General features: G+C 69.5%; 45 protein-coding genes, 2 tRNA genes and 1 rRNA gene. 26 read left to right on the top strand and 22 right to left on the bottom strand.

Features of this window, described 5'->3' with window-relative positions:
- Positions 1–18 precede the first annotated feature (18 nt).
- The 3 genes from C464_RS02965 to C464_RS02955 are packed head-to-tail and all read right to left on the bottom strand — an operon-like array spanning position 19 to position 3733.
- Positions 19–882 (bottom strand): hypothetical protein, encoded by an 864-nt coding sequence (locus C464_RS02965; protein ID WP_006112030.1) that lies wholly within the window; start codon positions 880–882, stop codon positions 19–21.
- Positions 879–1670: an ATP-binding cassette domain-containing protein gene (locus C464_RS02960; protein WP_006112029.1), complete on the bottom strand. Its 792-nt coding sequence runs from the start codon at positions 1668–1670 to the stop codon at positions 879–881. Before C464_RS02960 ends, C464_RS02965 begins: the two co-directional genes overlap by 4 nt.
- Complete coding sequence (locus tag C464_RS02955) at positions 1667–3733, bottom strand: NosD domain-containing protein (protein ID WP_006112028.1); 2067 nt, start codon at positions 3731–3733, stop codon at positions 1667–1669. The genes C464_RS02960 and C464_RS02955 overlap by 4 nt, the downstream gene beginning before the upstream one ends.
- A 105-nt stretch (positions 3734–3838) precedes the next feature.
- On the opposite strand from C464_RS02955, the gene C464_RS02950 reads away from it, so the two are divergent.
- A complete protein-coding gene (locus C464_RS02950) occupies positions 3839–4453 on the top strand; it encodes a nitrous oxide reductase accessory protein NosL (RefSeq protein ID WP_006112027.1) in 615 nt (204 codons plus the stop codon).
- Between the two features lie 67 nt (positions 4454–4520).
- On the opposite strand, the gene carB is transcribed toward C464_RS02950, so the two are convergent.
- Positions 4521–7742: a carbamoyl-phosphate synthase large subunit gene (carB, locus tag C464_RS02945; protein WP_006112026.1), complete on the bottom strand. Its 3222-nt coding sequence runs from the start codon at positions 7740–7742 to the stop codon at positions 4521–4523.
- Between the two features lie 257 nt (positions 7743–7999).
- Between carB and C464_RS02940 the strand changes: the two genes are divergently transcribed.
- Positions 8000–9010, top strand: coding sequence for a hypothetical protein (locus tag C464_RS02940; protein WP_006112024.1), 1011 nt, complete (start codon positions 8000–8002; stop codon positions 9008–9010).
- A gap of 79 nt (positions 9011–9089) precedes the next feature.
- On the opposite strand, the gene C464_RS02935 is transcribed toward C464_RS02940, so the two are convergent.
- The 3 genes from C464_RS02935 to C464_RS02925 all read right to left on the bottom strand — a co-directional run bounded on the left by C464_RS02935 (position 9090) and on the right by C464_RS02925 (position 12373).
- Complete coding sequence (locus tag C464_RS02935; RefSeq protein WP_006112023.1) at positions 9090–9314, bottom strand: hypothetical protein; 225 nt, start codon at positions 9312–9314, stop codon at positions 9090–9092.
- 136 nt (positions 9315–9450) lie between these two features.
- Positions 9451–9984, bottom strand: a complete 534-nt coding sequence (locus tag C464_RS02930; RefSeq protein WP_006112022.1) for a DUF5815 family protein — start codon at positions 9982–9984, stop codon at positions 9451–9453.
- 166 nt (positions 9985–10150) lie between these two features.
- On the bottom strand, positions 10151–12373 hold the full coding sequence (locus tag C464_RS02925; protein WP_006112021.1) for a CDC48 family AAA ATPase: 2223 nt from the start codon (positions 12371–12373) through the stop codon (positions 10151–10153).
- 223 nt (positions 12374–12596) lie between these two features.
- Here C464_RS02925 and C464_RS02920 point away from each other — a divergent pair, with 223 nt between their 5' ends.
- On the top strand, positions 12597–12785 hold the full coding sequence (locus C464_RS02920; RefSeq protein ID WP_006112019.1) for a hypothetical protein: 189 nt from the start codon (positions 12597–12599) through the stop codon (positions 12783–12785).
- Between the two features lie 73 nt (positions 12786–12858).
- The gene (gene larC / locus C464_RS02915) at positions 12859–14340 is read left to right on the top strand and encodes a nickel pincer cofactor biosynthesis protein LarC (protein WP_006112017.1); all 1482 of its coding nucleotides are present in this window, start codon (positions 12859–12861) and stop codon (positions 14338–14340) included.
- 34 nt (positions 14341–14374) lie between these two features.
- On the opposite strand, the gene C464_RS02910 is transcribed toward larC, so the two are convergent.
- Positions 14375–14707: a hypothetical protein gene (locus C464_RS02910; protein WP_049910802.1), complete on the bottom strand. Its 333-nt coding sequence runs from the start codon at positions 14705–14707 to the stop codon at positions 14375–14377.
- Here C464_RS02910 and C464_RS18320 point away from each other — a divergent pair.
- The 4 genes from C464_RS18320 to C464_RS02895 all read left to right on the top strand — a co-directional run bounded on the left by C464_RS18320 (position 14694) and on the right by C464_RS02895 (position 17838).
- Positions 14694–14954, top strand: a complete 261-nt coding sequence (locus tag C464_RS18320) for a hypothetical protein (protein WP_152420870.1) — start codon at positions 14694–14696, stop codon at positions 14952–14954. The genes C464_RS02910 and C464_RS18320 overlap by 14 nt on opposite strands.
- A gap of 295 nt (positions 14955–15249) precedes the next feature.
- The gene (gene aspS, locus C464_RS02905; protein ID WP_006112014.1) at positions 15250–16554 is read left to right on the top strand and encodes an aspartate--tRNA(Asn) ligase; all 1305 of its coding nucleotides are present in this window, start codon (positions 15250–15252) and stop codon (positions 16552–16554) included.
- 245 nt (positions 16555–16799) lie between these two features.
- A complete protein-coding gene (locus tag C464_RS02900) occupies positions 16800–17114 on the top strand; it encodes a hypothetical protein (RefSeq protein WP_006112013.1) in 315 nt (104 codons plus the stop codon).
- Position 17115: 1 nt separating this feature from the next.
- Positions 17116–17838: a DUF4382 domain-containing protein gene (locus C464_RS02895; protein ID WP_049910800.1), complete on the top strand. Its 723-nt coding sequence runs from the start codon at positions 17116–17118 to the stop codon at positions 17836–17838.
- Between the two features lie 333 nt (positions 17839–18171).
- Here the strand turns inward: C464_RS02895 and C464_RS02890 are convergent, their stop codons facing one another.
- From C464_RS02890 to C464_RS02880, 3 genes are read right to left on the bottom strand one after another with little or no spacing between them, the layout of a single operon-like run.
- The gene (locus C464_RS02890) at positions 18172–18867 is read right to left on the bottom strand and encodes a VTT domain-containing protein (protein ID WP_006112010.1); all 696 of its coding nucleotides are present in this window, start codon (positions 18865–18867) and stop codon (positions 18172–18174) included.
- Between the two features lie 50 nt (positions 18868–18917).
- Positions 18918–19445: a hypothetical protein gene (locus tag C464_RS02885; protein WP_006112009.1), complete on the bottom strand. Its 528-nt coding sequence runs from the start codon at positions 19443–19445 to the stop codon at positions 18918–18920.
- Between the two features lie 46 nt (positions 19446–19491).
- Positions 19492–20319, bottom strand: coding sequence for an NAD(+)/NADH kinase (locus tag C464_RS02880; RefSeq protein WP_006112008.1), 828 nt, complete (start codon positions 20317–20319; stop codon positions 19492–19494).
- Positions 20320–20466: 147 nt separating this feature from the next.
- Between C464_RS02880 and C464_RS02875 the strand changes: the two genes are divergently transcribed.
- The gene (locus C464_RS02875) at positions 20467–22053 is read left to right on the top strand and encodes a KaiC domain-containing protein (protein ID WP_006112007.1); all 1587 of its coding nucleotides are present in this window, start codon (positions 20467–20469) and stop codon (positions 22051–22053) included.
- 729 nt (positions 22054–22782) lie between these two features.
- Here C464_RS02875 and C464_RS02870 read toward each other — a convergent pair.
- A tRNA-Gly gene (locus C464_RS02870) sits at positions 22783–22853 on the bottom strand.
- Between the two features lie 117 nt (positions 22854–22970).
- On the opposite strand from C464_RS02870, the gene C464_RS02865 reads away from it, so the two are divergent.
- The gene (locus C464_RS02865) at positions 22971–24410 is read left to right on the top strand and encodes a M28 family metallopeptidase (protein ID WP_006112006.1); all 1440 of its coding nucleotides are present in this window, start codon (positions 22971–22973) and stop codon (positions 24408–24410) included.
- A 34-nt stretch (positions 24411–24444) separates the two neighbouring features.
- Here C464_RS02865 and nadE read toward each other — a convergent pair whose 3' ends face one another.
- On the bottom strand, positions 24445–25449 hold the full coding sequence (gene nadE / locus C464_RS02860; RefSeq protein WP_006112005.1) for an NAD(+) synthase: 1005 nt from the start codon (positions 25447–25449) through the stop codon (positions 24445–24447).
- 420 nt (positions 25450–25869) lie between these two features.
- Between nadE and C464_RS02855 the strand changes: the two genes are divergently transcribed.
- On the top strand, positions 25870–26403 hold the full coding sequence (locus tag C464_RS02855; protein ID WP_049910799.1) for an Rrf2 family transcriptional regulator: 534 nt from the start codon (positions 25870–25872) through the stop codon (positions 26401–26403).
- 59 nt (positions 26404–26462) lie between these two features.
- Here C464_RS02855 and truA read toward each other — a convergent pair whose 3' ends face one another.
- The 3 genes from truA to C464_RS02840 form a co-directional block, all read right to left on the bottom strand.
- The gene (gene truA, locus C464_RS02850) at positions 26463–27404 is read right to left on the bottom strand and encodes a tRNA pseudouridine(38-40) synthase TruA (protein ID WP_006112003.1); all 942 of its coding nucleotides are present in this window, start codon (positions 27402–27404) and stop codon (positions 26463–26465) included.
- Positions 27401–27907: a universal stress protein gene (locus C464_RS02845; RefSeq protein WP_006112002.1), complete on the bottom strand. Its 507-nt coding sequence runs from the start codon at positions 27905–27907 to the stop codon at positions 27401–27403. The genes truA and C464_RS02845 overlap by 4 nt, the downstream gene beginning before the upstream one ends.
- Positions 27908–27971: 64 nt before the next feature.
- Positions 27972–28172 carry a XapX domain-containing protein gene (locus C464_RS02840; RefSeq protein WP_049910798.1) on the bottom strand — a complete coding sequence of 67 codons (201 nt, stop codon included), beginning with the start codon at positions 28170–28172 and terminating at the stop codon, positions 27972–27974.
- A 102-nt stretch (positions 28173–28274) separates the two neighbouring features.
- Between C464_RS02840 and C464_RS02835 the strand changes: the two genes are divergently transcribed.
- From C464_RS02835 to C464_RS02825, 3 genes are all read left to right on the top strand, one after another.
- Positions 28275–28841, top strand: coding sequence for a peptidylprolyl isomerase (locus C464_RS02835; protein ID WP_049910797.1), 567 nt, complete (start codon positions 28275–28277; stop codon positions 28839–28841).
- 309 nt (positions 28842–29150) lie between these two features.
- Positions 29151–29259 (top strand) — tRNA-Glu (locus tag C464_RS02830).
- Positions 29260–29344: 85 nt separating this feature from the next.
- The gene (locus C464_RS02825) at positions 29345–30556 is read left to right on the top strand and encodes a cystathionine gamma-synthase (protein ID WP_006111999.1); all 1212 of its coding nucleotides are present in this window, start codon (positions 29345–29347) and stop codon (positions 30554–30556) included.
- A gap of 21 nt (positions 30557–30577) precedes the next feature.
- On the opposite strand, the gene C464_RS02820 is transcribed toward C464_RS02825, so the two are convergent.
- From C464_RS02820 to C464_RS02805, 4 genes are read right to left on the bottom strand one after another with little or no spacing between them, the layout of a single operon-like run.
- Positions 30578–30913 (bottom strand): hypothetical protein, encoded by a 336-nt coding sequence (locus C464_RS02820; RefSeq protein WP_006111998.1) that lies wholly within the window; start codon positions 30911–30913, stop codon positions 30578–30580.
- On the bottom strand, positions 30910–31629 hold the full coding sequence (locus C464_RS19125) for a hypothetical protein (RefSeq protein ID WP_152420869.1): 720 nt from the start codon (positions 31627–31629) through the stop codon (positions 30910–30912). The genes C464_RS02820 and C464_RS19125 overlap by 4 nt, the downstream gene beginning before the upstream one ends.
- 53 nt (positions 31630–31682) lie before the next feature.
- Entirely contained in the window at positions 31683–32321 is a 639-nt protein-coding gene (locus C464_RS02810; RefSeq protein ID WP_006111996.1) for a DUF2589 domain-containing protein, read from the bottom strand.
- Between the two features lie 4 nt (positions 32322–32325).
- Positions 32326–32922: a DUF2589 domain-containing protein gene (locus C464_RS02805; protein ID WP_006111995.1), complete on the bottom strand. Its 597-nt coding sequence runs from the start codon at positions 32920–32922 to the stop codon at positions 32326–32328.
- A gap of 199 nt (positions 32923–33121) precedes the next feature.
- On the opposite strand from C464_RS02805, the gene C464_RS02800 reads away from it, so the two are divergent.
- From C464_RS02800 to C464_RS02765, 8 genes are all read left to right on the top strand, one after another.
- A complete protein-coding gene (locus C464_RS02800; protein ID WP_006111994.1) occupies positions 33122–34069 on the top strand; it encodes a D-2-hydroxyacid dehydrogenase in 948 nt (315 codons plus the stop codon).
- Between the two features lie 196 nt (positions 34070–34265).
- Positions 34266–35264 (top strand): phosphate signaling complex PhoU family protein, encoded by a 999-nt coding sequence (locus C464_RS02795; RefSeq protein ID WP_006111993.1) that lies wholly within the window; start codon positions 34266–34268, stop codon positions 35262–35264.
- Positions 35261–36115 carry an alpha/beta hydrolase gene (locus tag C464_RS02790; protein WP_006111992.1) on the top strand — a complete coding sequence of 285 codons (855 nt, stop codon included), beginning with the start codon at positions 35261–35263 and terminating at the stop codon, positions 36113–36115. The genes C464_RS02795 and C464_RS02790 overlap by 4 nt, the downstream gene beginning before the upstream one ends.
- Positions 36116–36138: 23 nt before the next feature.
- A complete protein-coding gene (locus C464_RS02785) occupies positions 36139–36522 on the top strand; it encodes a hypothetical protein (RefSeq protein WP_006111991.1) in 384 nt (127 codons plus the stop codon).
- A gap of 116 nt (positions 36523–36638) precedes the next feature.
- On the top strand, positions 36639–36920 hold the full coding sequence (locus tag C464_RS02780; RefSeq protein ID WP_006111990.1) for a ubiquitin-like small modifier protein 1: 282 nt from the start codon (positions 36639–36641) through the stop codon (positions 36918–36920).
- Positions 36917–37279 carry a hypothetical protein gene (locus C464_RS02775; RefSeq protein WP_006111989.1) on the top strand — a complete coding sequence of 121 codons (363 nt, stop codon included), beginning with the start codon at positions 36917–36919 and terminating at the stop codon, positions 37277–37279. The genes C464_RS02780 and C464_RS02775 overlap by 4 nt, the downstream gene beginning before the upstream one ends.
- A complete protein-coding gene (locus C464_RS02770) occupies positions 37279–37776 on the top strand; it encodes a hypothetical protein (protein ID WP_006111988.1) in 498 nt (165 codons plus the stop codon). Before C464_RS02775 ends, C464_RS02770 begins: the two co-directional genes overlap by 1 nt.
- Positions 37777–37860: 84 nt before the next feature.
- The gene (locus C464_RS02765) at positions 37861–38586 is read left to right on the top strand and encodes a fumarylacetoacetate hydrolase family protein (protein ID WP_006111987.1); all 726 of its coding nucleotides are present in this window, start codon (positions 37861–37863) and stop codon (positions 38584–38586) included.
- Positions 38587–38622: 36 nt separating this feature from the next.
- Here the strand turns inward: C464_RS02765 and C464_RS02760 are convergent, their stop codons facing one another.
- Positions 38623–39489 carry a DUF7117 family protein gene (locus C464_RS02760; RefSeq protein WP_006111986.1) on the bottom strand — a complete coding sequence of 289 codons (867 nt, stop codon included), beginning with the start codon at positions 39487–39489 and terminating at the stop codon, positions 38623–38625.
- 124 nt (positions 39490–39613) lie between these two features.
- Here C464_RS02760 and C464_RS02755 point away from each other — a divergent pair, with 124 nt between their 5' ends.
- From C464_RS02755 to C464_RS02745, 3 genes are all read left to right on the top strand, one after another.
- A complete protein-coding gene (locus C464_RS02755) occupies positions 39614–40816 on the top strand; it encodes a DUF7544 domain-containing protein (RefSeq protein WP_006111985.1) in 1203 nt (400 codons plus the stop codon).
- Between the two features lie 143 nt (positions 40817–40959).
- Positions 40960–43212 carry an NADP-dependent malic enzyme gene (locus C464_RS02750; RefSeq protein WP_006111984.1) on the top strand — a complete coding sequence of 751 codons (2253 nt, stop codon included), beginning with the start codon at positions 40960–40962 and terminating at the stop codon, positions 43210–43212.
- A gap of 955 nt (positions 43213–44167) precedes the next feature.
- Complete coding sequence (locus C464_RS02745) at positions 44168–45373, top strand: Cdc6/Cdc18 family protein (RefSeq protein WP_006111983.1); 1206 nt, start codon at positions 44168–44170, stop codon at positions 45371–45373.
- Between the two features lie 123 nt (positions 45374–45496).
- Here the strand turns inward: C464_RS02745 and C464_RS02740 are convergent, their stop codons facing one another.
- Complete coding sequence (locus tag C464_RS02740; protein WP_006111982.1) at positions 45497–46057, bottom strand: TATA-box-binding protein; 561 nt, start codon at positions 46055–46057, stop codon at positions 45497–45499.
- Between the two features lie 673 nt (positions 46058–46730).
- Between C464_RS02740 and C464_RS02735 the strand changes: the two genes are divergently transcribed.
- A 16S ribosomal RNA gene (locus C464_RS02735) occupies positions 46731–46877 on the top strand; the annotation flags it as partial.

Genomic DNA, 46877 nt, shown 5'->3' with positions numbered 1-46877 from the left:
CTGAACCGACCGGTCGGCTTACCGCTCCACCCTCGCGCGGAGGTGTTCGACCGCGACGTCGACTCGGGGACCGAAGGCGACGGCCGCGACGGCCGCGACGACCCCGCCGACGGTCCAACCGACGAGCGAGGCGACCGCCCGACCGCTCTGCACGAACCCGCCCTCCGGCGCGAAGGCGACGCCGATCACGTGTTCGAAGACGAGCCCCCTGAACGCGCCGTTGGGCGTGAGCGCGATCGACCCCGCGATCCCGCTCGGCGAGGCTCCGGCCGACAGCGACCGAAGGACCGCGAGGTCGCCGCCGAGGACGCCCGCGAGCAGCGCGAGGACGGCGAGCGCGAGCGCGCTCCGCCGGCTCGTCGCGACCACCGAGACCGCCGCCGACAGCGACAGGTACGCCGCGCCGAACGGGACGACGAGCGCGAGGAACCGCACGAAGAGCAGGGGGGAGTCGACGCCGGCGTGGGTGGCGAAGATCCCCGTGTCCGGGGCGGCGGTGAGCCAGACGTACGCGCCGACGAGCGCGAACGGGCCGCCGACGAGCGCGACGAGCGCGGCCGTCCGCGCCAGCAGCACTCCGAGGACGTACGCGGCCGCGCTCACGGGGTACGTCCGGATCACGGCGAGCTCGCCGCTCGCGGCGTCGGCGAACAGCGCGCGGTAGCCCAGCACGACCGCGAGCAGCGGAACCAACACCTCCGTCGGCAACAGCAGGTCGACGACCGCGGGCACGAACCCCGTCGCGCCCCCGCCGCCGACGGCGACGAGCCCGCCGAGCACGACGAGCAGCCCGACGGCGAGGACCGCGTACCCGGGCGTCCGTCGCACCGTCGCCAGCTCGCGGCGGAAGACGAGCCAGACGCCCGTAACCGCGCTCGTCATCGGTCGGACACCCCCGCGACGTGGACCGTCTCCGATCCCTCACCGCTCGCGTCGCCTTCGCTCCCCTCGTCGTCGACCCCGCGTCCGTCGGCCGAGCCGCCGGCGACGGCGCGGTACAGCTCTCCGACGTCGGCGGCGTCGTGTTCGGCGAGGAGCCGCTCGCGGGGGCCCGCCGCGGCGACCTCCCCGCGGCGGAGGACGACGACGGCGTCCGCGTGCGCGTCGACGAGGTCGAGGTCGTGCGAGCTGACGACCACGGCCGCGTCGTCGCCCGCGCGGGCCGCCGCCCGGAACGCCCGCTCCCGCATCTCGGGGTCGAGCCCGCTGGTCGGCTCGTCGAGGACGACCACGGCCGGGTCGCCGAGCGTCGCCTGCGCGATCCCGAGCAGCCGTCGCATCCCGCCCGAGAGCGCCCCGACGCGCTTGTCGGCCGCGTCGGCGAGCCCGACCGCCGCCAGCGCGGCGTCCGCGTCGCCGTCGACGAGCGCCGCGTAGAACCCGAGCGTCTCGCGGGCGGTGAGGTCGTCGCGGAACGGGACCCGCTGCGGGAGGTAGCCGACGCGCTTGTCCCCGCCCTCTCGCGGGCCGCCGTGCCGGTATCTCACCGATCCGGCCGTCGGGTCGACCGCGCCGGCGAGCACGCCGAGCAGGGTCGACTTCCCGGAGCCGTTGGGGCCGATGACCGCGGTGACGCCCGTTCCCACGGACAGCGACACGTCGGTGAGAACGGGGACGCCGCCGTACGTGCGCGTGATCCCCGTCACGGTCGCGGACGGCTCGTCGCTCATCGCCGGCCCCCCGCGACCGCCAGTCGGTCGGCGCGGCTCCGCGGCGTCGGGTCGCGGAGCGCGGAGGCGTTCGCCGCCTCCCCGAGCGCGGACCGCCAGTTCGTCGGAGTCGGTCCGTCCGCGTCGGGATCGGCCGTCGCGGCGTCGACTCGATCCGGGTGGTAGGGCGCGGGCGCGGGAGCCGGGTCGACGATGCTCCCGGACCGCGCCCCGGGGACGGTCCCCCGGAGTCGGTCGAGGAGCCGCGCGGCGGGCGACTCGCGCACCGCGACCGCGCTCGCCTCGCGGTGGAGCGCCGCGTCGACCGGCGACGTCGGGCGGTACGCCCGGCCCGCGCCGCCGTGCGGGCCGGCGTTCGCGCCCTCCCAGTAGTTCCCGCGGCCGCCGTCGGCCCAGACGCGCAGCGCGCCGGCACCCGCGGCGGCGTGGTCGCCGTTGCCGACGAAGTCGTTCGCGACGACTCGACTGGAGGGGACCACGGTCGTCGCGCGCGCGCCGAGCTCGTTGCCGACGACGACGTTGTGCTCGTACAGCGACCCGCGCGCGCTCGTGGAGAAGCCGAGCTCGTTGCCGACCAGCGTGTTGTAGCCGACGTACGTCTTCGTCCCCGACGCCTGGATCCCCGCGCTCGACCCCCGGACGTCGTTGCCGACGATCACGTTGCCGGCGGGCCGGGTCATCACGGTGACGCCGGCGAACAGCTCGTTCCTGTAGGCGTTGTCGGCCACCAGCGCGTCGCCGGTGTACATGAGGTGCGTCCCGTACCGGTTGTCCGCGAACGTCGAGTTCCGAACGACGGAGCCGTCCGCGCGGTGGAGGTAGATCCCGTCGCGACCCCCCTCGAACCGGCTGTCGGCGACGGTGACGCGGGACCCCATCCCGGTGACCCCCATGAACCCGTCCTGCCACTCGTCGGTCCCGTCGACGCGGAGGTCGGTGACGGTCGCGTGCGACCCCTCGCGCAGCAGCAGGCCGCTGGCGTTCGTGTCGACGACGACGTCGTCGACGACGAGCCCCGGCGCGCCGACCGCCTTGATCCCCGCGTCGCCGTAGCCGTACCCCAACTGGATGTTCGTGTCCCACGTGCCGCCGTCGGGGTCGCGCGACTCGCGGGCGGCGTCCGGGTCTCGGGTCCGGTTTCCGGTCCCCTCGACCCGGACGCCCGTGATCGCCACGTCCGGCGCGCGGACCGTGATCACGGAGCCGGTTCCGTTTCCGCGGACGCGGGTCGGCCCGGTTCCGTCTCCCCGGACCGCGCCGCCGGCGATCGTCACGGAGCGGTTCACGGTCAGCGTCTCCTCGTACGTCCCGGGGGGAACCGCGACGGTCGTGTTCGCCGGTGCCGCGTCGACCGCGGCGGCTATCGTCGGCGCGTCCTCGCCGACGACGACCGAGACCGGTCGGTCGGCGCGCCGCTCCGCCGCGGCGATCCGTCGGTCGGCAGCCCGCCAGCGCTCCGGTCCGGTGGAGCGCACGAGCGCCGCGGACCCGACGCCGAACGACCGGTTCCGGACCCCCGCCCAGTCGACGACCGAGCCGCCGTGGTCGGCCGCGAACGCCGCGGCCGCCTCGTCGGTCGCGAACGGGACGGCCGTCTCGCCCGCCGGGGTGTGCGCGTCGCTGCCGACGACGTACCGGGCGTCGGCGACCGGGGTCCACCCGCCGGAACCGCTCGCGGCGAGCAGCCCCGAGTCGGTCGTGCGCGGGCTCCGGTGGTCAAACGTGTCGACGTAGGCGACGAGGGGGTAGCCGAACTGTCGGTCGGTCCGCCCGTCCGACAGCGACGCGACGAACGACCCGACCCCGTTGTAGCCGACGACGTACTGGAGCTGCGAGTAGAACACCTGGACGCGGGGGAGCGTCGCGTCCCCGGCCATCAGCGCGTCCGTCTCCGAGGAGAGCCCCAGCTCGGTCGCGTCGTCGTACGCGACCGGCTCGGGGACCGAGTCGCTCGGGTCGGCGGCGAACGCGCCGGCCGTCGCGACCGCGGCGAGCGCGACGAGGCCGACGGCCGCGAGCCGGACGCGACGCGACCGGGCGGTGTCGGGGTCGAAAACTGCCACGCGCTTGTTTCGATCGGCGGCGACTTATGAGGTCTGGTTCGTTCCTCGAACGACCCGCTGAACCCGTCCCAAGGGGCTAAGAGGACGGTTCGGTAAGAGCGAGACATGGAACCGTCCGACCCGTCGACACCCAGTTCCGACACGCAGACGAACCGACCCGAGGGCGAGTCGCCGGTCTCTCGCCGGGCGCTGCTCGGCGGCATCGCCGCGGCGGGGGTCGCCGGCGTCGCCGGCTGTGCGGGCGACGAGTCGGCGTCGATCAGCCCCGTCTCCATCGACGACGGACAGGCCTGCGACCAGTGCGGGATGATCGTCTCGGACCACCCCGGCACGGTCGGGCAGGTCCACTTCGAGGACGACGGGCCGGAGGGCGGACGCCCGGCGCAGTTCTGTAGCGGGACCTGTACGTACACCTATCGCTTCGACGCCGAGGACGAGGGCCGGACCGCGCTGGCGACGTTCCTCACGGACTACTCGGCGGTCGAGCAAGCGGTGTTCGAGGAGGGGGGCGACACGATGTTCTCCTCGCACGTCGAGAGCGACGCGTTCGCCCGCGAGCCGGAGCTCACGGTCGTCGTGCGGAGCGAGATCATCGGCGCGATGGGGCCGGACCTGATCCCGTTCAGCGAGGACGGGGACGTCGACGAGTTCGTCGCCGAGTACGGCGGCGAAGCGATGGCCGCGACCGAGGTGGAGCGAGCGACGCTCGAAGCCTTATAAATAAGCCGGCGGTCACCGACGATAGCTGACAACCGATCCGCGGATTGTGACCGCCTCCGGGGACCGGCTACTCGCCGCCCCACTTCTCGACGCGCTTCGGCCGGTCGGAGACCGCCATCACGTCGAGGTCGTCGCCCGCGTGGTCGAGCGCCTCCAGCGCCGCCGTCGCGGAGGCGTGCGTCGAGAAGTAGGTGATCTCCTCCTCGACGGCGACCTCCAGTAGGTCGCGCTGGCGCGAGACGATGAGGTCGAGGTCGCCGCGCTTCGCGGCCTCGATCAGGTCCGTCGCCCCGCTCAGCTCGAAGTGATCGGCGTAGCCGTCAACGAGCGCCTCGCCCGCCTCGGTGCCCGGGTCGGGGAACTCCTCCGCCGAGAGGTCGACGACGGCGGTGCCGGACTCCGGGATCGGCTTCCCGGTCGAGTCCTGCGCCTTGTCGTACGCCTTGCCGAAGGAGGTCGCGGTGCCCATCACCTCGCCGGTCGACTTCATCTCCGGGCCGAGCCGCGGGTCAGACCCCGGCAGGCGGTCGAACGGGAGGACGACCTCCTTCACGCTGCGGTGTTCGGGGACCTGCTCGTCGGCGTCGAGGTCCGCGAGCGTCAGGTCGTCGGTCATCACCTTCGCCGCGAGCTTGGCGATGGGGACGCCGGTCGCCTTCGAGACGAACGGGACGGTCCGCGAGGAGCGCGGGTTGGCCTCAAGCACGTACACCTCGCTCTCGGCGCCGGGGTCGCCGACGCCGGTGACCGCGAGTTGGACGTTGAGCAGCCCGACCGTGTCGAGCGCGCGGGCGATGTCCTCGGTCACCTCGCGGACCCGAGTCATGGTCTCGTCGTCCAGCGACCGCGGCGGGATCATACAGGCCGAGTCCCCCGAGTGGACGCCCGCGCTCTCGACGTGTTCCATCACGCCGCCGAGCAGCACGTCCTCCCCGTCAGCGACCGCGTCGACGTCCAGTTCGACCGCGTCGTCGAGGAACTGGTCGACGAGGATCGGCTTGTCGGGGGAGACGCGGACCGCCTCCTCGATGTACTCCTCCAGCTCCGCGTCGTCCTCGACGACCCGCATCGCGCGGCCGCCCAGCACGTAGGAGGGGCGCACGAGGACCGGATAGCCGATGTCGTGGGCCAGCTCCAGCGCCTCCGCCTCGCTCGTCGCGGTGCCGCCCTCGGGCTGCGCGATTCCCATCTCGTCCATCAGGACGTTGAAACGGTCGCGGTCCTCCGCGAGGTCCATCGCCTCGACGCTCGTTCCCATGATCTCGCAGTCCAGTCCGCGGCGGTCGAGCTCCGCTTCGAGCGGTTCGCCGATGTTCACCGACGTCTGGCCGCCGAACTGGACCATCACGCCGTCGGCGCCGGTCGCTTCGGCCACGTCGGCCACCTCCTCGGCGGTGATCGGGTCGAAGAACAGCCCGTCGGAGGTGTCGTAGTCGGTCGAGACCGTCTCGGGGTTGTTGTTGACGACGTGCGCCTCGATGCCGAGCTCGCGGAGCGCCTGGATCGCGTGGACCGAGCAGTAGTCGAACTCGACGCCCTGGCCGATCCGGATCGGGCCGCCGCCGACGACGACCACGCTGTCGACGCTCTTGTCGACGACCAACTCGCCCGCCGCGGCGTCGCCCTTCAGCGGGCCGCGCTCGAACTCGGACTGCCGCGCGGAGTAGTAGTACGGGGTCTCGGCGGCGAACTCCCCGGCACAGGTGTCGACCTGCTTGTACGTCCGACCGGGCACGTCCGCCTCCACGGCGTCGACGTCGACGCCGCTACCGGCGAGAGCGGCGATGTCCGCGTTCGTGTGGCCGGCGGTGGCCGCCCGCGCGAACTCGCCGTTCTGGGCGGCCTGCGCGGAGTCGCTCACGCGCTTGAACCGCTCGAGGTACCACGGCTTGATCCCGGTCAGGTCCTCGACGTCGGCGACGGTGTAGCCGCGGTCGAACGCCTCGAACATCGCGTACGGGCGGTCGGGGCTCGGGCGTTCGAGGTACTCGGACTCCAGCGCGCCGTCGTCGACGGTCTCCCAGTCGACCGCCGGGTCGTACTCGGACGAGCGGAGGGACTTCAGGAGGCTCTCCTCGAAGTTCCGGCCGATCGCCATCGCCTCGCCGGTGGACTTCATCGCCGTGCCGAGCTCGAAGTCGACGTCGTCGAACTTGTCGATGGGCCACCGCGGCACCTTCGTCACCACGTAGTCGATGGCGGGCTCGAAGGCGGCGGTCGTCTCGCCGGTGATCTCGTTGTCGATCTCGTGGAGCCGCTTGCCGAGCGCGACCTTCGCGGTGACGCGGGCGATCGGGTAGCCGGTCGCCTTCGAGGCCAGCGCGGAGGAGCGGGAGACGCGCGGGTTCACCTCGACGACCCGGTACTCGCCGCCGGGCGTCCCGTCGTCGTGCCACGCGAACTGGATGTTACAGCCGCCCTGGATGCCCAGGTCGCGGATCACTTCGAGCGCCGCGTCGCGCATCTCCTGGTGGCCGTCGTCGGGGATCACCTGCGAGGGCGTGACGACCGTCGACTCGCCGGTGTGGATCCCCATCGGGTCGATGTTCTCCATGTTACAGATGATGATACAGGAGTCGTCGGCGTCCCGCATCACCTCGTACTCCAGTTCGACCCAGCCCGCGATGGACTCGGTGACGAGGACCTCGCTGTTACGGGAGAGGCGGAGCCCCTTGCGGACGCGCTCGACCAGCTCCTCGAACTCGTCGACGACGCCGGAGCCGGAGCCACCGAGGGTGTACGTCGTGCGGGCGATGACCGGGAGCCCGCCGACCGCGTCGACCGCCTCCTGAACGCCCCCGCGGAACGCCTCCTCGTCGAAGTCGGTGACCGACTCGCCCTCGTCCAGGGAGATGGTCGTGGACTTCGGCACCGGCTGGTCGAGCCCCTCCATCCGCTGGCGGAACAGGTCGCGGTCCTCCGTCGCGTAGATGGTGTCGAGCGGCGTCCCCATCACCTCGACATCGTGTTCCTCCAGAATGCCCTCCTCCGCGAGCTCGGCGGTGACGTTGAGCCCGGTCTGGCCGCCGAGGCCCGCGATGACGCCGTCCGGCTCCTCGATGCGGATGACCTCCGCGATGGCCTCGGGCGTGATCGGCTCGATGTACACCCGGTCGGCCGTCTCGGGGTCGGTCATGATCGTCGCCGGGTTCGAGTTCACGAGGACGACGCGAGCGCCCTCCTCTTGGAGGGCGCGACACGCCTGCGCCCCCGAGTAGTCGAACTCGGCCGCCTGTCCGATCTGGATCGGTCCGCTGCCGATAAGAAGAATCGTCCGGTCCTCGCTCATTACGCGGACGGAATACGCTCATCGTAATAAGGCCGGCGGTAGAGTACGAATCTCGCAGCGATTTTGCGATTTTCGCAAGCTAAGTCGTACCACGGTGGTTGGTACTACGCGACACCCGGCCGGTACCGGTCGCCGCGCGCCGTGTCGAGTCCCGGCTCCTTCGACGCGATCCGGGTCCTTCGACGCGACCCCGTCGAACCGACGGCTGAGCCCCACCACAAGGGATTTATCGGGAAGTCTGAAATTCCGGGACGGACATGCCCTATTCCCGCCGCCGCGCCCTCCGACTGCTCGGCGTCGCCGGTGCGACCGCCGCGACGGCCGGTTGTCTCGGCCCCGGGAGCCTCGACTCGTACTCCCTCATCGGCGACGCCGCGGACCTCTCGTCGATCGGTCGTCCGTACCTGCGCCCCGACCCCGCGTCCGTCCGGGCCACGACCCGCGTCGACTTCGCGACCGAAACCAAGACCGCCTACCTCTCGGAACTGTTCGAGACCGGAGAGGTGACCGTCAGACAGTGGCCGCTCGTCGGCCGCGACGAGTGGGGGACCGAGACCCGACCGCGCCCGACGTTCCTCCGGCGAGACGGGTCGTTCCACGAGGTCCGCGTCACCGGGGAGCGCCGGCTCGAACGGGACCGGTGGCACTTCGCGGTCGAGCGGGTCGACGAGACCCCGCCGGACGACGCCGCGGTCGCGACGCCGCCGTTCGGTCTCTCGGCGCAGGACGAGCGAGTGCTCGACGCGGCGCTCGACGCGGTGTACGCCGGCAACGACGGGTTCCTCGGGGACCCGGAGTTCGACGAACTCCAGACCGTCCAGTTCCACCACGGGCTCGACCCGGAGGCAAGCGACCTCGTCCCGTCTCCGGCGTTCGCGTTCGTCGAGTACGAGGGCGAGTACTTCCGGTCCGTCGCGGAGCGTCGGACGGTCGACGTTCCCGAGTGGACCTACGCGGTCGACGAGATAACGGACTCCCGGAGCGAGTTCGTCGAGTACGCGAGGGGGGAGATCATCGGGCGCGACCTCGACTCAGCCGGACTCTCGGCGTCCGCCCGGGGGGTGCTCGACGACGCGATCGCCGAGGAGCCCCGCCGCTACGAGGAGGGTGACCCGCCGTCCGACGAACTCGGCGACGCCCTCGAAGCGCTCGGCATCGCCGGCGACCTCCGACCGCTCGATGCCTACGAGGGACGGGTTGACTTCCGGAACGCGGTCGTCGAGTACCGAGACGGCGTCTATCGGTTCGATCTGATCGTGACGCCGTAGAACGCTCGCGGACCGACGGGGGAGGGTCGCGCACCGGCCCCTCGGCGCAGGCCGCCGCGTTCGGAGCCTCGGGCCGACCTCAGGTCGCGAGCCGGTACCGGTACGGCTGACCCGCGATGACCTCGACCTCGCCGCGTTCGGCCCGGCGTCCCAACACGGTAGCGACCCTGTGCGGGCTGTCGATCGCCTCGCATTCGTCGCACTCCTCGACGAGCGCGAGGATCTCCCGCGCCGTCAGCGGCTCGTCGGCCTCGGCGAGCACGCCGCGGATACGGTCGTACCGGTCGTATTCACCGGCGCTCATACGTCTTACGTACGGTCTCCGGACGTATAGGGTTCAGTGAGACAGAAGTCGGACGAGCGTCTGACACGGGGCTCGAAGCGCCGGTTTTCCGGGGTCTGAGAGGTTTTGGCAGTTGGCGACGCGGCGAGACCGAGTCTCAGGCGTACGGGTCCTCGGCTTCGAGGTCGCGCTCCGCGCGGTACTGCTCGACGAACTCGCTCACGTCGAACTCGACCATCTCCTGTTCGAACGCGGACAGGGCCTCGTCGTCGTCGGCGTGGCTCACGGCGTGTTCCATCAGCTCGACGACGAGTTCGACGACGATCTCGTGGAGCCGGCGGGAGTCGAACTCCGTCACCCACGCCATCGCGTACCCCACGTCCGCGTTCTCGCTGGCGTCGTGCGCGACGACCGCTTCGGGGAACTCCTCTAAGACGACCCCGAGCAGGTGCGGCGTGTCGAACTCCGGCATCTCCTCGCTGGTCGTCTCGATGGCCTCGCGGAGCACCTCGACGAGGAAGTCCGGGAGGAACCGCTCCGGCGGGTGGACGTCCATCACGACCGCGTGGGTCTCGCCGCAGTCGCACTCGTACTCGCGCATGCCGAGGTCCAGTTCGCCGACGCCGACCGTCTCCCCGCAGGGTAGCTCCAGCGCGTTCTCGTCGCCGCCGGGGACGCGGGGCTGGGACATGGCCCTCCTTGGTCGCTGTCGAGGTTAAAAGGAGCGGAACGGGTCGGTGCGGTGGCGGCGAGACGGAGCCCTCGACGCCCGCGACGGGAGCTCCTCGGCGTCGTCTTCGGACGGAACTCACGGGACGCGCGTGAACGAAAACCCCCGCAGGCGACCGGCTCCGGCGTTACTGGAATCCGATCCGGCCGCCGGTGTCGCGGAGCGACTCGCCGCCGCCGCCCTTGAACTGCTCTCTGACGTCCTCGTAGTACGCGAGGATGTCCTCGTTTATCGTCGGGCGCACCGACTCCATGGCGCGCCGGAAGTGCTTCATCTCGACCTCCTCGGCGTCGTCGTCGTCGCGCAGCGCCTCGATGGCGGCCTCGCGGGCGATCCCCTCCAGGTCGGAGCCGACGTAGCCGTCCGTGATCTCGGCGACCTCGCGGAGGCTCACGTCGGGCGCGAGCGGCGTGTTCTCGGTGTGGATGTCGAGGATCTGCTCGCGGCCCTCTTGATCCGGCTGCCCGATCATCACGAGCCGGTCGAAGCGACCCGAGCGGAGCAGCGCGGGGTCGATCATGTCCGGGCGGTTGGTCGCGCCGATGACCATCACGTCGCCCATGTCCTCTAACCCGTCGAGCTCCGTGAGCAGCTGGTTCACGACGCGCTCGGAGACGTTGTTGCCCATCTCCTGGCCGCGCGAAGGCGCGAGGCTGTCGAGCTCGTCGAAGAAGATGATCGTCGGGCTCACCTGCCGGGCCTTCCGGAAGGTCTGCCGGATCGCCTTCTCGGACTCGCCGACCCACTTCGAGAGCAGCTGCGGCCCGCGCACCGAGATGAAGTTCGCGTTCGTCTCGTTGGCGACCGCCTTCGCCATCAGCGTCTTCCCGGTGCCGGGCGGGCCGTACAGCAGCACGCCCTTCGGCGCGTCGACGCCCATGCGGTCGAACTTCTCCGGGGTCGTGAGCGGCCACTCGACCGACTCTTGGACCTGTTGTTGGGCTTCGCTGAGACCGCCGACGTCGTCCCAGGATATCTTCGGAAGCTCGACGAGCACCTCGCGCATCGCCGAGGGCTCCACCTCGTTCAGCGCGCCCGAGAAGTCGTCGCGCTTGACGATCATCCGGTCGATGAGGCTCGGCGGCACCTCCTCCTCGTCGAGATCGATCTCGGGGAGGTAGCGGCGTAACGCCTTCATCGCCGCCTCCTTCGTGAGGCTCTCGATGTCGGCGCCGACGAAGCCGTGCGTCTCGTCCGCGAGGTGATCGAGGCTCACGTCGTCCGAGAGCGGCATCCCGCGGGTGTGGATCTGGAGGATCTCCTTGCGGCCGACCTCGTCCGGGACCCCGATCTCGATCTCGCGGTCGAAGCGCCCGGGGCGGCGGAGCGCGGGGTCGACGCTGTCGACGCGGTTCGTCGCGCCGATGACGATCACCTGGCCGCGCGTCTCCAGCCCGTCCATCATCGTCAGCAGCTGGGCGACGACGCGGCGCTCGACCTCGCCGGTGACGTCCTCGCGCTTCGGCGCGATCGAGTCGAGCTCGTCGATGAAGATGATGCTCGGGCTCTCCTCTTTCGCGTCCTCGAAGATCTCCCGGAGCTGCTGTTCGGACTCGCCGTAGTACTTCGAGATGATCTCGGGGCCGGCGATCGAGAAGAACGAGGCCGACGTCTCGTTGGCGACGGCCTTCGCGAGCAGCGTCTTCCCGGTGCCCGGCGGGCCGTGGAGCAGGACGCCCTGCGGCGGCTCGATGCCGAGCTTCGAGAAGATCTGCGGGTGCTTCATCGGCAGCTCGACCATCTCGCGGACGCGCTGGATCTCCGACTGGAGGCCGCCGATGTCCTCGTACGTAATGCCGCCACCGGTCTTCTCGAACCCCGAGATGGGCTCCTCGCGCAGTTCCACCTCGGTGTCCTCGGTGATGAGACAGACGCCGTCCGGCTCCGTCTCGACCGCGATCAGCGGGATCGCCTGCCCCGGCGACCGCATGAACGGGTGGTTCGTCGACGACATCACCGGAACGATGTCGCGCTCGACGACCGGGCGCTTGAGGATCTGACGTTTCACCATGCCGGCGGCGTCGGAGCCGAACTGGACGGACGCCTCCTCGGGCGGGGCCAAGACGAGCTTGTCGGCCTTCTCGGCCTCCGCCTTCCGGATGGTGACGCGCTCGCCGATGCCGACGTCCGCGTTCTGACGGGTGAAGCCGTCCACGCGGACCGTGTCGGTGTTCCAGTCTTGGCGGTCCGCGCGCCAGACCTTCGCGGCGGTCGTCTCCGCGCCCTCGATCTCGATGATGTCGCCGGGCGAGAGCTTCAGGTGCAGCAGGGTGTCGGGGTCGAGTCGGGCGATGCCGCGCCCCGAGTCGTTCGGGTACGCTTTCGCCACTTCGAGTTGGACTTCGTTCATGATTCCTCGCGGGGGATGGTCGTATCTGGACCCGGTCCGGGAATAAGCCTGTTGCCCGTGTCGCCGCTCCGCGACGGGCGACCGGCGACCGCGGCAGGTTGTGTTATCATATAGCATGGTTAGGTGCCCGCTCTTAAAACCTCGTCGTAAGCGTGCGTTTTCGCCGTTGGTTTGCGTGCGGTCGCAACGGTCGTTTTTTGCCCGTTCGGGGTGACCGCTCGGCGTGTTCGACTCCCTCTCCGATCCGATGCGATCGCTCCTCGTCCGGCTCGGCTTCCTCGCGGCCGGTGCGCTCGTCGGGCTCGCGCTCAACGCGCTCGACGTCGCCGGAGTTCTCGCCGTCCCGCTCGCGGTGGTCGCGCTGTTAGTCGTCGGCGAGCTGTCCCTGTTCGCGGCCGGCGAGGGCCCGTGACCGCGGCCGGCGCTCGCCGCCCGCCCGCGGTCGAATCCGGAGGTATTTGTCCGCCAGTCGCGTCGGAACCAGCATGCGAACGCTCGTCTTCGACGGTCGGACCGGGGCCGCCGGCGACATGATCTGCGCCGCGCTGATCGCCGCCGGAGCGGACCCCAACGCGCTCGCCCCCGTGAGCGACGCGCTCCCGATCCGGTACGACGTCGGCGAGGTCGACAAGAACGGGATCCGCGCGACGACGGTCGACGTCCTCGTCGACGGTGACGCTGACGAGGAACGCGACGAGGGGCCCGGCACCGTCGCAGACCACGAACACGACCACAGCCACGAACACGACCACAGCCACGAACACGGCCACAGCCACGACCACGAACGCGGTCACGACCACGAACACGGCCACAGCCACGAACACGACCACGACACGGAATCCGCCGGAGCCGACACGCCGGCCGAGGGCGCCGGCGTCCACCGGAGCTATCGCGAGGTGGTCAATCTGGTCGAGTCGATGGGCCTCCCGGCCGCGGTCGAGTCGACCGCGCTCGACGCCTTCGAACTGCTCGGGCGCGCGGAGGCGTCGGTCCACGGCACCGACCTCGACGAGACGCACTTCCACGAGGTGGGCGCGGACGACGCGATCGCCGACGCGGTCGGCGCGGCGCTGCTGCTCGCCGACCTCGACCCCGACCGAGTCGTCACGACGCCGGTCGCCGCCGGCGGCGGCACCGTCGAGATGAGCCACGGCACGTATCCGGTTCCCGCCCCGGCGACGACCGAGGTCGCCGCCCGAGCCGGCTTCCGGATCGTCGGCGGGCCGATCGACCGCGAGCTGCTCACGCCGACCGGTGCCGCGATCCTGGGGGCGGTCGCCGACGGCGTCGACGCGGTCCCGGACCTCGCGGTCGAGCGCGCCGGCTACGGCGCGGGCGACGCGGACTTCGAGCGCCACCCGAACGTCCTCCGCGCGCTCGTCGGCGACGGCGGAGAACCCGGAGCGGGCGGTGGGGAACGCGACGACGGGGAGCGCGACGCCGACCGCGTGCCCGGCGACCACGCGCACGACGACCACTCAACCGACGGGTCGCTCGCTCACGACGACATCGCCGTCCTGGAGACGAACCTCGACGACGCCGCGCCGGAGGTGCTCGGCGGACTTCAGGAGACCCTCGCGCGCGCCGGTGCGCGGGACGTGACGATCGTCCCGACGACGATGAAGAAGTCTCGGCCCGGACACCTCGTGAAGGTGATCTGTAAGCCGGCGGACGCCGAGGCCGTCGCGGAGCGGCTCGCCCGCGAGACGGGCACGCTCGGGGTGCGTCAGTCGGGCGCGAGCCACCGCTGGATCGCCGAGCGCGAGTTCGAGACCGCGACGCTCCGGGTCGACGAGACGGACCACGAGGTGGCCGTGAAGGTCGCCTCGACGACCGACGGGACGGTGTACGACGTCAGCGGGGAGTACGACGACGCGGCCGCGGTCGCGGCGGCGACCGGCCTCGCGATCCGGGAGGTGCTTCGGCGCGCCGAGGCCGACGTGCGCGAGCGGTTCGCGGAGGAATAACCGACGGACCGACGGGGACGCCCCCGTCGACCAGTCAGTCGGGCGGGTCGACCCGCTCGACGCGCTCGGGGTCGACGCCGAAGCCGTCGGCGAGGCGCTCGCGGACGCGGTCGACGACGAGTTCCTCGGCGGCGTCCGGGTCCGCGTCGGGGCCCGTCTCGTCGCCGACCGCGAGGGTCGCGACCGCCTCGACCGTGGTGTCGTTGAGGCCGGGCCGGAGGCCGGCGATCTCGATCTCCTCGACGCGGAGGCCGTCGATTCGCTCGATCTGTGCTCTCGCGCCGGCGACGAGGTCGCCGGCGGCCGCCTGCGAGACGCGGACGGTCACCGTGGCCTCGACCGACGGCGTGTGGATGGCTGCCGCCATACGCCCTCGCCGCGAGTCGAACGCGGCGCGGTCGGTCGGCGTCCCGGTTCGCAACCCGGGCACCGACCGGTCCGCGGCCTCGAACGCACCGACGGCGGGGGTCGCCGACGGCGGCGCTCGCGAGGGGGCGGTCGTCCGCCTCGACGCGCGCGACGACAGCGACGGCTGGAGAGAACGGGAGATGGTCCGTCCCGGGGAAATCCTCCCCAGCCGACGCGCGTCACGCGGTCGGGCGGACGGACCGTGAGTTCGGAGCCGAATACCCGATCCACCCGAGGAACGCGACGCTCTCGGACCGCGCGAGCGTCGAAGGGGTGGAGCGGATCATGATCGGTCTCCGCGGCGCGGGGAGCGCCGTTATTCATGTTCTCGGCCGGTTTCGTCTTAAAATTATGTTAGTCATGCTACCACATGCCACAGTGCGTTCGGTCCCGAAGTCGCCGAGAATCCCCCTGAGCGGCCGCGCGCGTCTGGTTCCGCCGACGGCAAGACGACAGGCCTATGCCGGGTCCGCGACCAGTTGCGGACAAGCAGACACCGCCATGATCGAGCGAATCCACACGTCGGACGTCGAACCGGACGCGGACGAGGTCGCCATCGCCGGCCACGTCCACGAGATCCGCGACCTGGGGGGCCTCGTGTTCCTCATCGTGCGCGACCGCGAGGGGCTCATCCAGATCGTTTTCAAGGAAGAGCGCGAGCCGGAGCTGTTCGAGGCCGTTCAGGACGTCGGCGCTGAGGACGTCGTCCGCGTCGTCGGCGAACCGCTGGAGAGCGACCAAGCGCCCGGCGGCGTCGAGATTGCGCCGACCGAGTACGAGGTCATCGACGAGGCGGAGTCCCCGCTCCCGCTGGAGATCTCGAAGGACATCGAGGTCGACCTCTCGACCCGGCTCGACAACCGCGCGCTCGACCTCCGGAAGCCGGAGACGCTGGCGGTGTTCACCCTCCGTTCCGAGCTGATCACCGCGATGGAGGAGTGGTTCGAAGACGAGGGGTTCGTCGACATCAAGACGCCGCTGATCTCGAAGGGCGGCGCCGAGGGCGGCGCGGAGCTGTTCCCGATCCTCTACTACAACCAGGACGCGTTCCTCTCGCAGAGCCCCCAGCTGTACAAGCAGATGCTGATGGCCTCCGGCTACGAGGCGGTCTACGAGACGGGCACCGCGTTCCGCGCCGAGGACTTCGCCACCTCGCGTCACGTCTCCGAGATCGCGATGTTCGACGTGGAGCTGGCGTACATCGACGACCACGACGACGTGATGGACGTTCAGGAGGAGTCGCTCCGCTACGCGCTCCGCGAGGTCGCCGAGAACGCCGAGCGCGAGCTCGATCTCCTCGACGTGGACCTGGACGTCCCCGAAGAGGACTTCCCGCGGATCACCTTCGACGAGGCGCTCGACGTCCTCGAGACCGAGTACGGGCACTTCCCGGACGACCCGACCGACCTCGACACGAAGGGCGAGAAGCTGCTGGGCGAGCACTTCGAGGAGCAGGGGCATCCCGCGTTCTTCGTCGTCGGCTACCCCGACGAGAAGTTCTATTACATGCAGGACGTGCCGGACGACGAGATCGCTTCCCGGAAGTTCGATCTGATTTATAAGGGTCAGGAGCTCTCCTCGGGCGGCCAGCGCGAACACGACGTCGAGCGCATGGTCGAGGTCATGGAGGCGGAGGGCGTCGAGACCGCGAACTTCGAGTTCTACATCGAGGCGCTGAGCTACGGCACGCCCCCGCACGGCGGCTACGGGCTCGGCATCGACCGCCTCGTCCAGAAGGTCGCCGGCCTCGACAACATCAAGGAGGCGATCATGTTCCCGCGCGACCCCAACCGGCTGGAGCCGTAGTCGGTTCGAACGGCTCCCCGTTGCTCGACCGCGCCCGTCGGCGTGGGCCGCGCGCTTGACCGGCGCGGTCCGCGCTCGCGCCGTCGACCGCGATCGTTCGAGGCGCTCTTTTATAAGGACGCACCTGATGGTGCCGCTCCGGAAGCTCGGGCCGTCTTCCGTCGATTAAGCCGAATTAAATCGGGCGTAACTCGGCTGAACGGCTTGGGGTATTAAACCGTGTGGCGCTCCGAGGTGGAGCCGTCATGAGTGCGATACGAACGACGCTGATCGTGGCGCTGGCCACGGTGGTACTGATCGGGACCGGCGCGGCCGCCGGTGCCGTCGCGGCGACGCCCGGCCCGGACGACGCCCCGGGCGACGCGGGGCCGCCGAGCGACCTCCCGAGCCAAGTTCCGGACTTCGTCGGCGGCATCCTCGATGGCGTGAACGAGTTCCTCTCCGGCGGCGTCGACGACCTCGGCGAGACCGTGAGCGATGTCGCCGGGAACGGTGCCGGCGAGGGCGACGGCACCGACGCGGGAGACGGAACGACCGCCGACGGTGAGGGGGGTGCGTAACGTGACGGATCACGCCCCCGACCTCGACGCGCTCGACAGGCGGACCTACCTCCGAGCGACCGGCGCCGCCGCGCTCGGCGCGGCCGGCCTCGCCGGTTGCGTCGGTCGCGCGACCGGAACGCTCGCGACGCAGGTGACCGACCAGCCGGCCGACATCGCGGACTTCGAGTCCCTCGTCGTCACCGTCGACGGGTTCTGGCTCGGGCCCGAGGGCGTCGAGCCGGAGGACGCCGACGGCGGCGACGAGACCGACACGGACGGCGGGAGCGACGACGAGAACGACACCGCCGGCGGGAACGAGACCGCCGACGGCAACGAGACCGACGGCGGGGAGGACGGTCCCGACGGTCGCGAGTACTTCGGGTTCGACGAGTCGCAGGAGGCGGACCTCGTCGAACTTCAGAACGGCGAGACGCAGTTGATCGACGAGCGAGAGCTCCAGACCGGCGAGTACCCGTATCTCCAGCTCGACGTGTCGTCGGCCGACGGGACGCTCACCGACGGGAGCGACGCGACCGTCGACCTCCCGGGCAACGCGCCGCTGAAGTTCAACGAGCAGTTCGAGATCCGCGAGAACGCCCGGACGACGTTCACCGCGGACTTCGCGCCGGTGTTACGGGGGAACGGTCGCTACCTCCTCCGGCCGGTGCCGAGCGGCATCGAGGTGACGTACGAGGAGTCCGGCGACGCCGGCGGCGAGAACTCGACCGAGGGCGACTCGTAGGTGCCGCGCTCCCCCGGTCCCCCGTTGGGATCGCGGCCGCGTCCGGTCGCTCGCCGCGAAGCGAGCGCCGTGCGCCCGCGGTTCCGGGGTCAGGGCTGGGTTCGGTTCCCGGGGTTCGGGGACCGGGGGAATGCGCGCGCCGCTGCGAGCGGTTCCCGAACCAGAGCGTCCGTCCGCTGTCAGAGGCACACGACCCGCACGATCGCCCGCGCGACGACGCGCACGGGCGATCTTCGACGTTCTTCGCGTTTTTCGATACGACGCATTCCGCGACCCGCCGCCATGTTAGCCTCCTCGGCCGTCCGGGCGTCGCCCGACTTCGGACGCACCGGTTCAGGTCGACGAGGCCGCGTCCGGACCCGCGAACGTGCGGTAGAGCGGCCCCGCGAGGACCAGCACGCCGACCGCCGCCATCCCGAGGACCACCGTCGGGTCGACGAGCGACCCGCCGCTCGCCGTGAGCCGGTCGAGCGAGACGCCGACCGCGATTCCCGAGAGGACCCACGGCAGTTCGCCGAGGGCGGTCCCGAGGACGAACGGCCGAGCGCCGACGCCGGCGACCGCGGCTCCGACCGTCACCGCGTCGGACGGGAGCGGCAGGAGACGCGTCCCCGCCACGGCGCGCAGGCTCCCGGACTCCGCCGCGAAGCGCTCGCCGGCGCGACAGAACTGCGCGGCGACCCCGGAGGCGTCGCTCGCGTCGGCGTCGTCCCGAAGGCGGAGCCGCCCCGCCCGGGCGAGCGCGTACGGCGGGAGCGCGGTGGCGACGACGAGCGCGAGCGCGAGCGGCGTCCCGAGCCAGCCGTATCCGAAGCCGACGACGACGGCGAGCAGCGTCGTCGGCCAGGCGAGAAGGGGCCGCACCGCCGCGAGCGCGACGACGGCGACCCCGAAGCGAACCGGATCGGTCGCCAGCCATCGCAGCCGCGAGAGCGCCGCCTCGGGGGAGACCGCGAGCGCGACGGCCGCGAGCGCGGCGACGACGACGCCGGCGACCGCGTATCTCCCGAGCGTCGAGCGGCAGTTCACGCTCTCGCGTCGGCAGGCGTCCGGTAAACGCTTTGTGGGTGCGGGCGGCCTCACTCCTCGACGAACGCCTCGCGGAACGGTTCCGAGAGGTGCTCGCGCTGCCACGTCTCGACGGCCTCTTCGCCGAGGAGGCTCGCCCAAGCGGTCAAGATCCCGACGCACAGAACGAGGCCGGGGACGACGTGCGCGGCGGCGTCGACGAAAAGCGCCGGCCGGAGGAGGAAGAACCCGACCCGATCGGCGAGCGCGTCCCACGCGGGCCCGAAGGCGATCCACCGGAACCCGAACGGGACGACCGTCACCGTCGCGAGGGGGTACGCGAGGACGTCCGTCACCGGACCTCCCTTCCCGCGGACGAACGCGAGCGCGTAGAAGCCCCAGCACGCCAGCGAGGCGAAGACCCCGGCGATCCGCTGCGGGCCGACCGGTTCCCCGTGGCCCAGCGCGGCCACCCCGAAGAACGCGGCGGCCGCGCCGACGTAGCCGACGAGGCACGCGAGCGCGCCGCCGACGACGACGAGCGCGTGTTCCCCGCGCGACTGCCGGGCGAACGGAGCCAGCCCGAGCGGGACGTTCATCTCCGGGACCTCCGGCCGGCCGCCGGTTGAAGCTTGCGCGTCCGGTTCACGACAGCTTGCCGAGCGCTTCGAAGAAGTCGGAGGGGGGGCCCGCGATCCGGATCGGCGGCGCGGCGCGCTCGACGGTCACTTCGACCGGTCCGTCGAGCGTCGCGGTGTCGCGCCCGTCGCTGACGACGGTCGCGCCCGCGTCGTCCGCGACCGCGACCGTCACGGTCGCATCGGCGTCGACCACGAGCGGCGGCATCCCCTCCTCGGCGACCATCTCGTTGACGACGATTCCCTCCACCGCCGGGTGGACCAAGGGGCCCCGCTCGGAGAGGTTGTACGCGGTCGACCCCGTCGGCGTGGCCACGAGCACGCCGTCGGCGTGGCCGCCGGCGTACCGCGACCCGTCGACGCGCACCTCGTAGTCGATGCCGCCGCCGGGGCCGCGGCGCTCGCCCTGGACGACCACCTCGTTCGCGGCCGGCGTCGACGTCCACTCGCCGGCGCTGGCGGCGAGCCGCGGGGCCTCGCGGACGTCGAGTCCGCCGTTCCGGAACGCCCGGATCTCGGCGCGCAGCGCGGTCGCGGCGTCCGCCGGCGGGACGGCGTTGAGGAACCCGACCTCGCCGAGGTTCACGCCGACGATCGGCGTGTCGTCCGCGTTGCGCGCGACGAAGAGGAAGGTCCCGTCGCCCCCGACCGCGACGACGAGGTCGCAGTCGCCGAACGCGTCGACCGCGCGCGCGTCGTCGCCCGCGTCGAGGGCTTTCGCGGTCTCTCTGTCGAGCCAGACGGCCTCGCCCGCGTCGACGACGACGTCTCGGAGCGTCGCCGCGAGCGACGCCGCTCGCTCGCTCCCCTTTCGCGCCACGATGCCCACTTCCATGGGGAACCCATCCCGATCCCCGGATAAAAGCGTGCGGACATCGGGGAACCCCGCCGAGTTCTCGCCGCGCGAGAGTTCGCCGGAAAGTTTCAAGCCGCTCGACCGCATTGCTCGGGCCATGTCGACCCCCCACGGGCGGCGGAAACGATGAGCGAGGAGGACGACTGGTTCGAGCGCGCGTTGCGCGAGACCGACGAAGAGTCCGACGAGCGCCCGGTGGGCGAGGCGGAGCGCGGATCCGACGGCGGGGCGGGAGGGACGGAGGGCGCAACGGGTGGGACGGGGAGCGCAACAGAAGCGTCGGAGGGAACGGCAGAAGAGACGCCGGACTCGGAGCACGCGGTGAACGGCGCCGACGCTCCCGGCGTCGCGGAGCGGGAGTTCGACGACCCGGCGGTCGAACTGGGCGCGTCGCGCGACGACGGCGAGTCCGCCGACTCCTTCGGCGGTGCGGTCGGGGAGCCGGACGCGGACGCAGACACGGACGCGGGCGACGGCGACCCCTTCGGCGGCGCGGGAGACGACGCGGTGGGCGACCGCGAGACGCACCCTCCCGGAGAGACGGCCGACGACGTCGATCCGCTCGGCGGGGCCGAGGAGTCCGGCGGTGACCGGCCCGCAGACGAGCCGGGACCCGAGGGCGTGCCGGCGGACGCGTTCGGCGACGTCGACGGCGGCGACGGAGAGTTCGGGTCGTTCGGCGGCGAGGACCCCTTCGGCGGCGGGAGCGACGCCGGCGCGGGCGCAGGTAGCGCCCCCGACGCGGACGGCGATTCCGGCGGCGGGACGGACCCCTTCGGCGCGGACGACCCCTTCGGCGGGAGCCGGGGGGGCGGCGGGAGCGACGGCGGTGCGGGCGGTGGCGGTGCCGGCGGGAGCGCGGGAGGCGGCGGCGCGGGCGGCGACCCCTTCGGCGGCTACCGCGGCGCCGCGAGCGCCGGCGACGACGACTTCGGGTTCGGCGACCTCGCCGGCGAGGCGGGCGGGGGCGGCGGGACGACCGACTTCGACGTCGACCCGGGCGAGTTCGACTCCGAGATCGATCGGACCGACATCGGGGTCAAGGGGCTCGACGACATGATCCTCGGCGGCGTTCCGAGTCGCTCGCTGCTGTCGGTCATCGGCGGTGCCGGGACCGGGAAGACGACGTTCGCGCTCCAGTTCCTCAACCACGCCCTCGAATCGGGGAACAAGGGGATCTACATCACCCTCGAACAGACCCGCGAGTCGATCCTCGACACGGCGGCCGAGAAGGGGTGGTCGTTCCGCGAACACGCGGCCGAGGACCGCCTCGCCGTCGTCGCCATCGACCCGATCGAGATGGCCAACTCGCTGGCGTCGATCCGCAACGACCTCGTCCGGCTCATCGCGGAGTTCGACGCGGACCGGCTGGTGCTCGACTCCGTCTCGCTGCTGGAGATGATGTACGACCACCCCGCGAAGCGTCGCTCGGAGGTGTTCGGCTTCACCCGCTCGCTGAAGGAGGCGGGCGTGACGACGCTGCTCACCTCCGAGGCGAGCGAGGACACGCCGTACGCCTCCCGACACGGCATCGTCGAGTACCTCACCGACGCGGTGTTCGTCCTCCAGTACGTCCGCGGGTCGGACTTCCGCGAGACGCGGCTCGCGGTGGAGATACAGAAGATCCGCGACGCGAACCACTCCCGCGAGACGAAGCCGTACGACATCACGGACACCGGCATCTCGGTGTACGACCAGGCGAACATCTTCTGAGGGGCTCGTGCGACGTGGTAGTTAACCCGGCGCGCATTACAGCGGCGATTATTCATAAACAGATATGTCTGTGCGGCGGCGCGCGCCTCCGAGTGGCCGCCGGAGGCGGCCGCGAGGAGCGCGTGCGAGGGAGTCGGGCGCGACGAGGGCGACCGGAGGGAGCCCGGAGGACGCGCCCGACGAGGCTGGGGAGGCGTGAGGTGCGGGGCTGTGCGGGGCGGGGCGGGACTCAAAGGGGCAGCCGTGGGGCGGGCGCAGGCGACGCAAGCACTGGAAGGAGCGAGTACCGCGAGCGACTGAAGCGCGTGGTTCGAGAGAGCTCCGCTCTCTCGTCATCACGAGACGCCGAAGGCGTCTCGAACGACAGCGAGCGTGCGNGACTGAAGCGCGTGGTTCGAGAGAGCTCCGCTCTCTCGTCATCACGAGACGCCGAAGGCGTCTCGAACGACAGCGAGCGTGCGCCCGCCCCACGGCTGGGGCTTTGGAGGCATTCGACAGGTCAGAGAGAACTCCGGCATACCTGCGGCTCGCGGAGTTGCTCGCCGCAAGAATACACCGTCCGGGAGTCCCGTGAGTGGAGCGAACGGGACAACGGACGGGGCACGAACGAAGTGAAGTGCACCGTCCGGGAATCGAACCGGAATCAGACGTGCTCGCTCGTTTCACTCGCTGCGCGCGCCTGATAGGGTTCAATTATGTCCGGTGATTTCTCTCACTACGTTCGAGAAATGCACCGTCCGGGAATTGAACCCGGGCTATTAGCTTGGGAAGCTAATGTCCTACCACTGGACCAACGGTGCTCGAATCGAAGTACCCGACCGTCCCACTTCAACGTAGCGTTTCGGCGGGCGAGCCGCGACCGGGCCCGCGAGTGCCGCGAGCCACACGCTTAAGCCGTCACCGACGGAGGCACGCTCATGACCGACGACGCAGCAGACGGAACGCGGACGGACGCGGCCGAGGCGGTCGAGCGCGTGCGCGAGCGGTCCGCCGAACTCGCCCCCGCGCTCGGATCGACGTGGACCGACGACGAGCCGTGGCGCTTCCTCACCGACCTCACGGCGATCGGGAGCCGGATGGCCGGCAGCGAGGGCGAGCGCCGGGCAGCCGACCTCGTCGCCGACGCCTTCGAGGACGCGGGCCTCGCCGACGTTCGCACGGAGGCGTTCGACCTCCCGGCGTGGGAGCGCGGATCGGCCTCGCTCGACGTGACCGTCTCGGGGCGGGACGGCGAGCCGACCACGCGCTCGTTCGAGTCGCTGGCGCTCCCGTACTCGCCCGCGGGGAGCGTCTCGGGCGAGCTCGTCGACGTGGGGTACGGCACGCCGTCGGAGATCGACGAGCGCGACGTGGCGGGGCGGATCGCGGTCGCCTCGACGACCACGCCGTCCGGCGGGCGGTTCGTCCACCGGATGGAGAAGTTCGGCTACGCGATCGACTCGGGCGCGGTGGGCTTCGTGTTCGTCAACCACCTCGACGGGCAGCTCCCGCCCACCGGGTCGCTCACCTTCGGCGCGGAGGCCGAGGCGGTCGCCGTCGGCGTCTCGAAGGAGACCGGGGCGTGGCTCCGCGAGTACGCGGTCGGGGGCGAGGGGACGGTCTCGGCCGACTCGGACGCGGTCGCGCAGGTCGAGCTGTCGGTCGAGGCGTCGACGACGCCGGGCGAGAGCCGCAACGTGGTCGGGACGGCCGGCCCGGACACCGACGAGCGCGTCCTCCTCCTCGCGCACTACGACGCCCACGACATCGCGGAGGGCGCGCTCGACAACGGCTGCGGCATCGCGACGGTCGCGACCGCGGCCGAGATCCTGTCGGACGCCGACCTCCCGATCGGCGTCGACGTCGTCGCGGTCGGTGCCGAGGAGGTCGGCCTCCTCGGCGCGGAACACCTCGCCGAGCGCGTGGCCCTCGACCGCGTGAAGGGCGTGGTCAACGTCGACGGCGCGGGGCGGTTCCGCGATCTGGTCGCGCTCGCGCACGCCTCCACGGCGGCCGCGTCGGTCGCGGAGGCCGTGTCGACCGCGACGCGCCAGCCGATCGAGGTCGACGCGCAGCCGCACCCTTTCTCCGACCAGTGGCCGTTCGTGCGCCGCGGCGTGCCCGCGCTCCAGCTCCACAGCGACTCCGGCGACCGCGGGCGCGGGTGGGGACACACCCACGCGGACACCCGCGACAAGGTCGACGACCGGAACGTCCGCGAGCACGCGGTGCTCGTCGCCCTGCTCGTCGCGGAGTTCGCGGCCCCCGAGCGCGATCTACCCCGACTGGACCGGGACGAGCTGGCGGCCGCGTTCCGCGAGGCCGACTTCGAGACGGGGATGCGCGCCGCCGACCTCTGGCCGGCCGACTGGGACTGAGCGGGGGGGACGCGGGCCGACGCCGACCGCCCGGTCACTCCAGGTCCGCGTCCGGCGTCGCCGGCGGGAGTCGCTTGTGGGCGGTCGCGCGGTGGCGACCGAGCAGGTCGGCGACGAGTTCGCGGTCGACGTCGGCGAGCGCGGCGGCCACGGACTCCTCGCCGCCGTCGCACCCATCGCCGCCGTCGTCGCCCGCGTCTCCGTCGGCCTCGGCGACGGCCGCCGCGATCCGCTCGGCGACCGACTCGGGGTCCAGTCCGCGGTCGACGCCGAGGTGGAGGACGGGGTCGACGACCTCGTAGGGGGCTCCGAGGTCGTCCGCGTCGCGCTGCCCCGGCAGGAACCCGGCGGTCGGCGGCTTCTCGACGACGAACTCCGGTACGTCGAGCTCGGCCGCGAGCGCCCGGACGTCGGTCTTGTATAGGTGGCCGAGCGGGAACAAATCGGCCGCGCCGTCGCCGTGTTTCGTCAGGTAGCCCAGGAGGAGCTCGCTCCGGTTCGCGGTGCCGCAGACGAGGCGGTCCGTCGCGTTGGCGGCGAGGTAGGCCACCGTCATCCGAAGCCGCGCGACTGCGTTGCCCGACCGGACCGGCTCGTCGTGGAGGGCGAACCGGTCGGGGACGACCGCTCCGAACTGCGCGAACAGCGGTTGGAGGTGAATCGTCTCGTGTTCGATCCCCAGCGCCTCCGCGAGCGCCTCGGCGTCGCGGGCGTGGGGCGCGCCGATCTTGTTACACGGGAGGACGAGGCCGTACACGCGGTCGGCTCCGAGCGCTTCGACCGCGAGCGCCGCCGTCACCGTCGAGTCGAGCCCGCCGCTCATGTTCACCACCACGCCGTCCGCGCCCGCGGCGTCGACCCGCTCGGCGACGAACGACCGGCTTCGCTCGCGTTCGACGTCCGGATCTCGATCCGGGAGCAACGGGCGGGGGAACGGGCCGCCCCGGGGGGCGTCCCGGGCGTCCGGAGACGTTCCGCCCGCCGCCCGCTCGGAGGCGGCCACCCCGTCCGCGTCGAACGCGGAGTCGCGGTCAGGCATCACTACTCCCCGGTGGGTCCGGCCGTCGCGTCCAACCGTGCGCCGACCGGTCGACGTCGCCTCGCGGAGCGCCGGTGCGTCCTCGGGAGCGATCGCAAGCGTCGCGTTGAATCGTCATCAGTCGCCCGCCGCTTCCAGTCGTGCCGGTAAATACCTACGGTGTGGATCGTATAAGGAATTGGTACGATTATATTTGGACGACGCTTAAACGACGCACGAGTTCGATATTCGTCTCCCGATATCCGATCGAATCTCACAATGTTTGGAAACCGGTCGGTTAGAAATAACTACACCGTGAGTTAGCACTTTTCAGAGCTTAGATAACTCGAATGTGTAGAAAGCACTCTGAGAAAATCCACTCTAAGCATATAATGACGTTATATACGAACATTTATGCGTTTAGTGGCTATCAATCTCCACATGTCCGATATCCAGTTGAGTTCGAGTCAGAACCGCGTGCTCACCGCGCTCGTGAACCTCGCCGAGGGGCGGGACGCGCCGGTACAGGGGCGCGAGATCGCGGACGCGATCGACCGCAACGCCGGGACGGTCCGGAACCGCATGGGGAGCCTTCGAACGCTCGGCCTCGTGGAGGGCGTCGCCGGGCCCGACGGTGGCTACGTCCCCACCGACGGGGCGTACGACGCCCTCGGCATCGAGCGGCTGGAGGACGCCGCGACGACGCCGGTCGAGCGCGAGGGGACTCCCGTGGAGGACGTCACCGTCGCGGAGATCGACTTATCGAGCGTCACGAATCCCGAGCTGTGCCGCGCCGAACTCGTGATCCGCGGGCCGGTGGGCCCGTTCGACGCGGGCGACCACGTCACCGTCGGGCCGACGCCGACGACCGGGCTGCGCCTCTCGGGGACGGTGGACGCGACCAACGTCGACGGCAACACCCTCCTGGTCCGCGTCGACGGCATGGAGACCCCCACTGGCGGGTCGGCCGCTTGAGCGGCGACTCGGTCGCCCGAGCGGCTCGGTGGCACCGAGGCGACGGATCGCTGACCCGATCAGTCCGCGCCGAAGGCCGTGAACAGCCTGTCGCGGACCGCACCGGTCGCGGCCGCGGCGTGCCGCGCGTCCCGGTGTCGCTCCCCGAAGGCGACGCGAGCGCTCTCGGCGGCCTCGGGGTCGACGGCGAACTCGACGTCGGGGTAGCCCACGTCCCAGAGAACGAGCGGTTCGGGCGGCGCGGGACCGACGCCGCGGTCGCCCGGGATCGGTTCGGCGTCGAGTAGCCGGTCGATCCACTCGACCTCGGCCGTCCCGCGGCCGACGGCCCGAGCCGCGGCGACGACTCGACGGACGAGCGCGCGCGGGAAGCCGCCGGCCGCGACCTCGACGACGAGCGTGTCGCCCTCGCGTGTCGCCCGCGCGTCGAGGTCGCGGACCGTCCCCGTCTCGTCGGTCGTCAGGTTGTGGAAGTCGTGTTCGCCGTCGAACCGCGCGAGCGCGGCCCGGAGCCGCTCGTCGTCGATCGCGTTTTCCGGGTCCCGACGCGCCGCGTCGGTCGCGGCGTCTGCTCCGGCGGCGGGTGCGTCGTCCTCCCGGACGTCGGGCGCGTAGAGGTGGTACCGGTACGTTCGGCGGACCGCGTCGTGGGTCGCGTGGAACCCCGAGGCCACGTCGGCGGCGGCCCACGCGCGGACCGATCCGGGGAGGTGACCGTTGAACGCGCGCGGCGTGAGCCACGTCGGAGCCTCGAAGGCGACGGTCTGGGAGACGGCTGAGACGCCGGCGTCCGTCCGACCGGCGGCCGCGTAGCCGGGCGGCGTGGCGTGCGTCGGTCCGTCGCCGGAGTCGACGAGCCCGTGGTCCGCGAGCGCGCCGAGGAGCGCGTCAGCGACGGTGTGCGCGTGGGGCTGCCGCTGGAAGCCGGCGTACGCCCGGCCGTCGTACGCGACGCGGAAGGCGCGCGTGACCGTGTCCGTTCCTCCCGACGCGTCCGTCACTGCGGATCGTCCGCGTCGCCGCCGTCCGCCTCGTCGCCGTCTGCGTCAGGCGTCTCGGCCGCGCGGTCCGCCTCTTCGGGGTCGGCCATCGGAACCGTCACAACGGGCACCGACGCAACGCGGACGACCTTCTCGGTCACGCTCCCGAGGAGGAGCCGGCGGATCCCTCGCCGGGTGTGGCTCGGCATGATGACGATGTCGGCCCCGTCGTCGATCGCGTTCTCGATCACGGCCAGCGGCTCGCCGCGGACGACGTCGCCGACCGCCTCGACGCCGGCGGCTTCCAGTTCGGCGGTCACCGCTTCGACCCGCTTCGCGGCCGCGTCGGCGAGCCGGTCGGAGAACGCTCCCGCCCGCGGTCCGACGAGGGTCTCGGACGCGGTGTCGGCGGCCGAGACGACGCGAACGGTCGCGTCGTAGCGCTCGGCGAGGCTGGCCGCGTGCGGGATCGCGTCGTTCGCCTCGCCGCCGGGCGCGACGGGGAGGAGGATCTCGTCGTACATACGCGGTACTGCTCGCGCCCGGCGGAAAACGATACCGGCCGTCGAGGCCGCGGAGCGGCGGGCGTCACAGCCCGAGCGCGTCGAGCAGGTCGAAGCCGACGCCGGCGTAGCCGACGAGTTTGAACCCGAGGTAGATGCCGACGATCGCCACCACGCCCGGCAGCTCCGGGGGCGCGGGAATCGGCACGCGGAGGAACGCGAACAGCGCGCCGACCGTCACCCCGACGACGAGCGCGGCGACGGTCATGACGAGAGTCGAACTCATGTCGACGCGTCCGCAGTGTTCGTTTATAAGCGCGGTGTTCGGAGTCGGAGCCGGCCCGCGCGGATGGGCAGGGTTTTCCGACGGGCGCTCCACCCTGAGAACATGGCACGAGAGGTTTCCAACCCCGATAACCCGCAGGTGACGCTTCAGACCAACCACGGCGACATCGTCGTCGAGCTGTTCGCCGAGCGCGCGCCGAAGACGGTCGAGAACTTCCTCGGTCTGGCGCGCCACGACCCCGCCGCCGACGCGGAGCCCGCGCCGGAGACGAACACGTGGGAGGACCCGAAAAGCGGCGAGGTCCGCGGCGACTCGCTGTACGAGGGCATCGTCTTCCACCGCGTCATCGACGACTTCATGATCCAGGGCGGCGACCCGATGGAGAACGGCCGCGGCGGTCCCGGCTACCAGTTCGACGACGAGTTCCACGACGACCTCACCCACGACGGACCCGGGATCCTGTCGATGGCGAACTCCGGCCCGAACACGAACGGCTCGCAGTTCTTCATCACGCTGGACGCGACCCCGCACCTCGACGGCAAACACGCCGTCTTCGGCCAAGTCATCGACGGGATGGACGTCGTCGAGGAGATCGGCGGGGTGCCGACCGGCCGCAACGACGACCCCCGCGAGGCCGTCGAGATCGAACACGTCGACGTCGACGAGTAACGACTTCGACCCCGGAGGCGGTCGAGATACCGCGTCGTGCGGTTCGGATCCGTGGGCGGTTTCGCGTCGTGTGGTTCAGCTCCGTGGGCGGTTTCGCGTCGTGTGGTTCAGCTCCGTGGGCGGTTTCGCGTCGTGTGGTTCAGCTCCGTGCGCGGTTTCGCGTCGTGTGGTTCGGGTCCGTGCGCGGTTTCGCGTCGGTCGTCCCTGCGCCGGGCGCGACGCGATCGGGGCGTCGACCGCATGCGCTACCGTCTCACGCTGCGGGGAGTTGAGAAGAGTTAAATTGTCCCCGGCGTAAGCAAAGGACGCGCTCGGTTGGTGTAGTCCGGCCAATCATGTTGGCCTTTCGGCGGACGCGGCGCTTCGGCGCCGGTTCGGAAGTCAGCCGACGACCAGGGTTCAAATCCCTGACCGAGCATCCACTCTCACACCGCGAGCGGCGCGCTTCTACTTCGGTCGGTCCGAAGGGGAAGAATCACTTTCCTCGGAGACGACCCTCACGTATGACCGACCGATCCGACGACGGGAGCCACGACGCCGGCGGCGATCACGGCCACGACGGCGACGACCGTCGCATCGAGACCCGCGCGATCCACGCCGGACAGGAGCCCGACCCGGAGACGGGCGCGCTGATGACGCCGATCCACGCGAACTCCACCTACGAGCAGGACGGGCCGGGCGAACACCGCGGTTACGAGTACAGCCGGACCGGAAACCCGACGCGGACCGACCTCGAAGCGAACCTCGCCTCGCTGGAGTCGGGGAGCCACGCGCGCTGTTTCTCGTCGGGGATGGGCGCGATCAACACCGTCCTCAACCTGTTGTCCGCGGGCGACCACGTCGTCGCCGGCGACGACGTGTACGGCGGCACGCACCGAATTCTCACGCAGGTGTACGACGAGTACGACATCGACACCACGTTCGTCGACACGACCGACCACGACGCGGTCCGGGACGCGATGCGCGAGGAGACGGAGCTGCTCTGGGTGGAGACGCCGACGAACCCCCTGATGAACGTCAACGACATCGGCGCGCTCGCCGACGTCGCCCACGAGCGCGACGCGCTCTGCGCGGTCGACAACACGTTCGCGACGCCGTACCTCCAGCGCCCGCTCGAACACGGCGCGGACATCGTCTCCCAGTCGCTGACGAAGTACCTCGGCGGGCACTCGGACACCATCGGCGGGGCGCTCATCGTCGACGACGCGGAGTTGGACGAGCGGCTGGGGTTCTACCAGAACTCCGTCGGGGCGACGCCGGGCCCGTTCGACGCCTTCCTCGTCCTCCGTGGGACGAAGACGCTCCCCGTCCGGATGGACCGCCACTGCGAGAACGCGATGGCGCTCGCGGAGTGGCTGGAGGGGCACGACGCGGTCGACCGCGTCTACTACCCGGGACTGGAGTCGCACCCGGACCACGAGCTGGCGGCCGAGCAGATGGACGACTTCGGCGGGATGCTCTCGTTCGAGCTGGACGGCACCCTCGAAGAGGCGTCGACGGTCGTGAGCGAGACGGAAGTGTTCACGCTCGCGGAGTCGCTCGGCGGCGTCGAGAGCCTGATCGAGCAGCCGGCGGCGATGACGCACGCCGCAATCCCGCGGGAGGAGCGCCTCGCGGCCGGTCTCACCGACGGCCTGATCCGCGTCTCGGTCGGGATCGAACACGTCGACGACATGAAGGCCGACCTCCAGGCGGCGTTCGACGCGGCACAGTGATGACCGACTCCGACTGAGGTGTCAGTCCACGTCGACGCCATCGGGGAAATCGACCGCCGCCCCGAACACTTCGGTGTGGTTTTGGGTGACGGCCGAGCCGAGGGCACCGAGCCCGCTCGCCGACCCGTCGAGCCAGGTGACGGCGCCGTTCGCTTCCAAGAACCCGACGCGGCCGCCGTCGTCGTCTATCACTAGCACACCGCCGAACAGTCCGCCGGTCCCTTCCGCGATCGCGACGTCGTATCCGCGGTCCTCGAGCTGCGATCGGTATCGTTCCATGCGCGAACGCAACGACGAACGCTGCGTCGAGGTCAGCGGATCGAAGTAGATCCCCACTTCCGGCCGGTCGTCACTCATCGGTCGTCCTCCCTCGCATCGCGGTTTTCACGGTCGCGTGCCCATCCCCGCGGGAGGCTGAGTCCCGGGAACTTCGCCGGCTTGCGAAGCCGTTCGCGTGCGCGTTCGGTTCGTTTCTCCGCAGCATCTTCATCGGTGTTCCGCTCGTCATCCTTGCTTCGTTTACCCTCATCGGCTCTCTTCTCGTCGGTCTTCGTGGTCGGCTTGGTTGATTCATCGGTCGGTGATCTTGTCTCCCCCTGTTCGTCGTCTGTCCGCTCGTCGTCCGTTCGCTCGTCGTCTGTTCGCTCGTCGTCCGTTCGTTCGTCTTTCGTCCGCTCGTGTCCGCTCCGCGCTTCTTTTCGGATGTCCTCGCTGCTCTCGTCAACGTCCACGGAGCCCACGGCGTCTCCGGAGTCGACCGGCGGCTCCCGGAGCGGAACGTGGACGTCGAGACCCCCTCCTGGACGCCTGCGGTCGTCGGTCGCGTCGGTGAGATCCCCCGCTTGGAGGAAGTCGTACACCTCGAGGTCGAGTCCGAGTTCGGTCTGGTCGCCGGCCGACGGCTCCGTGACGAACACCTGGATACCGCGTTTGGTCTCTCTCGCTTCGAGCCCGACGTCGAGAGTCACGGAGAGGTTGGCGGCGTGATACACCGGGAGGCTCAGGTCGTCGGAGAACTCACCGGATTCGACCATCCGACGCAGCCGCTGCCGTCCGTTGAGCAGCGCTTGCATCTCCGCTTCGGACACCGCGTCGTACAGCGACGCGAGGAAGTGGCGGAGTTCGGTCATTCCGTCTCCTCTTCCCGGTCGGCGCGCGAGGCCTCGCGCTTGGAGTCGACCGCCAGCTCGTCGGTCGCGTCCCCGTCGGTGACGGTCGTCGCGAGCGTCCGTTCGAGGAGGTCGACGCCGGTCGATTTGTTCTCGACCTCGGCGCGCATCGTGATATCGAGGTCGAAGGACGATCGACTCCGACGCGCGAACGATTCGGAACGGGTCGCCGGGGCGACCGTCAACCGTCGCGGCGTCAACGAGGACGACCGCGTCGTCTTCCCTCCCTCGACCCGCCCCTCGCCTTTGCCCTTACTGGTGGGTCGCTGGCCTTCGGGCGACTCGACGTCGACGATCTTCGCCGAGAACGTCTGTTCGATCTCGTGAACCACGAGTTCGGGAAGCGACAGGAACAGCAGTACCGGGACGCCGAGCGTTTTCCGGCGCTGAACCGTTTCGCCCGTGGTCGAGTCGAGCTCCGTCGTCGCGTACTCGAACGACACCGTCGACGGCGTTCCGTCCCGCTCGAAGCCGATCTCACGGAGGAGATCGACCGTCTCCCGTTGCGCCTGCGCGCTGGCGTCGATCGCCGCGATGAGCGGCGCCGAGAACAGCGTCGAGAGCGGGAGGTCGGCGAGCGTATCGGTCGGACTCACACGCTCACTCTCCCGACACGTCGTCGGTGATCGCGGTCTCGAGGGCCGTGAGGACCCGCGAAGCCCCCTCCGGCGGCTCTATCGAACCGGCCTCGACTCGAACGCGCTGATCGTACGTCCGCTTGATCTCCTTCCCCCGGCGAGTCGAGGACTGGTACCCGATGTTCACCGACGACCTCGTCTTCCCGTTGACGAACCCGACGTCGAACCCGCCCTCGGCCTCCCTCGAGAAGTCGACCTCGAACTGACTCGATCGGGCGTACGAGTCCACCGAGTTCAGCTTCACGTTGAAATCGATCGTGACGTTTTCCACCTCGAAGTACGGGATGTGGAGCAGCAGCAACAGCGGAACGGACATGACGTGTTCTTCGGACACCTCGTCGCCCGAGACGTCGTCTATCACCTGCTTGGAGTAGGTAAAATCGACCATTACCGGCTCCTGATCGCCGACGACCGGATCTGTGAACCCGAGTTCCATGATGTACTCCGCCGCGGTCTGTGACGCGCTCGCGTTCGCCTCGACGGCGGCCCGGAGCGGCTCTCCGATGACGTGTTCGTACGGGATGCTCGCGAGCTCCGCGGTGAAATCTGGGTTCGGCATGATACCATCACACAATGATCTCGGATTAGTATAAAGATGCCTATAATTAAAACTTAGAATTAACTCACAGTTCTATGGGATCTGTGTCTACCGTCCGTTCTCTACCGAATAGCGGCGCTCGTTCTCGTCCCCCGGTCGGCCGGAACTAGGTCCGCCGGACGGGGGCATTCTTTTATCGGTCGTCGGGATTCTCTCACACATGAGCGACCCAGACGTTGTCGTGTTGCGCCAGACGATCCACGGTGCGGGCGCGAGCGAGTTGGCCGCGACGATACGCGAACGACTCCCCGACCTATCCGTCGCGCTGGCGAAAACGCCGGCCGAAGAGCGCGAACTGATCCGGACCGCGCGGGTGGCGGTCGGCCTCTCCATCGACGAAGAACTGCTCGCCGTCGCCGAGGAGCTGGAGCTGTTCGCCTGCGTGTTCGCGGGGACCGGCCACCTCCCGCGCGACCTGCTCGACGACCACGGCGTCGCCGTGACGAACGCGTCCGGCGTCCACGGCCCGAACATCGCCGAACACGTCGTGGGGTCGATGATCGCGCACGCGCGGCAGTTCCACCGGGCGTACCGACAGCAGTCCCGGCGCGAGTGGCGCACGTACGAGACGACCGAGGTGTACGGATCGACGGTGGCCGTGGTCGGGCTCGGCGCTATCGGGCGCGCGGTCGTCGACCGGCTCGAGTCGTTCGACGTGGAGACGGTCGGCGTCCGGTACTCTCCGGAAAAGGGCGGGCCGACCGACGAGGTGTGCGGGTTCGACGAGTTCCACGAGGCCGTCGCGGACGCCGAGTACGTCGTGTTGGCGTGCCCGCTCACCGAGACGACTCGGGGGCTCGTCGACGCCGACGCGCTCCGGACGATGCGGCCCGACGCCGTCCTCGTCAACATCGCGCGCGGGCCGGTCGTCGACACCGACGCGCTCGTGACCGAGCTCCGGAACGACCGCATCCGCGGCGCGGCGCTGGACGTCACCGACCCGGAACCGCTCCCCGAAGACCACCCGCTGTGGGGACTGTCGAACGCGACGATCACGCCGCACAACGCCGGCCACACGCCCGAGTACTACGAGCGCCTCGCGGAGATCCTCGCCGACAACGTCGCGCGGCTGAAAGCCGGCGACGAACTCCGGAACCGCGTGGTGTAGGGCGACGCAGGCGACGATCGTGCCGAACCGGATCTGAGTATATAGTAATATATAGCAAAAATAACTCTCTATCTATTACCACGGAGACGTTCTATCGAGCCATCTGAACGACCGCTCGGTACCCTATTCGATCCGAACCTACTACGCGGTATATATTTTGATCAAAATTAAGGTGTTCCGCTCCGGAGCGTGAGGTATGGAAACGCGGAAGGTTCAGGTCACCGGCGGTTCGACGTACACGGTCTCGATTCCGAAGACGTGGGCGACCGACAACGACGTCGAGGCCGGGACGGAGATCGAGTTCCACCCGGACGGCGACTCGCTGTTCCTCACGCCGCGGTCGGAGGAGGAGCGGACCAGGGGAACGCTGGACATCTCCGACTTGAGCGGACAGGCCCTCCAGCGGGCGGTGACGACGATGTACGTCAGCGGCTTCGACGTCATCGAACTGGAGGCGGCCGAGATCACCACCGAGCAGCGGTCGACGATACGCGACGCGGTCCAGAGCCTCGTCGGTCTCGAAGTGCTGGAGGAGACTCGCGACCGGGTCGTCGTCCAGGACCTGCTCGACTCCTCCGAGCTGTCTATCCACAACGCGGTCACGCGGATGCGGCTGATCTCGCTGTCGATGCTCGAAGACGCGCTCGCCGCGCTCACCGAGCGCGACCACGACCTCGCGCGCGACGTGATCGGTCGCGACGACGACCTCGACCGGCTCTGGCTCGTCGTCTCGCGAATCTTCCGCGCGACGTTGCGGACACCGAAGGCCGCCGAGGAGCTCGGCCTGCCGCGCGAGGAGTGTTTCGACTACCACTCCAGCGCCCGCCAGTTGGAGCGGATCGGCGACCACGCGACGAAGATCGCACACCTGACGCTGAACATCGACGACCCGCTCCCCGACGACGTCGTCGAGGCGGTCAACGACCTCCACGGCGACGCGGTCGAGGTGATCGACACCGCGATGGACGCGCTGTTCGACGACGACACCGAGGCGGCGACCCGGCGGGCTAACGAGGCGCGAACCGGCGTCAGGGCGATCGACGAGCGCGTCCGGTCCATCGACGAAGTTCTCCGCGACCTCGACCCCACCCGCGCGCAACTGCTCGGGCTCGTCGTCGACTCCGTCCTCCGGTCGGCCGACTACGGCGGGAACATCGCCGAGACGGCGCTCCAGAAGGCCGCGCCGACGCCGTGAGGGATGTCCTCGGACGGATCGCTCGCCGACTGCCAGAGCGCCGGCGGCTCGCGATCGCCGGGGGCGCGGTCGTCCCCCTCGTCGCGCTGGTCGTCGCCGGCGGGGCCGCGTACTTCGCCGTCGGCCAGGGACCGGACGCGGACGCGGTGGCGGCGGTCGAGGCGGACCCGAGCGTCTCCGTCGATCGGACGGCGCTCGGGACCGCGGTCCGCGACGGACCGGTGACCGACTCGACCGTCGGACTCGTCTACTACCCGGGCGCGCGGGTGTCTCACGAGAGCTACGTCCCCACCGCCGCCGACATCCTCGCCGCGTCCGACCGCGTCGCGCTCGTCGTCGTCGTGGAGATGCCGCTCAACCTCGCCGTCCTCGCGCCGGACCGCGCCGACCGCGTGCGCGAACGCTACCCGGACGCGGGCGTCTGGGCGGTCGGCGGTCACTCGCTCGGCGGTGCCATGGCCTGTCGACACGCCGCCGAGAACGCCGCGGCGTACGACGCGCTCGTGCTTCACGCCGCCTACTGCGACCGCGACGTCTCCGAGAGCGGCCTCGACGTGCTCTCGGTGCTCGGCGGCGCAGACGGCGTGATCGACGCCGAACGGGAGCGCGCGTCGCGGTCGAACCTCCCGGCGGACGCCCGGATCGCGGAACTCGACGGCGTCAACCACGCCGGGTTCGGGGCTTACGGCAAGCAGCGCGGCGACGATCCCGCGTCGCTGTCGCCCGCCGCCAGCCGGGAGGCGGTCGGGAACGCGACCGGGACGTGGCTCGGCGAACGGGCCGAGGCGAATCGCAGCCCGCGCCAGTCCGTCTCGCCGCGCTCGCCGTTGCCGGGTGAGCGGGTTTTTTGAGCGCGCTCCCACGAAGTGATCGCATGCCAGAGATCGAACTCGGCGTTCCGCGGGGCGTCGTCGAGTCGCTCCCGGAGGAGGACGGGACCGCCGAACAGGACATGCGACGCGCCATCGCGGGGATCCAGTCGCGACTGAACGAGGCGCTCGACGAGGCGGACCCGGACGAGGCGGCCGAGGTCGTCGCGGACGCGGTCGAGCGCATGGAGACGCAGGCGAGCACCTACCACGAGTACGTCCCGGAGCTTCGCGCGTGGGGCCAGTCGCCCATCTACGCGATCGCGTGGCGGAACCTCTATCTCGAACTCATCGGCCAGCTGTACGACCACGAGTGGCTCGCCGACGACCTCGACCGCGAGCGCAACTTCCGGCTGGTCGAGGACGGCATCCGGCTGTCCGACCTGTAGCCGGCGGCGATCCGACTCCGCGGTCGCGGCTCGCTGCGACCGTCGCCCGTCTCCCTCCGCGGCCGCCGCCTTCCGCGGCCGGCCGCTTTTAAGCCGCCGCGACCCGACGTAGGAGTATGGAACTGGAACTGCGGTTCTTCGCGACGTTTCGCGAGGCCGCCGGTGGGAAGACGGTGAACGCTGAGTTCGCCGACGACTCCACGGTCGGCGACGTGCTGCGCGAGTTGGAGTCGACGTACGAGGGGATGGAGGGACGACTGGTCGTCGACGGCGACCTCGCCCCGCAGATCAACGTCCTGAAGAACGGTCGCGAGGTGCTCCACCTCGACGGGCTCGACACGCCGATCGGGGACGGCGACCGGCTCTCCGTGTTCCCGCCGGTCGCGGGAGGGGCATGAGCGACGACGGCTCGCCGCCCGCCGAGGGGGCGGTCGCTGACGCGGACGCGGCGGGGGCTGACCTCCCGCCCGCCGAGGACGGGTGGGAGCGGAAGACGGTGGCGTACCGCGGCATCTCTCGACGGCTCGCCGCCCACTACCTCAGGAACCTCGGGGGAGAGCTGGTCGGGACCGACGACCCGGCGGCGGCGACCCGCGTGGACGGTGACGGCTGGCGGGCGACCCTCAGCGCCGAGACGGTGACCGCGGCGGCCGCCATCACGCTCACCGAGGTGACCGCCGAGTTCGCCGGCGACCCCGACGTGCTCGCCGACCTCCTCCCGAAGTACCGACAGAAGGCCATGCGCGCCGGCGGGTGATGTCCGGCGACGGCGCGACCGGGGGCTCCGGAGACGGTTCCAACGGGGGCACGACCGGGGGCTCCGAGGACGGCTCGGACGACGACCGGGATGTCGGGTCGTACCCGATCGGGGGGACCGCGCTGGTGAAGGCGACCGCGCTCGCGAGCGTGCCGGCCGCCCGTCTCCCGACGCTGCTCGCGCGCGTCCAGGCGGATCTCGGCCCCAGAATCGAGGCGTATCGCCGGCGATACGAGCGGGTCACGGCCGAGTCGGACCGCGAGGCGTTCCTCGTCGAGCCCGACCACTGGGAGGAAGTCGCGGACCGGATCGGGCTCTCCGACCGCGAGCGCGACGCCGTGGTTCGCGCGCACGAGGCGACGGTAGAGCGGATCGGTTCCGGATGCGGCCGCCGAGAGGAGTTCGAGACCGCCTTGGAGATCCGGTCGTGCGTGGTCATCGGCGTTGGCGAGGATACGGACGAGGGCGAAGACGCGGGCGAGGGCGAAGCCGACTGATCCGCGGCCCTGTCGGCTCGGAGCCGGTCGCGGGAGTCGGCCCACCACCGACGCCTTTTCGTGTCGCACCGCGGACGTGGTCCCATGCGATTCGCTCGACTCCTCACGCCGGACGGGCCCGTGGCCGGTCGCTACGAAGACGGCGCGGTCGTCGCGGACGACGGCCGCTACGAGGTCGGTCGCGACGGGCGGCCGCTCCCGCCGTGCGAGCCCAGCGCGCTGTACTGCGTCGGTCGGAACTACGCGGCGACGCTCGACCAGATGGAGTACGAGCGCCCGGAAGAGCCGGACTTCTTCGTCAAACCTCCCGCGAGTCTGCTCGCGCACGGCGAGCCGATCCGCTACCCCCACTGGACCGACGAACTGACCTACGCCGGCGAACTGGTCGCCGTGATCGGCGAGCGCTGTCGCGACCTCGCCCCCGGGGACGTGCCGGAGGTCGTTCGCGGCTACACGGTCCTGAACGACGTCGACGCGCTCGACCAACAGGGCAGGACCGCGCGGAAGGCGTTCGACGGGTCCGCGCCGCTGGGGCCGTGGATCGAGACCGACGTCGACCCGACGAACCTCGACGTCGAGACGACGGTCGGCGGAGAGAAGCGCCAAGACGCCAACACGGAGCTGATGTTATTCGGACCGCACGAGGTGGTGTCGTACCTCTCGAAGCGGTTCACCTTCGAGCCCGGTGATTGTATCGCGTTCGGTAGCCCGGCGAACCCCGGGCTCGTCGAGCCCGGCGAGCGCGTCGAAATCACCTACGAGGGCGTCGGGACGCTCTCGAACCGCGTCGTCGAGCCTGGTGTGAACTGATCCTCTCGGAGTCGGCCGGACGCGTGTCAGTCCGTTTCAGGGACTTCCGGGGTCGCTGTCCCCGGCGCTCGCGTCGTCGATCCGCTCGTTCGCGGTCGCTAGCGCCGACTCGTCGCCGGTTCGCACGTACGCTCCGACGGCGTCGGCCGCCTCGACGAGAGCGTCCGCGGTCGCGGGCGGCACGTCGCCGCCGAGCGCGTCGACGCGCGCGACGCGGTCGCGGAGGCGCTCGAAGGTGTCGCGAGCGGGGCCGACTCTGGCTTCGGGACGGCCCCCGTCTACGGTGACGGTTCTGGCGTCGTCCGCGTCACCATTTTCTTCATCGGCTTCGGCGTCGTCTCGGTCGGCCTCGACATCGCTCCGGTCGGCTCGGGCTTCGAGTTCGTCGAGGAAGTCGAGCGCGTCGCTGCGGTACGCCTCGACGGCGCGGACGGTCGCCATTCCCCGGGCTTCGCGGAGCGCGCTCGGAACCGCGTCCGCCGCCGGTCGGACGCCCTCGTCGGCGCGGGCGAGGAGGTCGAGGAGGTACTCGCGGTCGGCGTCGGTGGGGTCCCGAAGCCGTTCGAAGCAGTCGACGGCCTCCAGCAGTTCGCGGGCCGCGAGGTAGGTCTCGTCGAGGGAGGCGAGTCGACCGCCGTCGATGAAGCCGCGTTTCCGGCAGTATTCCCGGAGGTCAGACTGGAGCTCGTCGACGCCCGATCGGGGGAGGGTATCGGGAGCGTCTCCGAACCGCTCGCGGTGAGCGGCGAGGTCGAGCGCGACGGGCGCGTCCGTGTGCGCGGTCCGGGCGTCGACGCCGACGCTGCGTAGGTCGCCGCAGCTCGGGCACGCGACCGAGCCCGTCTCGTAGTACGACCACCGCGTGCCGCAGGACTGACACTCGCGTTCGCCGCGGACTTTCATGCGGTCCGATTCGTCGCGTCCGCCCTAAACGACTGCGGGTCGACGCCGTCGACTCGGGCCGAGCGATTCGTTCGGCGGCGGTCCGGGTGCCAGTCTATTTCACTCCCTCCGGTCAAGGATCCGTATGGACTGGCACGCCGTCGACGCGCTCGACCGCGCGACCGACGGGACCCGGCGGTTCCTCTTCCCCTTCGAGGCGGTCCGGTGGGCGAAGCTCGCGTTCCTCGCGCTCGCGATGGCCGGCGGGGGAATCAGCGGGTTTCGTGCCGGGATTCCGTCGTTCAGCGCTTCGACGGTCGGGTTTGGCGTTTTGACGACCGGATTTGGCGCTTCGACGATCGGACTCAGTGCGGGGGCTGAGGCAGTTTCGCCGTCGGCCGAGTCAGTACCGTTGAGCGGCGGATTCCTGCCGGAGGCCTTCGGAGGAGCCGCGGCCTCGGGCCTCGACCGCCTCGTTGGACTGAACGAGTCGCTGCTCGTCGCGCTCGCCGTCGTGACGCTGCTCGTCGCGCTCGCGCTCGTCGCGTGTTCGTTCGCGTTTCGGCTCGCGTTCTACGACGCGCTCGCCACGGGGGAGGTCGCGCTCTGGCGTTCGCTTCGCGCTCGATTTCGACAGGCGTCAGAGCTGTTAGCCATCCTCGCGGGGATCGCGGTCGTCGCCGCGACGCCGGTGGTCGCGGTCGTCGCTGCCGTCGGCTCCACGTCGATATTCCTCACCGGTTCTACGCCGTTGCCCGTCGTTGGCGTGTCGCCCGGCGGATCGTTGGGATTTCCGGGACCGGTGACCGCCGCGATTGTCGCGGTCGGAGTCGCGGTGACACTGATCGGAATCGTCGTCTCCCGCCTCACGTTCGAGTTCGTCGCGCCGGCGATGGTCGCTCGCGACGTGGGAGTGATTGCGGGGTGGCGAGCGGTCTGGGCGTCGCTCCGCGGATCGTGGAGCGAGGTCGTCGCGTACCTCGTCGTTCACGCTCTCGTCGCGACGGGCGTCAGGATCGTCTTGACCCTCGCTGTCGCGTCCGTCGCGGCCGTCGTCGCCGTGACCGGGTTCGTCGTGGCCCTCGTCGCGGCGGTCCCGCTCGGCGGAGTCGAGGCGGTGTTCGGGACGACTGCGGGACTGTTCGTTCTCGGGACCGTGCTGCTCTGTTCGGTCGTCGCGCTCGTGGCCGTGACGCTCCCGGTCCGGTTGGTGACGCGGACGTACCTGACCGCGTACGAGGTCTCGACGCTCGCCGGGATCGACCCGGACCTGTCGCCGCTGGCACCGTCTGGCGCGGCGAGCGATGGGACAGCGTCGATCGGCGGCGGGCGAGCCGGTACCCGATGATGCCTTTGTCCGAGTGAGTAGTGGCCCCGTCCGGGTGAGTAGTGGCCGCGCGGGACTCGTGACGACGAACGATCGTCAGATGTCGAATCATCTGTTCGACACCATCGGATAGCTTTTTACTCCGTTCACGAATGGAGAGAGACATGGGACTAGACGACGACGCGCGGGAGTACCACCGACAGGAGCCGCCCGGAAAGATCGCAATCGAGACGACGAAGCCTACGAACACGCAACGTGACCTCTCGTTAGCGTACTCGCCGGGGGTCGCCGCGCCGTGTCGCGACATCGCGGCAGATCCCGAGTCCGTCTTCGAGTACACGGCAAAGGGGAACCTCGTCGCCGTCGTCTCGAACGGATCGGCCGTCCTCGGGCTCGGCGACATCGGTGCCGCCGCCTCGAAGCCGGTCATGGAAGGGAAGGGAGTGTTGTTCAAGCGCTTCGCAGACATCGACGTCTTCGACATCGAACTGGACATCGACTCCGTCGACCCGTTCTGCGAGGCGGTGAAGGCGATGGGGCCGACGTTCGGCGGGATCAACTTGGAGGACATCAAGGCCCCCGAGTGCTTCAAGATCGAGGAGCGCCTCCGCGAAGAGATGGACGTCCCGGTGTTCCACGACGACCAGCACGGCACCGCCATCATCTCCGGCGCGGCGTTAATGAACGCGGTCGACATCTCGGACAAGGACCTCTCGGAGCTCGAAATCGTCTTCTCCGGTGCCGGCGCGTCCGCCATCGCGACGGCCCGGTTCTACGTCTCGCTCGGCGCGCGCAAAGAGAACATCACGATGTGCGACTCCTCCGGGATCATCACCGAGGAGCGCGTCGAGGCGGGCGAGGTCAACGAGTACAAGAGCCAGTTCGCCAGCCCGGTCGAGGACGGCGACCTCGCGGACGCCATGGCGGGAGCGGACGTGTTCGTCGGCCTCTCGGTCGGCGGTATCGTCTCCAAAGAGATGGTCCGCTCGATGGCCGCCGACCCGATCATCTTCGCGATGGCGAACCCCGACCCCGAGATCACCTACGAGGACGCGAAGGCCGCGCGCGACGACACGGTGATCATGGCGACGGGCCGGTCGGACTACCCGAACATGGTGAACAACGTGCTCGGGTTCCCGTTCCTGTTCCGCGGCGCGCTCGACGTGCGCGCGACCGAGATCAACGAGGAGATGAAGGCGGCCGCCGCGGAGGCGTTGGCCGACCTCGCGCGCAAGGACGTTCCTGACGCGGTCGTGAAGGCGTACGGCGACGACCCGCTCCAGTTCGGGCCGGACTACGTCATCCCGAAACCGCTCGACCCCCGAGTGTTGTTCGAGGTAGCGCCGCGCGTCGCGGAGGCCGCGATGGAGTCCGGTTCGGCGCGGGCCGAGATAGACTTAGAGAAGTACCGAGAGCGGCTCGAAGCGCGGCTGGGGAAGTCCCGCGAGATGATGCGGGTCGTGCTGAACAAAGCGAAGAGCGACCCGAAGCGGATCGCGCTCGCGGAGGGCACCGACGAGAAGATGATCCGCGCGGCCTACCAGCTCTCCGAGCAGGGGATCGCGGAGCCGGTGCTGCTCGGCGACGCCGACACCATCTCGCAGACTGCGGCGGAACTCGGGCTCTCGTTCCGCCCGCAGGTGGTCGATCCTGACAACCGGGACGTCTCCGGCTACGGGGAGCGGCTGTACGAACTCCGCAAGCGCAAAGGGATCACGAAACGCGAGGCGAACGACCTGATCAAGCGCGACACGAACTACCTCGGCAGCGTGATGGTCGAGACCGGCGACGTCGACGCGATGCTCACCGGACTCACCCACCACTACCCGTCGGCGCTCCGCCCCCCGCTTCAGGTCGTCGGGTCCGCGGAAGACACAGACACCGTCGCCGGTGTGTACATGCTCACGTTCAAGAACCGGGTCATTTTCTGTGCGGACACGACGGTCAACCAAGATCCGGACGCGGAGACGCTGGCGGAGGTCACGCGGCACACCGCGGACCTCGCGCGCCGGTTCAACGTCGAGCCGCGCGCCGCGATGTTGTCGTACTCGAACTTCGGGAGTGTCGACAACCAGGGGACCCGGAAGCCGCGCGACGCCGTCGATATCCTCCAGTCCGACGACAGCGTGGACTTCCCGGTCGACGGTGAGATGCAGGCCGACACCGCGGTCGTCGACGATATCCTCAACGGAACGTACGAGTTCTCTCAGCTCGACGAGGCCGCGAACGTCCTCGTGTTCCCGAACCTCGAGGCCGGGAACATCGGGTACAAGCTACTCCAGCGGCTCGGCGGTGCCGAAGCGATCGGGCCGATGCTGGTCGGCATGGACGAACCCGTCCACGTGCTTCAGCGGGGCGACGAGGTGAAAGACATCGTCAATCTCGCCAGCGTCGCCGTCGTGGACGCCCAAGAGTAGTCCGGCGAGGAATCACGGGCCTGCGTGCTCGCGAACTGCGCTGCGCCCGGCCGGACGTCTGTTTCCCGTCGGTCGTGCGCGTTTCTCAGGATACCGTCGGCGGACCTACCGACCCATATTCTGGTCCGTCGGTCGGCGTAGTTTTGTGTGGAGACACACCGTGTTTCCGGTGAAAGGGGGGCGTGCTGGGTGGGGGTGGTTTCGCTATGCTCGGCCAAGTCCTAGTCATGACCAGTTCAGAACAACAGGATTTATGTGCTATATCAGAGTAAAGCTCGCCAAGCGAAGTGAGCGAGTGCTCGCCGAGCGGTAATGGCGTTTCATCGGAAGTTCGAAACACGTCGGTAACTCGTACTTCGTCGGAAACCGATATTTCACCGGAAACCCGGTCTCCCCCTGCTGACAGAACCGCACAACATTCCCAACGAACACCTCGTTTCCGGTGAAACGTCTGTTTTAGATGCCTCCTCTCGAACCTTCTTCGAACCGTCTTTTCGTCCACCCCATTGTTATCGTCGTGTACTTTCTTCGCCCGTCCCCGCCTCACGCGCTCCGTATACGTGTTACCGCTTGGTCACGTCCTCTGTCGAGCTGACCTCGAGTACTCCGCTTATTGACCGCTCGCTTGTTCCGCCTAGACGCTCTTCTGATCCTGCTTCTCTGTCAATCGCCTCCGGTCAATCGCTTCCAACCGACTATCCTCTACCGCCCCTAACCGGTCGCCCCCGACTTTTCCCCAACCGATCGCCCCCAACTCTTCCCCAACCGATCGCCCCCAACTCTTCCCCAACCGATTGCCCTCGACTTTTCCCCGACCTCCCCCCGACCTCCCCCGGCCGCTCATCCTTTCACCGGAAACACGGTGTGTGTCTCCATTCACTGACTCACCCCTTACGCCGGCTCAAGCACCACCGCGAAACAGAACGCATTTCACCGGAAACCCGGTGTCTCTCTCATGGACGCAGCGGACGACCTCTTCACGAGAGAGGACCCCATCTTTTCGAACAAGGAGCTCCTCGAGATCAGTCACTTACCCGGCGAGGGACGCATCGTGGGTCGAGACGACGAGATCGCCGACTTGGCGACCGCCGTCAACCCAGCTATTTTCGGGCAGAGCCCGAGCAACGTGCTCATCTACGGGAAGACAGGCACCGGGAAGTCGCTGTGTGCGAAGTACGTCTCCAAGCGACTCGTTTCGACCGCCAGCGAGGAAGGCGTCACGGCGACGTTCGCCTACGTCGACTGCGCGCAGGATACCACCGAGACGCAGGCGGTCCAGACGATCGCCGAAGGCGTCAACGACCCGGACGAGACCGGGATCAACGTCCCCGACAAGGGACTCTCCACCTCGACGTACTACAAACGCCTCTGGCGCATCCTCGACCAGCGGTACGACGTCGTCTTGATCCTGCTCGACGAGATTGACAAGCTAGACGACGACGCCATTTTGATGCAGCTGTCTCGCGCGGGTGAGGCCGGAAAGATCACTGACTGTAAGCTGGGTGTCGTCGGAATCAGTAACAAGATTCAGTACAAAGACCGAATGGACGAGCGCGTCAAATCGAGCCTCTGTGAACGCGAGTTCGTCTTCCCCCCGTACGATGCGAACCAACTCCGTGAGATCATGCAAGCGCGCGCGGACGCGTTTCACGATGACGTTCTCGAACCGTCGACGATCCCCCGCGCCGCCGCACTCGCCGCCCGCGAACACGGCGACGCGCGGAAGGCAATCGACATCCTCCGGTACGCCGGGGAGATAGCGCAGGCGAACGGAGAACCCACCGTTCGCGAGGAGTTCGTTACGCAGGCGCGCGAGCGAGCCGAGACCGACCGCTTTCGAGAGCTCATCCGCGGGTCCACGCCACACTCCCGATACGTCCTTCAAGCGCTCGCGTTGCTGTCGCTCTCGAACGGACGGCAGGACGGATTCCGGACGAGTCGTGTGTACGAGATCTACGAGAACATCTGCCGACAGGAGGGCTCTGACAGCCTTTCGCTGCGACGCGTCCGCGATCTCCTGAAAGAGCACGCATTCTTGGACATCATCGAGCAGTCGAAACACAGTGGCGGCAGCGCGGAGGGGAGTTACACGAAACACCAGCTCCTCGAGGATCCGAGCGTGGTCAAGGAAGTCCTCACCGAAGACAGCACAGAGTCGTAAGGCCTGTTATCTGCGTTTCGCACCGACAGTCGACCGATCTAACTTACTTCCGGACCGGCCGAACCCGGGTACCGCCTCCCTTCCGAAACGAGGTCACCGAACAGACCGATCGATGCCAACGCGTCAGCCGAGCAGACCGAGCCCTTCGATGCGCTCGACAATCTCCTTGACCGCTTCTTCAGCGTCGTCCGTCCGTTTGCCGCCGGTAATGACGATCTTCCCGCTCCCGAAGAGCAGGATGACGACCTCCGGCTCATCCATCCGGTAGACGAGTCCGGGGAACTGCTCCGGCTCGTACTCCACGTCCTCTAAGCCGAGCCCGATCGCGAGAGCGTTGAGGTTGAGGTTGTGACCGAGGTCCGCGCTCGATACGATGTTCTGAACGGTGATCTCCGGGTCGTCTTCGACCGGAATCTGAAGGCCGCGAAGCTTTTCGAATATGATCCCGAGCGCCTCGTGGACGTCGTCGATGCTTTTTGCGCCCGTACAGACGATCTTTCCCGAGCGGAAGATCAGTGCGGCCGCCTTCGGCTCTTGGGTCCGGTAAACGAGCCCGGGGAAGTTGTCGGGGTTGAAATCCGCACCTGGGAGGTCCTCCGCGAGCGCCTCCAAATCGAGTTCCTGACCGATACCTGTCGATGCAACGACGTTCTGAATCTCGATCGAGTCTGCAGGGTTCGTCATCGTTCGCTTTTATATGTGGCCCCCTCCCTTATAAACGCCCGTGGTATAAACGGCCGGGCTTTCCCACTGCGTGTTTTCGGTGCGCTCGCGCGCACGCACGAGACTCACCCGAACACGGAGGATTTTCATGAGTATCATCTGATATTTTGTCCGCAAACGCTCCTCATCGAGTCGATCGATACGTTCGTTTACATTACCGTGTCTCCTCTCGACGGCTCCCCCCGCTCGCTCGGAACGGTCCATGAAACCGCATGACGTGGAGCAGATGGTTCGACGGGGTTAAATACAACCCGGGCATTCGAATGAATGCGAGGAGCCCCCGACGAGGGGGCACCGGCCGGCCGCTGACGCGGCCGGTCGAAGCGTTCCGACGTGCTTAAGTGTATAAGACCGTTCGGTTGAAATGCGAAGAACGCACCGCGGACTCGGGCCGTTCAACTCGGCCCGGTTTCGCAGAGTCGGTTCATCCGACTCACCCGATGAGGATCACGCCCCCTGCGCTCCGGCGTAAGCGGTGATCTGATGTGAGCCGTGGTCGTTCGGTGTCATCCAAGCCGTTGGATGGGCCGGACACCACACAGACCAATGCAATGGTGTGTCAACCCTCGTTTCCAACGAGATTGACACCCGCCAACACCCCCTTCGAGCCGGGAATCAGGCTCGAAGGATATTCATTCCGGTTGATCCTGCCGGAGGCCATTGCTATTGGGATCCGATTTAGCCATGCTAGTCGCACGAGTTCAGACTCGTGGCGAATAGCTCAGTAACACGTGGCCAAACTACCCTTCGGAACACAATACCCTCGGGAAACTGAGGCTAA

The sequence above is a fragment of the Halorubrum coriense DSM 10284 genome (genome assembly GCF_000337035.1).
Taxonomy (GTDB): Archaea; Halobacteriota; Halobacteria; order Halobacteriales; family Haloferacaceae; genus Halorubrum; species Halorubrum coriense.
Note: the sequence above shows the minus strand (reverse complement) of the source record. Positions and strands in the feature narration are given on the sequence as shown.

Bases quoted from the DNA above. Each gene is read 5' to 3' on its own strand.
- nadE (WP_006112005.1), bottom strand. From the start codon at position 25,449: ATGCCTGACCGCGACTCCGCGTTCGACGCGGACGGGGTGGCCGCCTCC.
- C464_RS02875 (WP_006112007.1), top strand. From the start codon at position 20,467: ATGAGCGAGGAGGACGACTGGTTCGAGCGCGCGTTGCGCGAGACCGAC.
- C464_RS02765 (WP_006111987.1), top strand. From the start codon at position 37,861: ATGCGATTCGCTCGACTCCTCACGCCGGACGGGCCCGTGGCCGGTCGC.
- C464_RS02755 (WP_006111985.1), top strand. From the start codon at position 39,614: ATGGACTGGCACGCCGTCGACGCGCTCGACCGCGCGACCGACGGGACC.
- C464_RS02845 (WP_006112002.1), bottom strand. From the start codon at position 27,907: ATGTACGACGAGATCCTCCTCCCCGTCGCGCCCGGCGGCGAGGCGAAC.
- C464_RS02950 (WP_006112027.1), top strand. From the start codon at position 3,839: ATGGAACCGTCCGACCCGTCGACACCCAGTTCCGACACGCAGACGAAC.
- C464_RS19125 (WP_152420869.1), bottom strand. From the start codon at position 31,629: ATGCAAGCGCTGCTCAACGGACGGCAGCGGCTGCGTCGGATGGTCGAA.
- larC (WP_006112017.1), top strand. From the start codon at position 12,859: ATGCGAACGCTCGTCTTCGACGGTCGGACCGGGGCCGCCGGCGACATG.
- aspS (WP_006112014.1), top strand. From the start codon at position 15,250: ATGATCGAGCGAATCCACACGTCGGACGTCGAACCGGACGCGGACGAG.
- C464_RS02935 (WP_006112023.1), bottom strand. From the start codon at position 9,314: ATGAGCGCCGGTGAATACGACCGGTACGACCGTATCCGCGGCGTGCTC.
- C464_RS02855 (WP_049910799.1), top strand. From the start codon at position 25,870: ATGTCCGATATCCAGTTGAGTTCGAGTCAGAACCGCGTGCTCACCGCG.
- C464_RS02940 (WP_006112024.1), top strand. From the start codon at position 8,000: ATGCCCTATTCCCGCCGCCGCGCCCTCCGACTGCTCGGCGTCGCCGGT.
- C464_RS02745 (WP_006111983.1), top strand. From the start codon at position 44,168: ATGGACGCAGCGGACGACCTCTTCACGAGAGAGGACCCCATCTTTTCG.
- C464_RS02800 (WP_006111994.1), top strand. From the start codon at position 33,122: ATGAGCGACCCAGACGTTGTCGTGTTGCGCCAGACGATCCACGGTGCG.
- C464_RS02865 (WP_006112006.1), top strand. From the start codon at position 22,971: ATGACCGACGACGCAGCAGACGGAACGCGGACGGACGCGGCCGAGGCG.
- C464_RS02805 (WP_006111995.1), bottom strand. From the start codon at position 32,922: ATGCCGAACCCAGATTTCACCGCGGAGCTCGCGAGCATCCCGTACGAA.
- C464_RS02770 (WP_006111988.1), top strand. From the start codon at position 37,279: ATGTCCGGCGACGGCGCGACCGGGGGCTCCGGAGACGGTTCCAACGGG.
- C464_RS02960 (WP_006112029.1), bottom strand. From the start codon at position 1,670: ATGAGCGACGAGCCGTCCGCGACCGTGACGGGGATCACGCGCACGTAC.
- C464_RS02965 (WP_006112030.1), bottom strand. From the start codon at position 882: ATGACGAGCGCGGTTACGGGCGTCTGGCTCGTCTTCCGCCGCGAGCTG.
- C464_RS02760 (WP_006111986.1), bottom strand. From the start codon at position 39,489: ATGAAAGTCCGCGGCGAACGCGAGTGTCAGTCCTGCGGCACGCGGTGG.
- C464_RS18320 (WP_152420870.1), top strand. From the start codon at position 14,694: ATGGCTGCCGCCATACGCCCTCGCCGCGAGTCGAACGCGGCGCGGTCG.
- C464_RS02900 (WP_006112013.1), top strand. From the start codon at position 16,800: ATGAGTGCGATACGAACGACGCTGATCGTGGCGCTGGCCACGGTGGTA.
- C464_RS02825 (WP_006111999.1), top strand. From the start codon at position 29,345: ATGACCGACCGATCCGACGACGGGAGCCACGACGCCGGCGGCGATCAC.
- C464_RS02740 (WP_006111982.1), bottom strand. From the start codon at position 46,057: ATGACGAACCCTGCAGACTCGATCGAGATTCAGAACGTCGTTGCATCG.
- C464_RS02775 (WP_006111989.1), top strand. From the start codon at position 36,917: ATGAGCGACGACGGCTCGCCGCCCGCCGAGGGGGCGGTCGCTGACGCG.
- C464_RS02750 (WP_006111984.1), top strand. From the start codon at position 40,960: ATGGGACTAGACGACGACGCGCGGGAGTACCACCGACAGGAGCCGCCC.
- C464_RS02885 (WP_006112009.1), bottom strand. From the start codon at position 19,445: ATGAACGTCCCGCTCGGGCTGGCTCCGTTCGCCCGGCAGTCGCGCGGG.
- C464_RS02780 (WP_006111990.1), top strand. From the start codon at position 36,639: ATGGAACTGGAACTGCGGTTCTTCGCGACGTTTCGCGAGGCCGCCGGT.
- C464_RS02835 (WP_049910797.1), top strand. From the start codon at position 28,275: ATGGCACGAGAGGTTTCCAACCCCGATAACCCGCAGGTGACGCTTCAG.
- C464_RS02840 (WP_049910798.1), bottom strand. From the start codon at position 28,172: ATGAGTTCGACTCTCGTCATGACCGTCGCCGCGCTCGTCGTCGGGGTG.
- C464_RS02795 (WP_006111993.1), top strand. From the start codon at position 34,266: ATGGAAACGCGGAAGGTTCAGGTCACCGGCGGTTCGACGTACACGGTC.
- C464_RS02910 (WP_049910802.1), bottom strand. From the start codon at position 14,707: ATGGCGGCAGCCATCCACACGCCGTCGGTCGAGGCCACGGTGACCGTC.
- carB (WP_006112026.1), bottom strand. From the start codon at position 7,742: ATGAGCGAGGACCGGACGATTCTTCTTATCGGCAGCGGACCGATCCAG.
- C464_RS02925 (WP_006112021.1), bottom strand. From the start codon at position 12,373: ATGAACGAAGTCCAACTCGAAGTGGCGAAAGCGTACCCGAACGACTCG.
- C464_RS02880 (WP_006112008.1), bottom strand. From the start codon at position 20,319: ATGGAAGTGGGCATCGTGGCGCGAAAGGGGAGCGAGCGAGCGGCGTCG.
- C464_RS02785 (WP_006111991.1), top strand. From the start codon at position 36,139: ATGCCAGAGATCGAACTCGGCGTTCCGCGGGGCGTCGTCGAGTCGCTC.
- C464_RS02820 (WP_006111998.1), bottom strand. From the start codon at position 30,913: ATGAGTGACGACCGGCCGGAAGTGGGGATCTACTTCGATCCGCTGACC.
- C464_RS02930 (WP_006112022.1), bottom strand. From the start codon at position 9,984: ATGTCCCAGCCCCGCGTCCCCGGCGGCGACGAGAACGCGCTGGAGCTA.